Source organism: Pseudoalteromonas sp. SG43-8, from assembly GCF_014164245.1.
In the GTDB taxonomy this organism is placed as follows: domain Bacteria; phylum Pseudomonadota; class Gammaproteobacteria; order Enterobacterales; family Alteromonadaceae; genus Pseudoalteromonas; species Pseudoalteromonas distincta.
Genome location: NZ_JACJEX010000007.1, coordinates 57,672 through 115,342 on the forward strand (window position 1 = coordinate 57,672; position 57,671 = coordinate 115,342).

Annotated in this window: 49 protein-coding genes, 1 other RNA gene and 1 pseudogene (2 of these 51 cut by a window edge); 15 read left to right on the forward strand and 36 right to left on the reverse strand. The window is 40.2% G+C overall.

From position 1 onward, the window contains the following. Together H5122_RS13725 and H5122_RS13730 are read right to left on the reverse strand one after the other, a co-directional pair. Nucleotides 1-511, reverse strand: partial view of a tryptophan halogenase family protein gene (locus H5122_RS13725; RefSeq protein WP_182674401.1) — the beginning only. Its footprint begins 1,046 nt before the window's first position; 511 of the gene's 1,557 nt are visible here — the first part of the coding sequence; it begins with the start codon at nucleotides 509-511; its stop codon lies off the left edge, out of view. 71 nt (nucleotides 512-582) lie between these two features. Then, nucleotides 583-3,876 (reverse strand): TonB-dependent receptor, encoded by a 3,294-nt coding sequence (locus tag H5122_RS13730; RefSeq protein ID WP_182682314.1) that lies wholly within the window; start codon nucleotides 3,874-3,876, stop codon nucleotides 583-585. A 344-nt stretch (nucleotides 3,877-4,220) separates the two neighbouring features. Here H5122_RS13730 and H5122_RS13735 point away from each other — a divergent pair, with 344 nt between their 5' ends. From H5122_RS13735 to H5122_RS13760, 6 genes are all read left to right on the forward strand, one after another. Then, complete coding sequence (locus H5122_RS13735; RefSeq protein WP_002958279.1) at nucleotides 4,221-4,793, forward strand: RNA polymerase sigma factor; 573 nt, start codon at nucleotides 4,221-4,223, stop codon at nucleotides 4,791-4,793. Next, on the forward strand, nucleotides 4,786-5,889 hold the full coding sequence (locus H5122_RS13740) for a FecR family protein (protein WP_182682315.1): 1,104 nt from the start codon (nucleotides 4,786-4,788) through the stop codon (nucleotides 5,887-5,889). The genes H5122_RS13735 and H5122_RS13740 overlap by 8 nt, the downstream gene beginning before the upstream one ends. Nucleotides 5,890-5,925: 36 nt before the next feature. Continuing rightward, nucleotides 5,926-7,356 carry a sugar porter family MFS transporter gene (locus tag H5122_RS13745; RefSeq protein WP_182682316.1) on the forward strand — a complete coding sequence of 477 codons (1,431 nt, stop codon included), beginning with the start codon at nucleotides 5,926-5,928 and terminating at the stop codon, nucleotides 7,354-7,356. Between the two features lie 132 nt (nucleotides 7,357-7,488). Further along, on the forward strand, nucleotides 7,489-7,902 hold the full coding sequence (locus H5122_RS13750; RefSeq protein ID WP_021032090.1) for a YeeE/YedE family protein: 414 nt from the start codon (nucleotides 7,489-7,491) through the stop codon (nucleotides 7,900-7,902). A 3-nt stretch (nucleotides 7,903-7,905) separates the two neighbouring features. Next, entirely contained in the window at nucleotides 7,906-8,307 is a 402-nt protein-coding gene (locus H5122_RS13755) for a DUF6691 family protein (protein WP_182674396.1), read from the forward strand. A 97-nt stretch (nucleotides 8,308-8,404) separates the two neighbouring features. Then, nucleotides 8,405-9,499: a mechanosensitive ion channel family protein gene (locus H5122_RS13760; protein ID WP_149602343.1), complete on the forward strand. Its 1,095-nt coding sequence runs from the start codon at nucleotides 8,405-8,407 to the stop codon at nucleotides 9,497-9,499. A gap of 34 nt (nucleotides 9,500-9,533) precedes the next feature. On the opposite strand, the gene H5122_RS13765 is transcribed toward H5122_RS13760, so the two are convergent. After that, a complete protein-coding gene (locus H5122_RS13765) occupies nucleotides 9,534-11,669 on the reverse strand; it encodes a TonB-dependent siderophore receptor (protein ID WP_182682317.1) in 2,136 nt (711 codons plus the stop codon). A 223-nt stretch (nucleotides 11,670-11,892) separates the two neighbouring features. Between H5122_RS13765 and zigA the strand changes: the two genes are divergently transcribed. Together zigA and H5122_RS13775 are read left to right on the forward strand one after the other, a co-directional pair. Beyond that, nucleotides 11,893-13,092, forward strand: a complete 1,200-nt coding sequence (zigA, locus tag H5122_RS13770) for a zinc metallochaperone GTPase ZigA (protein WP_182682318.1) — start codon at nucleotides 11,893-11,895, stop codon at nucleotides 13,090-13,092. Then, complete coding sequence (locus H5122_RS13775) at nucleotides 13,092-13,781, forward strand: DUF1826 domain-containing protein (protein WP_154903567.1); 690 nt, start codon at nucleotides 13,092-13,094, stop codon at nucleotides 13,779-13,781. The genes zigA and H5122_RS13775 overlap by 1 nt, the downstream gene beginning before the upstream one ends. A 26-nt stretch (nucleotides 13,782-13,807) precedes the next feature. Here the strand turns inward: H5122_RS13775 and H5122_RS13780 are convergent, their stop codons facing one another. The 12 genes and pseudogenes from H5122_RS13780 to H5122_RS13835 all read right to left on the reverse strand — a co-directional run bounded on the left by H5122_RS13780 (nucleotide 13,808) and on the right by H5122_RS13835 (nucleotide 25,539). Beyond that, the gene (locus tag H5122_RS13780) at nucleotides 13,808-16,567 is read right to left on the reverse strand and encodes a response regulator (protein WP_182682319.1); all 2,760 of its coding nucleotides are present in this window, start codon (nucleotides 16,565-16,567) and stop codon (nucleotides 13,808-13,810) included. 1,453 nt (nucleotides 16,568-18,020) lie between these two features. Beyond that, nucleotides 18,021-18,881, reverse strand: coding sequence for an RHS repeat-associated core domain-containing protein (locus tag H5122_RS13785; RefSeq protein ID WP_220487781.1), 861 nt, complete (start codon nucleotides 18,879-18,881; stop codon nucleotides 18,021-18,023). A gap of 549 nt (nucleotides 18,882-19,430) precedes the next feature. Beyond that, nucleotides 19,431-19,724, reverse strand: a pseudogene (locus H5122_RS13790) (Mobile element protein); the annotation flags it as partial. Between the two features lie 306 nt (nucleotides 19,725-20,030). Beyond that, nucleotides 20,031-20,381, reverse strand: a complete 351-nt coding sequence (locus H5122_RS13795; RefSeq protein WP_182682320.1) for a ribonuclease E inhibitor RraB — start codon at nucleotides 20,379-20,381, stop codon at nucleotides 20,031-20,033. After that, nucleotides 20,378-21,193: a polymorphic toxin-type HINT domain-containing protein gene (locus H5122_RS13800; protein WP_182682321.1), complete on the reverse strand. Its 816-nt coding sequence runs from the start codon at nucleotides 21,191-21,193 to the stop codon at nucleotides 20,378-20,380. Before H5122_RS13800 ends, H5122_RS13795 begins: the two co-directional genes overlap by 4 nt. Before the next feature lie 176 nt (nucleotides 21,194-21,369). Then, the gene (locus tag H5122_RS13805; RefSeq protein WP_182682322.1) at nucleotides 21,370-22,089 is read right to left on the reverse strand and encodes a hypothetical protein; all 720 of its coding nucleotides are present in this window, start codon (nucleotides 22,087-22,089) and stop codon (nucleotides 21,370-21,372) included. Between the two features lie 5 nt (nucleotides 22,090-22,094). Then, nucleotides 22,095-22,670, reverse strand: a complete 576-nt coding sequence (locus tag H5122_RS13810) for a polymorphic toxin-type HINT domain-containing protein (RefSeq protein ID WP_182682323.1) — start codon at nucleotides 22,668-22,670, stop codon at nucleotides 22,095-22,097. Between the two features lie 54 nt (nucleotides 22,671-22,724). Then, on the reverse strand, nucleotides 22,725-23,048 hold the full coding sequence (locus H5122_RS13815) for a hypothetical protein (RefSeq protein ID WP_182682324.1): 324 nt from the start codon (nucleotides 23,046-23,048) through the stop codon (nucleotides 22,725-22,727). Further along, a complete protein-coding gene (locus tag H5122_RS13820) occupies nucleotides 23,035-23,820 on the reverse strand; it encodes an RHS repeat domain-containing protein (RefSeq protein WP_220487782.1) in 786 nt (261 codons plus the stop codon). Before H5122_RS13820 ends, H5122_RS13815 begins: the two co-directional genes overlap by 14 nt. A gap of 127 nt (nucleotides 23,821-23,947) precedes the next feature. Then, nucleotides 23,948-24,169, reverse strand: a complete 222-nt coding sequence (locus H5122_RS20235; protein WP_310736078.1) for a TnsA endonuclease N-terminal domain-containing protein — start codon at nucleotides 24,167-24,169, stop codon at nucleotides 23,948-23,950. 258 nt (nucleotides 24,170-24,427) lie between these two features. Then, nucleotides 24,428-24,524, reverse strand: an RNA gene (gene ffs, locus H5122_RS13830) — signal recognition particle sRNA small type. A 139-nt stretch (nucleotides 24,525-24,663) separates the two neighbouring features. Then, nucleotides 24,664-25,539: a DUF3014 domain-containing protein gene (locus H5122_RS13835; RefSeq protein ID WP_039484317.1), complete on the reverse strand. Its 876-nt coding sequence runs from the start codon at nucleotides 25,537-25,539 to the stop codon at nucleotides 24,664-24,666. 239 nt (nucleotides 25,540-25,778) lie between these two features. Between H5122_RS13835 and H5122_RS13840 the strand changes: the two genes are divergently transcribed. Beyond that, nucleotides 25,779-26,924: a patatin-like phospholipase family protein gene (locus H5122_RS13840; protein WP_002958292.1), complete on the forward strand. Its 1,146-nt coding sequence runs from the start codon at nucleotides 25,779-25,781 to the stop codon at nucleotides 26,922-26,924. A gap of 15 nt (nucleotides 26,925-26,939) precedes the next feature. On the opposite strand, the gene H5122_RS13845 is transcribed toward H5122_RS13840, so the two are convergent. After that, nucleotides 26,940-28,913: a monovalent cation:proton antiporter-2 (CPA2) family protein gene (locus tag H5122_RS13845; protein ID WP_002958293.1), complete on the reverse strand. Its 1,974-nt coding sequence runs from the start codon at nucleotides 28,911-28,913 to the stop codon at nucleotides 26,940-26,942. A gap of 133 nt (nucleotides 28,914-29,046) precedes the next feature. Here H5122_RS13845 and H5122_RS13850 point away from each other — a divergent pair, with 133 nt between their 5' ends. Next, nucleotides 29,047-29,943: a GGDEF domain-containing protein gene (locus H5122_RS13850; protein ID WP_024596260.1), complete on the forward strand. Its 897-nt coding sequence runs from the start codon at nucleotides 29,047-29,049 to the stop codon at nucleotides 29,941-29,943. Nucleotides 29,944-29,973: 30 nt separating this feature from the next. Here H5122_RS13850 and H5122_RS13855 read toward each other — a convergent pair whose 3' ends face one another. From H5122_RS13855 to lpxB, 6 genes are all read right to left on the reverse strand, one after another. Next, entirely contained in the window at nucleotides 29,974-30,327 is a 354-nt protein-coding gene (locus H5122_RS13855; protein WP_154903572.1) for a hypothetical protein, read from the reverse strand. Then, nucleotides 30,328-31,632, reverse strand: coding sequence for a tRNA lysidine(34) synthetase TilS (gene tilS, locus H5122_RS13860; RefSeq protein WP_182682325.1), 1,305 nt, complete (start codon nucleotides 31,630-31,632; stop codon nucleotides 30,328-30,330). It abuts the gene before it with no gap. 83 nt (nucleotides 31,633-31,715) lie between these two features. Continuing rightward, on the reverse strand, nucleotides 31,716-32,672 hold the full coding sequence (gene accA / locus H5122_RS13865; protein ID WP_002958297.1) for an acetyl-CoA carboxylase carboxyl transferase subunit alpha: 957 nt from the start codon (nucleotides 32,670-32,672) through the stop codon (nucleotides 31,716-31,718). 16 nt (nucleotides 32,673-32,688) lie between these two features. Beyond that, nucleotides 32,689-36,180 carry a DNA polymerase III subunit alpha gene (dnaE, locus tag H5122_RS13870; protein ID WP_182682326.1) on the reverse strand — a complete coding sequence of 1,164 codons (3,492 nt, stop codon included), beginning with the start codon at nucleotides 36,178-36,180 and terminating at the stop codon, nucleotides 32,689-32,691. Between the two features lie 2 nt (nucleotides 36,181-36,182). Then, nucleotides 36,183-36,785 carry a ribonuclease HII gene (gene rnhB / locus H5122_RS13875; RefSeq protein ID WP_165742995.1) on the reverse strand — a complete coding sequence of 201 codons (603 nt, stop codon included), beginning with the start codon at nucleotides 36,783-36,785 and terminating at the stop codon, nucleotides 36,183-36,185. Then, nucleotides 36,775-37,932, reverse strand: a complete 1,158-nt coding sequence (gene lpxB, locus H5122_RS13880; protein WP_182682327.1) for a lipid-A-disaccharide synthase — start codon at nucleotides 37,930-37,932, stop codon at nucleotides 36,775-36,777. Before lpxB ends, rnhB begins: the two co-directional genes overlap by 11 nt. Nucleotides 37,933-38,233: 301 nt before the next feature. On the opposite strand from lpxB, the gene H5122_RS13885 reads away from it, so the two are divergent. The 5 genes from H5122_RS13885 to cydC are packed head-to-tail and all read left to right on the forward strand — an operon-like array spanning nucleotide 38,234 to nucleotide 44,651. Next, nucleotides 38,234-39,817, forward strand: a complete 1,584-nt coding sequence (locus H5122_RS13885) for a cytochrome ubiquinol oxidase subunit I (RefSeq protein WP_002958301.1) — start codon at nucleotides 38,234-38,236, stop codon at nucleotides 39,815-39,817. Next, nucleotides 39,814-40,953, forward strand: coding sequence for a cytochrome d ubiquinol oxidase subunit II (gene cydB / locus H5122_RS13890; protein WP_220487783.1), 1,140 nt, complete (start codon nucleotides 39,814-39,816; stop codon nucleotides 40,951-40,953). The genes H5122_RS13885 and cydB overlap by 4 nt, the downstream gene beginning before the upstream one ends. A gap of 12 nt (nucleotides 40,954-40,965) precedes the next feature. Beyond that, nucleotides 40,966-41,130 carry a cytochrome bd-I oxidase subunit CydX gene (cydX, locus tag H5122_RS13895; protein ID WP_002958303.1) on the forward strand — a complete coding sequence of 55 codons (165 nt, stop codon included), beginning with the start codon at nucleotides 40,966-40,968 and terminating at the stop codon, nucleotides 41,128-41,130. Further along, nucleotides 41,120-42,913: a thiol reductant ABC exporter subunit CydD gene (gene cydD, locus H5122_RS13900; protein WP_182682351.1), complete on the forward strand. Its 1,794-nt coding sequence runs from the start codon at nucleotides 41,120-41,122 to the stop codon at nucleotides 42,911-42,913. The genes cydX and cydD overlap by 11 nt, the downstream gene beginning before the upstream one ends. Next, on the forward strand, nucleotides 42,906-44,651 hold the full coding sequence (gene cydC / locus H5122_RS13905; protein WP_182682328.1) for a thiol reductant ABC exporter subunit CydC: 1,746 nt from the start codon (nucleotides 42,906-42,908) through the stop codon (nucleotides 44,649-44,651). Before cydD ends, cydC begins: the two co-directional genes overlap by 8 nt. Here cydC and H5122_RS13910 read toward each other — a convergent pair. The 14 genes from H5122_RS13910 to rpsB form a co-directional block, all read right to left on the reverse strand. Then, nucleotides 44,634-45,026, reverse strand: a complete 393-nt coding sequence (locus H5122_RS13910) for a septal ring lytic transglycosylase RlpA family protein (protein ID WP_182682329.1) — start codon at nucleotides 45,024-45,026, stop codon at nucleotides 44,634-44,636. The two genes, cydC and H5122_RS13910, sit on opposite strands and share 18 nt — an antisense overlap. A gap of 147 nt (nucleotides 45,027-45,173) precedes the next feature. Beyond that, a complete protein-coding gene (lpxA, locus tag H5122_RS13915; RefSeq protein ID WP_039484358.1) occupies nucleotides 45,174-45,944 on the reverse strand; it encodes an acyl-ACP--UDP-N-acetylglucosamine O-acyltransferase in 771 nt (256 codons plus the stop codon). A 2-nt stretch (nucleotides 45,945-45,946) separates the two neighbouring features. After that, nucleotides 45,947-46,399 carry a 3-hydroxyacyl-ACP dehydratase FabZ gene (gene fabZ, locus H5122_RS13920; RefSeq protein WP_182682330.1) on the reverse strand — a complete coding sequence of 151 codons (453 nt, stop codon included), beginning with the start codon at nucleotides 46,397-46,399 and terminating at the stop codon, nucleotides 45,947-45,949. A gap of 26 nt (nucleotides 46,400-46,425) precedes the next feature. Beyond that, nucleotides 46,426-47,448 carry a UDP-3-O-(3-hydroxymyristoyl)glucosamine N-acyltransferase gene (lpxD, locus tag H5122_RS13925; RefSeq protein ID WP_024596249.1) on the reverse strand — a complete coding sequence of 341 codons (1,023 nt, stop codon included), beginning with the start codon at nucleotides 47,446-47,448 and terminating at the stop codon, nucleotides 46,426-46,428. 7 nt (nucleotides 47,449-47,455) lie between these two features. Continuing rightward, entirely contained in the window at nucleotides 47,456-47,974 is a 519-nt protein-coding gene (locus tag H5122_RS13930) for an OmpH family outer membrane protein (RefSeq protein ID WP_002958312.1), read from the reverse strand. Nucleotides 47,975-47,985: 11 nt separating this feature from the next. Beyond that, nucleotides 47,986-50,457: an outer membrane protein assembly factor BamA gene (gene bamA / locus H5122_RS13935; RefSeq protein WP_024596248.1), complete on the reverse strand. Its 2,472-nt coding sequence runs from the start codon at nucleotides 50,455-50,457 to the stop codon at nucleotides 47,986-47,988. Between the two features lie 100 nt (nucleotides 50,458-50,557). Continuing rightward, nucleotides 50,558-51,910 (reverse strand): sigma E protease regulator RseP, encoded by a 1,353-nt coding sequence (gene rseP / locus H5122_RS13940; RefSeq protein ID WP_182682331.1) that lies wholly within the window; start codon nucleotides 51,908-51,910, stop codon nucleotides 50,558-50,560. 1 nt (nucleotide 51,911) lies between these two features. After that, nucleotides 51,912-53,117, reverse strand: a complete 1,206-nt coding sequence (ispC, locus tag H5122_RS13945; RefSeq protein ID WP_182682332.1) for a 1-deoxy-D-xylulose-5-phosphate reductoisomerase — start codon at nucleotides 53,115-53,117, stop codon at nucleotides 51,912-51,914. Continuing rightward, the gene (locus tag H5122_RS13950) at nucleotides 53,114-53,980 is read right to left on the reverse strand and encodes a phosphatidate cytidylyltransferase (protein ID WP_024606268.1); all 867 of its coding nucleotides are present in this window, start codon (nucleotides 53,978-53,980) and stop codon (nucleotides 53,114-53,116) included. Before H5122_RS13950 ends, ispC begins: the two co-directional genes overlap by 4 nt. 19 nt (nucleotides 53,981-53,999) lie before the next feature. Further along, complete coding sequence (locus H5122_RS13955) at nucleotides 54,000-54,779, reverse strand: isoprenyl transferase (RefSeq protein WP_024596497.1); 780 nt, start codon at nucleotides 54,777-54,779, stop codon at nucleotides 54,000-54,002. Nucleotides 54,780-55,023: 244 nt separating this feature from the next. After that, nucleotides 55,024-55,545, reverse strand: a complete 522-nt coding sequence (gene frr / locus H5122_RS13960) for a ribosome recycling factor (protein WP_206013162.1) — start codon at nucleotides 55,543-55,545, stop codon at nucleotides 55,024-55,026. A gap of 49 nt (nucleotides 55,546-55,594) precedes the next feature. Then, nucleotides 55,595-56,344, reverse strand: a complete 750-nt coding sequence (pyrH, locus tag H5122_RS13965; protein ID WP_024596498.1) for a UMP kinase — start codon at nucleotides 56,342-56,344, stop codon at nucleotides 55,595-55,597. A 158-nt stretch (nucleotides 56,345-56,502) separates the two neighbouring features. Beyond that, complete coding sequence (gene tsf, locus H5122_RS13970; protein ID WP_002958320.1) at nucleotides 56,503-57,354, reverse strand: translation elongation factor Ts; 852 nt, start codon at nucleotides 57,352-57,354, stop codon at nucleotides 56,503-56,505. A gap of 104 nt (nucleotides 57,355-57,458) precedes the next feature. Then, nucleotides 57,459-57,671: the end of a 30S ribosomal protein S2 gene (gene rpsB, locus H5122_RS13975; protein ID WP_002958321.1), read on the reverse strand. 516 nt of this gene lie beyond the right edge of the window; only the last 213 of its 729 coding nucleotides appear in the window; its start codon lies beyond the right edge, outside the window; its stop codon occupies nucleotides 57,459-57,461.

The following is a 57,671-nucleotide window of genomic DNA, read 5'->3' on the forward strand; positions in this document are numbered from 1 at the left end:
ATTTTGCAGAGTCTAAATGGTAGGCATAATTGGCTATAGCAGCATATTCTGGTGTACGAATTGTTTTAGGGGCAAGCCCTTGCTCACAAATAGCTTCTTGGTAACACACTGCGTTTGAAAAAGACGTTGACTCTGCTGTGTTATTTAACCAATGCCCTGCCATATCGGTTTTTGAAAAGCCCTGCGGCAGAACTAATGGGTGATAGTAAAAATCATCATCGCTGCCATCCACCCATTTGGCGAATTTTGCTCCTTGCTTAAAGCTTGCTTCACACTCGCGTATAAAATCGGTTTCGCTAATTCCAAGTGCTATTAATGTACTACGCATGGTAGGCCAAGTGCCTTCACCAACACCTATAATTGGTACATTTGGAGATTCAACTAGCACAACATTAAGACCATCGGGGGTATTACTTTTATGGTCCGCCGCTAATCGACCAGCTGTTAGCCAGCCTGCTATACCACCACCAACGACAACCACTGTTTTTATTTCTTTATTTTGCTGGTTCATGCTTGTTACCTATAAAGGCGTATTTAAAAAGTGGCTATTACTAAATGTAAAAGCCACTTTTATTATTTAAGTTAGAAACTTCCACGAACACCTAACGCAAAACGTCGCCCGCTATCTTCAACCATTAGTAATTGATTAGAGAAGCGACCACGTTTGTGTACGTATTCTTCGGTTAAGTTTATACCCTCAAAGAACACCGATACATTTTCGGTAATATCATAGCTGCCACTGGCATCGAATTGTGCATAGTCTTCAACTATCGTCACACCATCACCATTTAACTGTGTTAGTGACTGTACAAAGCTATCGCGCCAGTTATAGGCTAAACGCGCCTGAAATGGGCCATTCTCATAAAAGCCAACCACATTATAAGAGTCGCTTAAGCCTGTTAATGCAAATACTTGAGTTATATCTGCAGGGTCTAGTTCTGCATCACTATCAACAAATGTTGCATTAACCATAAAACCAAAGCCACTATCAAAACTATGCTGTAAGGCTATTTCCCAGCCATCAACAATCGCCGATTCGCTATTATTTGGTAATGTGTTTGTAAATACAGCCGTCGAGTCAGCAGCGTCAGGGTTATCTACATCGTTACCTGTTGAGGGGTCAGTCAACAATCCGCCGTCAGACAATTCAAAGGTTAAATCTTCAGTGGTATTGATAATGAAGTTAGCAACATTCTTTCTAAAGTAACCAGCGGATAAATAACTGGCATCAGCGTAATACCACTCTAATGATAAATCTAAGTTATCAGAGGTAAATGGCTCAAGCGCAGGGTTACCAGAGCTTGATGTTAAATTGCCCCCTTGGCGCGTTGTTTCAATTACTGTTACAGGCGACATACTATCGAGTGTTGGTCGCGTAATTGTTTGTGATACAGCAGCACGTGCTATTAGCTCATCGCTTATTTCAAGCTTTACGCTAAAGTTAGGTAAAATCGCTTCGTAATCTGAACTTGCTGAAATATTTTCTACGGCGCCGAAATTAGCAAGCATTTCTGTTTTATCTAAGATAGTTAACGCGCTAACCGGCTCATCTGTGCCCTTTACTTTTACATCGGTGCTTTCATATCTAAAGCCCGCTGTTGCGTATAAAGGCATGCCTGCAAGTTCAGCTTCAAAATCAAATTCTGTATAAAACGAGAAAGTATCTTCAGTTATCTCAAACGACTTATTACGTTTAACTGCATCAAAACTAATAGGCTGACCATTCGCCGCAGCTATTTGCTCAAGGTACGCAAAGTTTGCCTCTCCATCATGTGCAAGCCATGACGTTGGCATACGACCGCTGCCGCTCACATCACCTAAAAAGTCATCTCCTGCGTCAAATACAAATTGCGCTAAGCCATCCATACTTGGGTCATCTGGGTAACCACAAAAGGTACAGTGAATACCTACGCCTTCGTTGTCCCAACGATCAAGGCTTTTAGTTTCAGTTGAATACATAGCACCAAATTTAACCGAAACTAGGCCTGAGCTGCCATCGTTATGCCAAATGCTATCCCAACGAAACTGATCCACAGTATCTTCTACAGCCCAACCACGGCGAAGCATTACGTGTGCACGGCTGTTGGCTGTATCTAAATGATTTGATACGCCATCAGGTGCAACTGCAAGGTTATAAGCAACACCGTCCAGCTCTTGCTGGCCGCTATAAATGTTAGGGTTAGCAGAGGCAAACTCACTCGCGTAAGGTAGTATGCCGCCATCTACTTCAAATCGAACTCGGTTAGCATAGCCAATCAACGATAGCTGATCGCCACCGCCATTATTAGCCTCACGCTTGGCTTTTGAGTGGCTCAAATCAAACTTCATATTTAAGTTATCGTTTACATGCCAATCAAAGTTTAAACCTAATGCGCTAGAGTTGGTTAAACGATCAAACTTTTTAGCGTGCATATCGGTGGCAAGGCCTACCTCTTGATATAAATCAACCACAGTGCCATTTTCATCAACGGTTGGGCCTGCAGCATCACCAAAGCCTTCTAAGTTTGGCGCTGTAAACCAGTGCCCGTAAGACGTTGTGTCTGCTTCTACATCAAAATCTGAATAAAGCGCATCAGCAGTGATAACTAAATCATCTGAAGGTGCATACTGTATAACTAAATTTGCATTAGTGCGTGTACGTGTCTCTGTAGTAACTTTATGATCGTAATTACGTGGCGAAAAAATATTACCGGTGTATGCTTGCCCGATTTGAGTTTGAGGATTTGGGACGCCTACATTTTCTAACCAGCCATCTACCTGCGCTTGGTTTAAGCGTGTTTCGCGCTCTTGGCGAGAAACAGCAAATAACACACCCAGTGTGTCATCATTAAATGTATTGCTGATTAACCCAGATATCTCAGGTGTGGTTTCTTCGCTATTTTCATCGTAAATACCCTTAACACTGCCCGCAACTTTAAAGCCATTAATAGCAAATGGGCGCGCTGTATTTACATTGACTGTTGAACCAATACCACCTGACTGCTTTGTGGCTGTTGAGGTTTTAAATACGTCTAAGCTTTTAACCAGCTCTGATGCAATGGTATCAAAACTAAACGCACGGCTTTGATTTTCAGAGGCCATTTGGCGTCCATTTACAAGCACTGTATTAAACTGAGGGCCAAAACCACGTACTGTAATGAGCTGCCCTTCACCGCCTGAACGGTCTATTGAAACCCCTGTAATACGCTGTAAAGACTCAGCTAAATTTGTGTCAGGAAATTTACCAATATCTTCAGCTGAAATGGAGTCAACCACGCCACCCGCTTCTCTTTTGGCATCCATAGCTCGACCAAGCGAGCCTCTAATTCCGCGTACTTCAATTATTTCTGGTTCTTGTGCTGCTGTCTCTGCTACTGCAGGGAGCGTTGCCATTGTGCTTAGTACAGCAAGTACAGCACTCGACACGCCATTTTTTTTATAGTTAGCCATGTTGTCAGTTCTCTCGAAGCTTGGATCTATTAAAATAGATATTTGCCCATCTTCGCTAACATGCGGTTGCAACCCTGTGCCATCGAGTAAAATCTGTAATGCGTTTATTATTGAATACTCGCCAGCAATAGTATTTGTTTGTAACTGCTGAATTTTATCCAGCGGAAAAAGCAAAGTAATATCGGCTTGCTCGGCAAAATTTATTAGCGATAAATCGGCCCTTTGTCTAGGAATATTAAACACTGCTTTATCGTTTACAGGGCTCGCTTTTACCTCGGTGGTGAATAAGCTAAAAACCAGCACATAAATTGGTAAACAAAGCGGCAAATGCACATATTCCTTGTGTATAGTTTTTGGCCATACACTGAACAAAGACGAGTGACTTTTTATTTTCCTCCATAAATATTTTTTATTTTTTTCAAATAATTTATTTTTTTGACTAGCCATACTTATTATTACTAAACCTTTATTATTTTTTGGTGTGCAAAAAAATGTTGTGGGGTTTCAACTAAAAAAGTTAAATATATTTTTATATTAATCAATTGGTTATATGAACACGTATAATTATAGAGCTAGCCTATACGTGTTAATAATTTGAAAAACTGTAGTACACTTGGTATTCAAATTACAAGCTTTTAACAACAAGGATTGATAGTGCCTGCAATTTTACAAATAGAAAAACAATTTATTTTAAAATTGAGTAGCGGATTTTTTATTACCAATCGTCTTAAGCTGTAATGGCAAAACAATAACAACAATTGCCAAAACCACACACACGAGACACACACTCAATGACAAAAGACACACTATTTTATAAGGCTTATCTGGCCTCGCGCAAAGGTCTCTCAAATGTAGTGGCACGCATAGTGCCTCCACATGAAATTGAAGACATTGTGCAAGAAACTTACGTGCGAATTTGTCAAATAAAAAACACTGAAAACATTTGCTCACCAAAATCTTTTATTTATAAAACGGCGCGTAACCTAGCGCTCGATTATCAAAAGCAAGCCAATATACGACTAGTCGATAGTATCGACAACATGGAAGCATTAGAGCAACTCTTAACGGAACATCAGAAAGACGAAATGTACGAAAATGCGCTTACCGATTGCGAATTTTCAAATTTTTGTGAAGCTGTCAGGCTTTTGCCTGTTCAATGCCGTAAAGTGTTTGTATTAAAAAAAGTGTATGGTTATTCGCAGCGAGAAATTGCTGCTCAATTAAACCTTAGTGAAAGTACCGTGGAAAAACATATAGCAACCGGCGTAAAACGTTGTACGCAGTTTATGCGACAATCTGAAAAAAGTGTGTATGGCAAACCTAACTCTTCTTCACAAAAAAGTGCAGGGGGTAGTCATGAGTAATGTCCACCATATAAACGAACGAAATAATAAGGCAGTCGAAGACGTACGCCTTGATTGTGCTAGTGAATGGCTTGCTAAGCTCGATAGAGGTTTAACTAAACCCGAAAAAGACGCATTGCAGCTATGGTTAGCTCAGTCATATAAAAACGTCGAAGTATTACTTGAAGTTGCACACCTATGGGACAAGATGGGTGAACTCAGCCGCTTATCTGATCTATTCCCGCAATCACAATCTAGAAAAAAACGCCTCCCTGTGTGGTTAGGTGCAACGGCCGCTTCTGTTTTATTGGCTGTTGCACTTAGCTTTTTTCAAGAAGCATTTAATTTTTCATTTTTTTATCCCGTTAATCAGTCAACTGTTGTCGCTAAGCAACTTAACTTTCAAACGGGTGTAGGTGAAAGCAAAGACATAATTTTGCCAGATAAAAGTGAAATTACATTAAACACTAATAGTTTTGTACAAATAAGATATACCCGAGACTCTCGAGTAATTAACTTACTGCGGGGCGAGATACATATAAATGTGGCGCATGATAAGACACGGCCTTTAAGTGTTATTGCTGGTGATAAAGTTATTCAGGCAGTAGGCACTGCGTTTAATGTTGAAGTGGGTAAAAAACAAATAGAGTTAATAGTCACTGATGGCAAAGTGCTTGTTGCCGAACAAACTAGTTCGCAACCATCAAACCTCCAAAAAAATGGAACAAATAAGCTTGGTAAATTTTTATCAAATAACTCTACAGCAGTTTCTAAAGGTGAAAAGCTCGATTTAAGTTTCAAAGGTAAAATAGCTAAGCACGTTGAAAAAGTAGACCCTATAGACGTAGCGGCTAGTCTTTCTTGGCGTAAAGGAAGCCTTATTTTTAGAGGCGAATCTCTTGCCGATGCCATGGCCGAGATTAGTCGATATACGAATATAGACTTTGAGCTTTCTGATGATGAGCGTTTAACAAGGGTACAAGTCGCCGGTATGTTTAAAACAGGCGATGTTAAGGGCTTATTAGAAGTATTAAATAATAATTTTAATATTAGTTATGAAAGAATTAGCCCAGATAAAATTCGTTTAAATTACGCAGATCCAAGCGCTTCAATATAGTACAGTACACAATAATAAAAATCAGGACACACAATCATGACATCATCTTTATCGCCGAGGAATAATAGCTCGGCGCACACATCAAACACGTGCTCACTTTTTTACGTAATTTTTATCTCTGCCGTGGCTGCTATTGGTGGCTTTTTATTTGGTTTTGACTCAGGCGTTATTAACGGCACAGTGTCGGCACTCGGTAATGCATTTAATTCAAGCAGTGTAGCTACGGGGTTTAATGTTGCCTCGGTATTATTAGGATGCGCCTTGGGTGCACTTGCTGCGGGGCCGCTGGCTGATAAGTTTGGTCGCCGTGCAATTATGATCATCACTGCGATTATTTTTGCCATTAGTGCATTTGGTTCGGGCATTAGCGAAAGCTCTGCGGAGTTTATTTTTTACCGTTTATTTGGTGGTTTAGGTATTGGTGCTGCATCAGTATTAGCGCCAGCTTATATTGCAGAAGTTGCGCCACCAGCACTACGTGGTCGTTTAGCTACATTACAACAACTCGCTATTGTATTGGGTTTATTTGCTGCTTTTTTAAGTAACTACTTAATTGCTGATGCAGCAGGCAGCGCGCAAAATATTTTAATGCTTGATATAGCCGCTTGGCGCTGGATGTTTTGGGCTGAGCTTGTGCCTGCTGTGTTGTTTTTAATCGGTGTTTTGTTTATTCCAGAGTCGCCTCGTTATTTAGTGGCGCAAGGTAAAGTGGATGATGCAAAATCGGTATTTAGTAAAATATCGAACGACAATGTTGATGCGCAAATAAGCGATGTTAAACGCTCATTGCATAGCGATACAAAGCCAAGTATTCGCGACTTATTTATTGATAACAGTAAAAAAGTACACCCAATTGTTTGGGTGGGTGTTGCGCTTAGTGTATTTCAGCAATTTGTGGGTATTAACGTGGTGTTTTATTACGGCTCTGAGCTTTGGCAAGCCGCTGGGTTTGATGAGTCGCAATCGTTATTTATAAATGTACTCGCAGGTACTACTAATATTGTATCGACCTTTATTGCCATTGCCCTAGTTGACAAAATTGGCCGTAAACCACTGCTATTAGTAGGCAGTATTGGTATGTTTATTAGCTTAAGCGCGCTTACTTATATATTTGGCAGTGCAGGCCTTGATGAAGCAGGCAAACTTGCACTTAGCGATAACATGGGTACGTTTGCGCTTATTATGGCTAACTTATTTGTGGTGTTTTTTGGCTTAAGTTGGGGCCCTGTTGTATGGGTATTATTAGGCGAAATGTTTAATAACCGTATTCGCGGGGCAGCACTTGCTGTTGCAGCTAGTGCGCAGTGGATTGCTAACTTTGCCATTACCATGACCTTCCCTATTATGCTTGCCAACATTGGCCTTGCCGGTGCTTATGGCTTTTATGCATTATCGGCACTTATAAGCATATTTTTTGTTGTTAAATACATAAAAGAAACACGTGGTAAAACGCTCGAATCTATGTAATTTTTAAAAGCGATGATATTAATCGCCAGCAAAAAAAGTAACGGGTGCTAACTACTTAGCGCCTAATCAACAATTATCAATCGAAATGAAACAAACCGGTTTAGGCGCTTCTATTGTTTGGGAAATTTAAAAATGATAACAGAATTCACCCCAGTATCGGCTGCAATAGGCGGGGCATTAATAGGTATAGCGTGTACGTTATTACTGGTTTTATACGGAAAAATTGCGGGTATATCAGGCATTGTTAAATCTGTATTCGCTAAAGCAAATTCAGACTCTCGTTGGCAGTTATACTTTATTTTAGGGTTGTTGTTGGCAGGAGTAGCTGTAAGGGTATTTGCGCCATCTTTATTAGAAGGCGAATTGCAATTACCACCTTGGCTTATTGTTGTTGCAGGGCTTTTAGTTGGCGCTGGTACAACGTTAGCTAATGGGTGCACAAGTGGCCATGGTGTGTGCGGCATGTCGCGCTTTTCTACTCGCTCTTGGGTTGCAACATGCACATTTATGCTTGTCGCCTTCATTACAGCAAACCTTGTAGGATAAATAATGAAAGCAATTATGATGGTTGTTATAGGCTTTATATTTGGCTTAGGACTTATTATTAGCGGGATGACAAACCCCGCTAAAGTGATTAACTTTCTTACCTATGGAAACCAATGGGACGCAAGTTTAATTATAGTGATGGCTGTTGCCATGCTAATAATGATGCTTACATGGTTATGGGTTGCAACAAAAGAAAAGCCACTTCTTTCAGGAACGTTTAATTTAAGTGATTTAAAAAAAATTGATGCACGCTTAATTATCGGCTCGGTACTTTTTGGTTTAGGCTGGGGTTTAAGTGGTATATGCCCAGGCCCGGGCTTGGTTCAATTAGTATCTCTTAAAATGGAGTTTTTATTGTTTTTTGCAGCCGTGCTAGGCGGTATGTGGTTAGCCAAAAAAGTATAATATTTGCTGCCGACTAAACTCGGCAGCTACTTTTACCCAAACAAAGGTACATAACTTGCTGCAATATATATAAAACTATATTGAGCAGGTTTAAGTTATGCTAAATAAAGCGCTGGAATTTTCTAACAACACACCTTGGTTAGGCGCAGCGTCCTCCCTTTTACTTATAGCTATACTACTGTTTTTAATTCGTTTTTTTGTAATGTACTGGCTAAAAAAATGGACTTCAAAAACCAAATTTATATTCGATACTTTACTAATAGAGTCAATATCTAAGCCGCTAACACTGTGCACAATTATTGTGCTACTCACCATTTTAGAGCACGACACTTTCATTATTAGTACTTCTATTTCTCAACAGATCCCTTTTAATAGCATTAATATTGTATTAGCGCTGCTTGCACTTATTATGTTTTTAGACCGCTTTATTATTGGCACTATTAATTACTATGGTAAACAATCTGCCGTGGTTTTTAATTCAAAAAGCATAATTAAAGGCGTGATACGCGTTACATTATCGTCAGTGGGATTACTGGTATTAATGGGCACGTTAGGTATTTCTATTACGCCCATTATTGCCTCGTTAGGTATTACATCACTGGCTGTTGCTCTTGCTTTGCAACCTACCCTCGAAAACTTTTTTTCTGGCGTGCAGCTAGTAATAGATAAACCTATAAGGGTGGGTGATTTTATTGAGCTTGAATCTAAGGAGCAAGGCTTTGTTGATCATATAGGCTGGCGATCTACATGGGTTAAAATGCTACCTAACAATATGATTATTATACCTAATAGCCAATTATCTAAATCGCGTATTATTAATTACTTTTACCCTGAAAAAGAGCTAAGCGTGCCTGTTGATATAAGTGTGCATTACGATTCAGATTTAGAATTTGTTGAACAAGTAACACTTGAAGTGGCTCGTGAAATACTTATTTCACACGAATGGGGTGTTGATGATTACAATACCTTTGTGGTTTTTCATACCTTTGATAGATCAAGCATTAACTTTACGGTAATGCTTAGAGCTAAAGAATACTTTAATCGCTTTTGGGTAAAATCTGCTTTTATAAAAGCCCTGCATAAACGCTATAAAAAAGAAGGTATTGTAATCCCCTTCCCTATTACGGCTATTAACACTACTCAAGAAACCGCTAAATTTAATAGTGATAAAAAGGTGCAAGGCGACACTTAAAAAAAAGCGCGAGTAACTCTCGCGCTAATAAGTATTAAAACTTGTAAGTTATTTGCCCAATAATTTCACGAGGGCTGCCAGGAAAGTGGCCGTTTCGCTCACTAAATCCACTTACCGCGTATTCTTTATCAAACAGATTATTAATATTTACACTCAGCAATACGTCGTCAAAGCGACTCGTCCAGCTCATATCAAATACAGTAAATGGTTTTACTTTTTGGCCACTGGTACTCAGTTGCTCACTTACGTAATTTGCACCAAAGGCAATTGATGAGTCAATTGAATCAATAGCGTAGCGAGTCCATAAACCTGCCTGGTGGCGTGGTGCATTAGCAAAGCGCGAACCATCTCCAAAAGTATTTGAAAGCGTATCACCCGTTACGCCGTCTACCACTTGCGTATCGTTGTAAGCGTAGTTAGCCGTTACGGTCCAGTGCGCTGATAAATCACCGACTAAAGTTGTTTCAAATCCTCGGCTTTCTACTTCACCTATATTTAAAAGTGCAGCAATGCCATCCCCCGCTCCCGTATCGTCAGGGTTGCTCATTACCACGTTTTCTTTATTAATTTGGTAAATTGCAAAGGTGCTCATTATTTTGCCATCGAGCCATTGGTTTTTCATACCCAGCTCGGTTTGCTTACCGGTTTCTGGTTCTAAATTACCTTCGCCTTCTACATCTTCTTGGTCGGCTGATGATGTAGGGTTAAAGCTCTCTGAGTAATTAATATATACCGATGTGTTTTCTACTGGCTGATAAGTAACAGCAACGCGCGGCGTTATATCGTTATCTGAGTAACTAAAACCTGTTTCTTTATTAAACTCTTTAAAATGGTCATAGCGCAAACCTGCAATTATTGTCCACTGCTCGCCTATGCTAATTACGTCTTGCGCGTATACACCAAATCGGTCGGTATCTACGCCATCGCGGTTCATGTCGGTAAGGTTATAAGTACCTGGATCGGTTTCACCGTAGTTTAAATTAAAAATATTTAAATTAGCGACGCCATCGGCCTCATATCGGGCGCGAAAGTAGTCATATTCGGTATCAACGGTGTGGTAATCACCACCAAATAAAAACTGATGGGTTAATTGTCCTTGTCCAAAGTTATAAACAAAGTCGGTGGTTACACTTGCCTCTTTATTGGCACGAAATTGCTTACGGTATTCACGCTTAATCGTTTCATCGTCAATATTGGCAACGCCATCACCGTTTACATCTACCCAGCTTTGCGACTCATGGTAGGCTTGGTCTCGCTCGTTATCCATGTAACGAAACGTAGTACTTAACGAAAAATCATCATTAAAATAATGGCTAAGTTCTGCTTGAAGCACCAAAGCTTCCATATTTTGATAATCAAACGACTCATTCGCGTTATAACTTGGATCAACTAAAAAGTTACCGTTGTCATCTACCGGTACGCCACGTAAGCGGTTTCCGCCTAGGTCTTGTTTAATGTAGTCAACACTTGTGGTTAAGGTTGTTGAATCTGTTAAATCAAATAACAATCCGCCTGTCAGCTCGGTGTTTTTTGAGTCTGCATTGTTACGAAAGCTGTCTTGCTCTTCATAGTAACCACCCAATCTATAAGCCATTGTATCGCTTAAACCGCCGGTCATATCAAGTGATGCACCACGGGTGTTGTAGTTACCCAAAGTAAGCTTTAGTTCGCGTTTTTGTGTGTAGCTTGGCTTTTTGGTTACGTAATTAATCATCCCACCAGGTTCGCCACCGCCATACAAAGCAGAGGCAGGCCCTTTTAATACTTCAACACGTTCAACATTAAATAACTGCGGTACACCAAAGCCCGAATATGGGTCGCCACGCACACCATCATAAAATACATTGGCGTCATCTCTAAAACCACGAAAAGTTACACCTGAGTAGCTGTATTCACTCACACCCGCAATTGAGCGGTATAAATCGGTAATGTCGCGCGCGGCTTGGTCAATAATAAGTTGCTCGGTTAATACCTGCGCAGATTGCGGTAATTTAATAAGATCTAAATCCGTTTTAGTACCAATTTTACTTTCGGTTTCTAGGTAAAATTGCTGGGCACGGCCAGTTACTTCTATTTTTTCAATATCGTTATTTTGCTCGGCAAATGCCACATTAGAAAAAGCAGAAAAAGACGCAGCAATACTGAGCGCCAAATATTTTTGGTTAAACATATTGATCCAAAGAAGAGGTTTACAAAACACTGCGAATGATAACGACTATCATTAACATGTGCAATGTAAATAATTTCATATTCATCCTTATTTTTCGAATGAAGAGTTTTTGAGTAACACACTAAATTTGCAGCTCAGCATTAAAAAAATTAATTAGCATTACTGGAATACAAAATTGATATAATATAACATACCTTTAATTGTAATTTAGTAAGATTATTAAATGATAAATAAACTGCCCGTCACAGTGTTATCAGGTTTTTTGGGGGCTGGTAAAACCACTGTACTTAGCCATATTCTTAATAACAGGCAAGGTAAAAAAGTGGCTGTTATAGTTAACGATATGAGCGATATAAATATCGATGCAGCCACTATTAAAAACGATGTATCGCTCAATCACAGTAACGAAAAGCTCGTTGAAATGAGCAACGGTTGTATTTGCTGCACCCTACGAGAAGACTTACTTGTTGAAGTGGGCAAACTTGCCAAAGATGGGCGTTTTGATTACCTCGTTATTGAATCAACCGGTATTTCTGAGCCATTACCTGTAGCCGAAACCTTCACATTTGCCGATGAAAATGGCGTATCACTGGGTGATATTGCCACCCTTGATACTATGGTAACGGTGGTTGATGCCGTTAACTTTTTAAACGACTACGAACAAGCAAATGATTTACAAGATACTGGCGAATCGTTAGGAGAAGACGACGAGCGAAGCGTAGCCGACCTACTTGTTGACCAAGTTGAATTTGCCGATGTAATCTTAATTAGTAAAACTGATTTAATTACAAACGATGAATTAAATAAACTCACTGCCATTTTAAATACGCTTAATACTCAAGCTAACATTATTCCTATTTCAAACGGCCATATTAATATTAACGAAGTGCTAAACACGGGTTTATTTAATTTTGAACGTGCCCAACAAGCACCGGGGTGGCTTAAAGAAATGCGTGGTGAACATATTCCCGAGACTGAAGAGTATGGAATTAGCAGCTTTAATTACACTGCGCGCCGCCCATTTGACCCAGAAAAGTTTTATAACTTTCTTCATAGCACCGAACAATTTGGCAAACTTATTCGCTCAAAAGGTTATTTTTGGTTAGCAACACGCCCTTTATTTTGCGCGCAGTGGAGCCAAGCAGGCGGTATAGCTCATTACGGATTTGCTGGTATGTTTTTTAAAGCCATCCCCCAAAAAGACTGGCCTACAGAGCCTGAACTGCTTGCTGACATAAATAATAAATGGGTAGAACCCTTTGGTGATATGCGCCAAGAGCTTGTGTTTATTGGTCAATCATTAAATAAACAAGCGATGATTAAAGCGCTTGATGACTGCCTACTACCAGAAGATGCGGTACTTAAGGGTAAGGACTTTTGGAGAACCTATAACGACCCGTTTCCTATTTGGGAGGAAGAGTAATGAATGCCCTAGCCCCAATAACTGCGCAAATAAAGCCTGCGGAACCGCTGTACCGAAAAGCAGCTAAAGAGTGTGACGCCGATGTATTGCCACAAATTTATAACCAAGACACTAACATTGTTATTTGGCAAAGAGACCTTGAGCAAACATTAACAAATGCAGTTAATACTCTCATTAGCGCAAATGCTTTAAAGCCACTAGAGCTTGCGGTATCGCCCGATGATGCGTTTGATCAATTAATAAAAACGCTTAAGCCAGAAGATAATAACCGCGATGAAGTTAAAGCGCTGTGTGAAGATATCGCACTGTTGGTTGAAATGTTTTGCTGCCTGTTTGATTTAAAACGCGCCGGTTTAAGGCTAAAAATATTAGATAAACCCATGTGCCCGCGTTTTCATGTAGACAAAATTCCGTGCCGGCTAGTTACTACCTATCAAGGTGTTGCTACGCAGTGGTTAAATCACAGCGATGTAAACCGCTCAAAGCTAGGTACTGGTAATTTAGGTAGACCCGATGAAGAGTCTGGCTTATTTAAAAGCCTAAATAATATTAATCAACTCAAGCAAGGTGATGTTGCCCTGCTTAAAGGCGAGTACTGGGATGAAAACGAAGGTGCAGGGCTTGTACATCGCTCACCAGCGGTGGCTGCAAACGAGCAACGCTTATTACTTACGCTCGATTTTATCTAAAATTTGTTGTGGTGATAAACGCTAAGCTAGTACGCGTTTATCACCCTAGCGATTACTTCGTACAAACCTTGTGTATTTACAGGTTTAGATACAAAATCGTCCATGCCCACACTTAAACAGCGCTGTTTATCGTCTTCGTAGGCATTAGCGGTAATTGCAATAATGGGCACATGTGCCTTAGTGTTTGCTTCGTTAGCACGTATTGTTTGTGTACATTCGTAACCATCCATATTTGGCATTTGGCAATCCATTAAAATTAAGTCAAAGGTGTTCCCCTTAAGCACTTTTAACGCTTCAATTCCATCGTTAGCCATTGTAAGTTGTATATGAGTTGGCTCTAACATTTTTGCAATTACTTGGCGGTTTATGGGGTTGTCTTCTACCAATAGTAATTTTTTGCTACCAAGATCAGGTACTGATTGCGACTTTACTGCGGCTGTGGGCTCTATAAACTCAGCTTTAGGCGCATTAATGTAAAACTTGAGCATGCTGCCTTTACCGGGTTCACTATTTAAAGATATTTCACCCTGCATTTTTTTAATTAACCCTTGGCTAATGGCCAAACCTAGCCCGGTACCGCCATATTTACGCGCAACACCTACATCAGCTTGAGTAAACTCACTAAACAATAACGATTGCTGATCTTTTTCTATGCCTATGCCGCTATCAGACACACTCACAAATAATTGCTGGCCACTGTAATCAAACGATAAACGCACAAACCCGCGCTCAGTAAACTTATACGCGTTAGATAATAAATTAATAATAACTTGGCTTAAGCGTAAATCATCTACGTTAATACAATCTGGCAAGGTGTTACTACACTGAACTATAAACTGCACATCGTCAGAGCTTACAATGGGTGAAAACAACGATTTAATATTTTCGATAAACGGCGCTAAGTTTGTTGGGCGCGGGCTAATTTGCATTGCATTAGCCTCAATTTTAGAAAAATCTAAAATATCGTTTAAGATTTTTAATAAGTTTTGAGCACTTTTTTGTTGCGTATCTAAAAGATCTCTTTGCTCGTCGGTTAACGAACTATCGCGCAGCAATACTTCACCCATGCCCAAAATACCGTTCATTGGGGTGCGTAGTTCATGACTCATATTTGCTAAAAACTGCGATTTAGCCACATTAGCTAAATTAGCACGCTCTACTGCTTGCTTCAGCTTGTTAGTTTGCTCAGCAACTTGTTTTTCTAGCTGCTGGTTAAACTCACTGAGTTGTTTGTTTAGGTCTTGGTTTTTTATATTTGACGCTTGCAGGTTTTCTATTGAATGCTGCAGCGCAGTAGCTAGCATTTCAAACTGCTGTTGTAGTTGCAATACTTCTTGCCAACTTGAATCTGTATTAAAAGTATGTTTTTTTGATTTATTAAAGCTTTGCATTAAATTAGTTAAACCACTAATTGGCTGCACTAATAAGTTTGCAAGTTGGCGTACAAACAGCACCACCATAATAATTAGCATAGCGCCTAGCAAGATACTTGGCAGCCATGCTTTGGCTACAGCCATACTCAAATGTTTACGATTATAAAAAGTGATTACTTGCCATTTGCTCTGCGGATTAACATACCTAGAACTATGGTAAACCTCATTATTATTGGAGCGAAATAAATTTTTATCGCCCATATTACGCGCATTAAAACCATCTTCGTTAAAGTCGGTTAATATTTTAAACTGCTCAAGCGAGCTAAAAACCACTTTTTGTTTATCATCCAGTACAACTAACTCGCCAGTATTTTCAAATAAATTAGGAATAAACTGCTCTAATCGTCCAAGCTTTAACGACCCCTCTACTACGCCGAAAAACTCACCATCACGATAAATAGGTGCCGACAGCGCAACAATGGCTTCATTGCCAAGCCCTCGCCCTTGAAACACACCACCGCTATAACCGAGAGGATATTGCTTAGCCTGATTAAAGTACTCGCGATCAGCGACATTACGCTGCGCCTTAGTTAACCCCGCTATAAGGTTATTAGGCGACGTTATTTCGACGTAGCCGCTAGGGTTTGCATACAAGCTTGTAGCAAACCCTGGAAATAGATTCATTAGCCTTTTTAACTGCTGCTCACTATCTGTGCCCGCGCTTATGGCGTCGCTACTCATTACAATGGCATTTTTATGAAACGTTAAATAATCACTTAATTGAGTGCTTATATATTTGGCTTTTTCTTCAAGTTGGGCGTCTACCTCATACTCTAACCGAGAGTGGTGATCGTTCACTAAAATTACACTGGTAAGCAGTATAACCAATATAATAATAACGCTTACAACATAGCTAAGAATGCGAGCAAGAGGCCTGCCCTGATAGGCACGGCTGGCGTGGGGTACAAATACACTAAATAAATCAACTAAAGCTAAGCTAATTAACGCATTTATGAGGTACTTTGATATTGCAACAACTAGCGTTAACCATGGCAGACCAATAAGGAACTGCCCTATTCCCCAAATTATAGGTAAACCAACTAACAGCCAAAAAACAGTACCAAGAGGGAGTATGGGTTTAGAGCGGCGTAAACAAAAAGTGTAAAGCCAAAAAAGCTCGAGTAAATAAACAATACTCGGCCAGCAATGCCCCCACCTATAAAGTAAAAAGCCAGATACAATCGCAAGGCTTAAGCACGCATAACGCAGCCCAATAAACACTAAGCTACATAATACAAATACTTGCCCAAATAAAAACTCAGAACTGTCGAAAAAATATAACGGCGAGAGGTTAACTAAACCCCCTAGCAACCCTAATAAAACAGCGAGTGTCCACTTACTTCTTTGAGGCATTACTTCAACCCTAGAGTACTTTGTTAACACGCAGTGTTAAATTAATATAATTGCTACATTATTGCGTACAAGTTAAAAGTTGTCTAGCGAGAAAAGGAGCTGGAAACTATTAGGTATTATGGATTAATTTAGTGAAAAAATATAAATATTAAGGAGTTAGCGATATACACCCAATGTTGCTTGAAGTATAAGTTGGCATAGAGTTGAATCATAAAATGGCATAAAGTGACTGGTGTTCTTAAATTAAAAGCTCCTGATACCAAAGCCAGTTTTTTAATGCTAAAAAATTCCGATTAATTTAGTAGAAATAGATATTTCTCATTAAGACTTAAACACCGTTAAGTTTCAATTTTTGATGGTGAAGAAAATGATTGGATAAATTTTATGGGATATCTATGTCGATGACATGACGTACCGATTCGCAACGAACGATTATATTAGCACATCAAGAATAGTGGAAATATCACCTCAGAACCAGCTAATCAAAACAGTCAGTGGTAGCCTTTATCAAGTTATTGGAAAAGGCAAAAAGCCGAAGTGCAAATGTGAGTGAGCCATTTAACAATTTGGTTAATACTAAATTATGTCATCTTATGCTTCTGGTTTATGCAATTTTTTAGTACAAATATGTCAACTTATACTTCAAACAACACCCAATGTTGTTTGAAGTGTAAGTTGACATAGCTACATTTGATTTCATTGAGCTACAACGACACAAATGAAGTGTAAGTTGGCATAAAATTGAAGCGTAAAATGATATAAAGTGACTATTTGGTAGAGTTTATTGAGCCTGTAACAGATTCTGTATAACTGCCATTTAGTTAATATATCTTCGAGGAGTTTCAAACCCGGAAATAAAACAGCCCATCGCCTGATGCCAGATTTGAATAAACATTAACCATTTTTACTGTCATCTTAGATTAGCCAGAAAAACAAAGCCCCAAGCTGATCTCAGCGAGAGGGGCTTTGAATTTAAAAACTAGTTTAGACTTCGTTAGTGTCTAAACTTATGTATTTTTGGGTAGCGTTCGGTGGCGGCGCTGGACAAATTTGCGCACCCTTCTGGCGCACACCGAATACTTCTGCAGGCAAATGCTGATCGAGCTGTTGGTGAAACTGATCGCTTCAGGCAAAGAAAAGCCCGGCACAAGACCGGGCTAATGAAGGTTAAGGCTTGTTGTTGGAAATTTCAATTTTCAAGATCCCTTACCTCAAAGGCTAATCCAGCTATTTATCTATCGTTGCTTAAATTTATCTGAAACAACACGAAAAATAATAGCCAAAAAGTAACTTAACAAGCCGAATGAGATTAATAACAACTCTATTCCTGTTTTAGCAAGAGAAAGCTTAACTAGAAGCCTATATACCACTTCCATTATCATTGACACCATTAAGATTGCGAATCCATTAGGGGATAATAATACAATCTTGAAAAAAGCTTCTTTAACTCTATTTAACATGACTTGTTTCCTGCACACTCAACAGCCCCGCCAGAATTACTAATAACGTTACCCATAGCTTCACCTATTCCAACTGACTCTGATTTAACTGTAGCTCCCAAGGCGCTACCAGTTGTAGAATTGATGTGGGAAGAGATTTGTTTTTGAGCGAATGATGATGTACCTTTTGCTGCTCCAACCACAGCATCAACAGCATCCCCACTAACGCTGCCTGCAACAGCACCAATTGCACCGAGAGCAGCTCCCTTCAAAATTCCCGAGTCTAATTCTTTACCATCAATAGCATTATTCGCTACCGTCGAAGAAGTACCTATTAATGCACCACCATACGCATTAGCCCCAGCCTTTAGCGCAATGCTAGAAGTTAAAGAGGCAATACCTCTACCAAGACCAGCAGCAGCACCAGCTAAACCTGCAACTCCAATTTTCGCGACACTATTAAAATCTGCCTTTAACTCACCTGTAATAGCTTGTCTTGCAACCTCTAAACTGACTCCTGCAATAAAACCGACTAACCCCCACTCACCCGTCGGATCCGTCGCATTAATTGGATCATTCCCCACATAGGCATACCAGTTCATGCCGTCTTTGTAGCCGATGGGGTCGGTCTGCATAAAGCGGCCGAGCTTCGGATTGTAAACCCGTGCTTTGTAGTGATAAAGCTTAGTACCTGGGATTAAGATTTGCCCAGTGTAACGGAAACGCGATGAGCTGGTATTAATCGGCTCACCGAATGGGCCATATTTATGTGTTGCTATTATTGAACCTGAGCCATTCGTTTCACTAATAATTGAGCCGCGCTCATCTGCGTGTAAATAACGCTTGTTACCTGTGCCACTACCTTCGTACCACACTAGCGGGTCATCTTCGCCTATACCATGAACATAGCGACGTAATAGACTACCGCTGCTGTTGTATTCCGCAACCAGTTCGTTTGCATCATATAAGAAGGTCGTTTTAGTGCCATTGAGTGTTGAGTAATTTAATCGTCCCGTCGCATCATAGCCAAGCGCTAAGCTGGTACCTGACTTAGACGCAGACGTTAAACGGTTATGTGCATTGTAGTTATAGCGCCAACCATCATAACTTTTTAAGTTGCCGGTTAAAGCTTACCAAGGGCAACAGTCAATACCCCATTAGTTTCATTGGCACTGAACGATGACTGAGGGGAAAGCCAAAGGCCTAACTAATCCTCAATGATGCTTACTACCTAAATTATATGGCGTTATTTATTCAAGACACAGTGAATATTCACACCAATCGGCGTCATTACTGGATGTATAGTCATATTTAAAGTGAGTTTAAAAAATAACAACACTTGGTTTTTTTGAATAAAAAGATCAAGAAAACATAGCTGTCTGCTTGACCGGAACTTTCTAATGGGTGACCCTGCCGACTTTTCACAGCTTGTGCCAGCGAATAACAATCGCTTTATCATTTAGCCGTTCCGCTTTTTTATCATCTACATACAGCACTAAATGAGTGTGGTTACTCATGACTGCATAAGCGCACACGTCAATACAAAATACCTTGGCTAACTCTAACAGTTTATCTTCAACCCAGCCCCTGCGGTGCTCGTAGGATTGACCAGTAAAATGGTCTTCTCCACATAAAAATGCACGGCGCACGCAACGTGAAATACAGTGGTAGTACTTTGTATCTGCCAAACTTACTTGACGTTTTCTTGCGATAGCCATAAGACATCCTGCTTGTTTTTTACACTAAATAAAGCGTAGTACTTTGAGCGTAAAAGTGAAAAAAATTTGAGTGGATGTCTAGTTTAAATTTATAGCTAGAGAAAGTGCGGTAGTAAGTTGCAAAATAAAAGGCTCCTGAATAAATTCAGAAACCTTTATAAACTAACCAGAAGATCGGTCAATGGATCGTTAAGTATTTCTTAACTGATCGGCATTAAGCTTACGCTGGCTTTGAGTTGAGAGCAAATAATGCTAGTTTGGTTGAATCCTAGCCCCTGCTAGCGAGGCTTTGGATTCAACTTTTAACTATTGAGGGCTGTCTATTAATGCACCCCACCCATCACATTTAGTTCCAAACTCAGAAAGAATCCGGTTAAGCTCTAACTGCTCATTGATGACATTTTCATAGTTTAAAATTACATTTCTTTTGAAATATACAGAGATCCTTTCAAGGGAGCTAACTGCTTCTTCATTCTCAAATATATCCGTTTCATAGTTATCAGAAATAAACTTTTCATCACATATACTCTTTGCAGTATTTAAGTTCTTGGCATAGCAATAAAGTTCGATATCAATTTTACTTCCTTTTTTTATCCCATATTGAGCAAGCTCCTTTAGGGTTCTTCCATCATCATCATTTGGAAATTCTTCCATCATAGCTCCCCATTTTGCTTTCTGTACTTCTTACCCGGAGATTCAATAGCATTGTGATTCTTGTCACTTTTTACCCCGCCATACTGATCGATCAACCCAGATTCTTGCTTAAATGAATCCCTATCAGATGCAGCAGATTGAGTTTGAGTACTAACGTGAGCATCATCTGTTTGTTTCTCAACCCTCTTCGCTGAAATAGCTGCTCGTTCAGCATCACCTTTACCAACGTACACTTTTCCCGACTCGTGCTTATTCACATAAGTTCCTGTAGGACAATTGTGAACCAACACGTTTTTCTTCGTAACATAATAAGTATGAAAATCAGCAACAGTAAAGTTATAGGTTAAATCAAGGCCTTGTTCATCGGTGACGCTAACTACTTTCATAGAACTGTGACCGTCAGTTTCAATGAGATCGCCAACTTCTAACTCAATAGTCTGCTTCCATCCTTTTCCAACTACATAGAAGGGGTGGTTATCAGTAGCCTCAATTTTTTGCTCACCCCCCACCTCTCCAACCAACTTGATTTCGAAGATACCGCGATCTGGTTCAACGAAGATTTTGGTAACTGGCTTCCATTCTTGTTCACCCGTGTCTGTGTTCTTTGCCCAGAGCTTTTCGCCTAGTTTAACACCTTCTATATTTTTATAGCCGTCTTCTGTTAGGACTTGAGTTCCAGCGACAAAACAACATGAACGACTGACGCTCTTAGCCGCTGAATCACCTTTTGAGTTTGCCTTAATAATTTTAGCTAGACGCTTTGCTTTTTGTAATGTTTTAATCGGGTTTACAATTCCTAAAGCAGCATCAGTCACCGCGCTACCTAAACTTAATGATCCTGTTTCGGCATAGTTTAATGCAGTTTCTCCATCATCATGTTAATTCCTTTTATATACAAACCGGCTATTACATTGCGTATAGATAGATGCATTAAAAAAGCCTCGGCTAGTGAGGCTTTGGATTCAAATGATTTAATTGGTTACTATTTAAATTAGTTCCATTTGTTCCACATCATATCCTCGTTGCGCCAAAGCCCTTTTCCTTCTTCAAGCTTCATTACCAGATCTAATGTGGAGTCATACAATACAAGTGTACTCAGCGGAACGACTCTTGTATCCTCTTTTTTCACATCCGGACCTGCCCCTGAAAATAGCTCCCATTGATCAACTTCCCACCTCATTGCCTCAGTTACAGCGGCTCCCTTTAGGGCCTCTAAATTTGTCACTGCTGAACAATTTTTAGGTAACCCACTTGAGTAACTACGATCAAACCAAGACCACACTCTATTATTTGTGTCGTTCATAGGTAAATCACAATTCGGAACATCGATTGTCATTAATTGCTTTGGTGGTATTATCTGCATCAAACAAATTTTATCTGCTTTATAATAGTCGATGGCACCTAATGGCAAATTGTTAGACCAAGATTCTCCTGCTCTTTTCAGTTCAAAGCTTCCACTTATGTTTTCCACATTAAATGAGGATGCGCTAGGATTCTTCATCAAGTATTTCGCTGCACAATCTACTATATTTTTGGCTAATTGAGCCGAAAAATAAGCTCCCCCGGCAAAAAGTAGCTCCACACCAAGTTTTTCATGCAGCCCTATGGTATATAAAAAGCGCGGTGAACTTCCCCCACTTGTGGTATACACAAAATAGCCGTGACTATTGATAGCATTACCTATCGTATTTAATGCATCATTTTCATTCATTTAATCTACTTCTCTTTCGCATGTACTTCTTTATGACGGTCTTTGCAAAGTGCAGCACCATTTTCTTTAGTTGTTGGGCCACCATCTGCGTGACGCTGTTTATGGTGACCATCGATTTCACTTAAAGGTTTAGTCTCTCCACAACCAGCATATTTGCCACCTTGATCTTGCAACATTTCATTAGTTTTCCCCCTAGAGTATGTTCTTTTAGGATCTCTGTCACTGGGAGCACCAGAGCCTCTTCCTGTTGGAGTCTTGGGAACCTTCGAAAAGTCACAGACATTGTGTACCCACATATTCGTCTTACCAACGAAATATGTGTGATCAATGTCTACAGTAAAATTATAAGCATATTGTGGTTCTTCGTTAGCATGTATAGGCGCAATAGTAATATCGTTTTCAAACTTTGGTCCAGAAACAATAGTGCCTACTTCAATATCACCAGCCGCTAACAACCCAAGGTTATCTACATAAAATGGATGTTCTGCTGTTGTGGTAATAGACTCTTTTACGCCATTCTCATCTACAACTGTAAATGTAATAGTTTCTTCATGCCTGTCCTCAAAAGTACCAGCAGCCAAACTTACTGGCAGAACACTTCAGGCAAAAAAATGCAAAAACTGACCCCGATTGTTCTACTGCTTCATTTCTTTTCTAAAATAGAAATACAGAAAAATACTCCCTATAGCATTAAATAAAATTAAGACTAAAACTGTTATAAAAAAGCTTTTTTTCCTAATAACGCTAGCTACTAAGGGCATAATCAAAAGAGCTATAAATGCCCCAATTTGCGTTACGTATACAGCCAAGTGTAGTATTCTGTAGCACTCATCAAACACTGACGCCGTAACTAGAAACGTTAAAACTGCTAAAACTGCTAAAACTGCTAAAACAAATAAAATTATAGAATTGCGCCATAGTGAGCCGACATTTTTCACCGAAAAGTTAGTGTTTTTCATTTAGTTTATCCAAGTTAACTTCTGCCGGCACTTTAAAAAACCCTAAAGTAACTTCAACTTTTAATTTATTTTCATTGTTCAAGGATACATTCCCTGATTTTATTTGCCCTGTTAACTTAGGTCCTTCTTTAGTGACAGAAGTCACTTTAGGCACACCTGTACGACTATCGGATTTTTCTTCTACCTTAAATAGCTGCGCTTTAGCACTAGCAACATTTGAATCTATATTGGCTAACACTTCAATTGTTGTAACATTTTCAGGACCGTGGTCCCCATTTTGAACAGTCATAGAAGCTTCGCCACCAAACTTTGCTGTAGCATTGGGTGTTTTTATGCCAATCTTCGCTCCGATAGCAGGTCCCGCACTTACAGTTGTTGCTTGTCTTAAAGCTCTGTTTTGTTCAGGGGTAATCATCAATGATTTCGGATTATAAGAGTTTTTTCCCGTTAGATCCGTAGCATTGACTGGATCATTTCCCACATACGCGTACCAGTTCATGCCGTCTTCGTAGCCTATGGGGTCAGTCTGCATAAAACGCCCTAATTCATGGTGGTAAACCCGTGCTTTGTAGTGATAAAGCTTAGTACCTGGGATTAAGATTTGCCCTGTGTAACGGAAACGCGATGAGCTGGTATTAATCGGCTCTCCAAATGGGCCATACTTATGTGTTGCTATTATTGAACCTGAACCATTCGTTTCACTAATAATTGAGCCGCGCTCATCTGCGTGTAAATAGCGCTTGTTACCTGTGCCACTACTTTCGTACCACACCAGTGGGTCGTCTTCACCTATACCATGAACATAACGACGTAATAGACTACCGCTGCTGTTGTACTCAGCAACCAGTTTGTTTGCATCGTATAAGAAGGTCGTTTAACTCTATTTAAAGTAGTGTAATTTAAACGCCCCATTGCATTAGGTGAATGAAATTAGGGTTATTATCCGACTTGTCAACAAATCGAGCACGAAAGTCTTCGTCAGCAATTTTGCTTTGCGGTTTTACTTCTATAAATTTTTGCGTGCCGTCTGTGTGGGTAATTAAAAAGTCAGGTGTGTAACGGCAAGTACGGTTATCAAACTCATATTCGTAACCTAGTGGTTGTGCTTCAAATGCGGCTATTGATGGTGAAAATTAAAAATAGAAACATGCATCAAACTCTAAAGAGGATTCGACTAAATAAGTGATTTATCTTTTGACTAGCAAATTTATGGAGGTTTTTACACGGGTGTGTTTTATTTTGTAAATGTGAGTGAGCCATTTAACAATTTGGTTATTACTAAGCTATGTCAGTTTATACTTCTAATTTATGCCATATTTTAGTACAAATATGTCAACTTATACTTCAAACAACACCCAAATGAGGAATTTGGGTGGCAGTCTTACCAGCCACATCTCGGCACACACGTCACAAACTGTGGCTGCTCCCTTCCGGGCCTGACCAGGTTCGCCTGCTAGTGTTGCGAGAGGACCAATAAGACTACCATTGAGGGCCTTGGTTGGCGCGGGAAGGATTATCTCTACTTTTGCTCTGTTATTCAAGGGATAATCTAAAAAGAAAGTGCGATTGCATATTTCATATACAATCGCGACGTATTTAGCTGTTTTAGTGCGTATTAATTGTTCTCTAACTGCGCTTTTATATTACGAAGTGCTGCTTTTACTTTTTTCATGTTTTCTGGACCCATACGTAAAAGCTGTTTTTGCGCAGCAGGTAATTGCTCCCACTCCGAAAACGCATACTGATACGTCACTGAGTCGCGAAGTAACGGCAAGTCACCTTCAGGCTCTGGCGTATCAAGTAATAAATCGATCGCATCGGTTAGCGTTTGATTAAACTCATCATCGCCATAACCAATTTCACTGTATGCATTATTAATAAGTGGCTTGTACTCTTCGTACATACGAACGGCTTGCGCTGCACTCATACTGGTAAATATTTTCACATACGGGGTATAACGCTCGTAGCTGTTAGGGTTAATCGTGAGGATATCGCCTTCATTAACGCTAAATTTTTCTTCTGGCTGTACAACAGGCGTGTGCTTTTTAGCTACCTTACCTTTAGCTAGGTTATCTACAAATACAACACCACGGCGAATTACATCGTCGGTCACCATTAGGCTCATTACTGAGTCGCTTAGGTACTCATCCATTTTAGCAACCACAACTGCATCACTTTCGTTAAGTGTTGGTAGTGGCTCTACTTCAGGCTCCGGCTCACTCGGGCTTTGTGCTGGTACTTCAAGCTCGGCTGGTTTTTCTGGCATTACAGATGGCGCGTCTACCACTGGGTCATTCTCGGGTTTAAGCTCCATCATAGGTTGCTCTTTAACTGCGGGCTCTACCTCAGTGCGTGTTTCTTGCTCGTCACTTGGTGTGAGCAATACGAAGGCGGCCGCACATGCTACGACTATTAAAATAATAACGGCGAAAAGAATATTGTTATTAGGTGGACGTTTTTGAACATCTGATGCTTCTGGTTTATCTGACATACGAACTCCATAAAAATTAAAATGCGATATCACTTAGAGTACGCTAAGTGGATTAAATTCATTCTTACACAAATACTATGACATTTTATAATACGGCAATTATAGCAAAGTAAGTTACCTACTAAATTGGGTGATTAAATAATGTAATAAGCATTAGGGCAGTTATCCTTTGATTCTTCTAGCTTAAAGACTTACAGTTAATAAATAAAGTAAAGACGTAGAACAGTTTAACCACCAATATGAAAATCAAGCAAGTTGATCCACAAAAACCTAAAACTGCCTTATTACTTACAGGTGGTGGCGCACGAGCTGCTTATCAAGTCGGTGTGCTAAAAGCGCTAGCTCATAGTATGCCTCGTACTGCTCCATTGCCATTTAGAGTAATAAATGGCACCTCCGCTGGCGCTATTAACTCTGCTGCATTGGCATGTTACGCTTCTTGTGCGCATTTGGCTGTACGAAAGCTCGAATCAGTTTGGAAAAACTTTTCAACCTCTATGGTCTATAAAAGTGACTTTTTAAGTGTATTTGGCCATATTGCGCGTAATATTTTAACGAGCTTTCAGTCAGAGCATATTAACCACCCACCAGCGAGCTTACTAAATAACCGCCCTCTGCGTAGTTTATTAAACGAGATTTTAGATTTACACCGCATTGAGCGCAATTTACACCGTAATTATTTAGATGCGCTGTCTATTACAGCCTCAAGTTATACAACGGGTGACTCGGTTGCATTTTTTCAATCTAATACGCAAACATCGTGGCAACGTGCTAAACGCGAAGGCCGCGCAACTCGTATTAATGTTGAGCACTTAATGGCATCAAGTGCCATTCCTATGGTGTTTCCAAGTGTAAATATTTATAACCATTACTTTGGTGATGGCTCTATACATCAACTTTCTCCGCTGAGTCCGTCGATTCATTTAGGCGCTGAAAAAATATTTATTATTGGGGTAGACCAACCTAAAGAATTACACCCGCCGGGTTATTCGCCACATTATCCTGGACTCTCTGCTGTTGCGGGGCATTTACTCGACAGTGTATTTACCGACACTATGCAATCGGATTTAGAGCGTTTGGCTCGTGTTAACCGCACATTAGGGCTATTACCCGCTCGTGACAAACATCAAGAACTTAAACAAATAGATACCTTTGTAATTAACCCATCGCAAAACTTTAACGCAATTGCAGCGCAGTATTACGACGATATGCCATGGGCTATTAAAGTATTGCTACGTACCATAGGTGTTAAAAAACATTCGCAATCGAGCTTAACCAGTTATCTATTGTTTGAAAAACGCTACACCCAGCATTTAATGCAAATTGGCTATGAAGACGGTATGAAAAAATTACCGGAGATACGCAAGTTTTTAGAACTAGATTAAGCCCAAACAGAAACGTTATTCTATTCCGTCGAGCAGGTAGTGCTCTACCCGCTCAACACGCCTTGGTTTACCTTGTAACACTAAAACGTCATTAGCCAATAAGATTGTTTGTGCCGATGGAGTGTCTATTTCGGCCCCTTCTCTGCGCAGTGCTTTTACCAGTACCCGACGCTTTTCTAAATTTAGATTTTCGATTGTTTTATTAACTGCATAAGCTTTATCAGGCAGAGCAACTACATGTAAGTACTCTAACCGGTCACTTGATGTATCTTCGTTATCTTTAAAATAGCCTGCATAAAAGCTTTGCATTAACGGATAACGATTACGACGCTCTTTACTTACTCTTCGCACAATACGCGTCATCGGTACGCCCGACATAGACAACACATGCGACACGAGCATTAAGCTTGCCTCTAACGACTCAGGTACTACTTCGGTTACACCTAGCTCTTTTAAATAATCTAGCTGGCTATCGTCACGGGTACGAATGAGTATTTTAACATTGGGTGCTATTTGCTTTATGGCATCAATAACAACTTGTGCATGATCAAACTCTGTAAAAGTAATAATAACCAAGCGAGCTCGCTCTACTCCTGCGCACTTTAAAATATCTTTTTGTTTAACATAGCCAAATATGACAGGCTCACCCGCCGCTTTGCCTTCTTGTACTAAAATTGGGTTACTTTCAATCGCAACATAGTCAATTGCTTCGGGCTTTAAAAAACGCGCTATAGTTTGCCCAACTCGTGAAAAACCACAAATAACAACATGGTCGCTATAAAGCGTACTACTTTGTGGCTCACTCTCGAGCGCCAAACTTGGGCGATCGAGTATGCCTAAACGCTTTAAAATAAATGGCGTTTTATCAATCAAAAATGGGGTAAATGCCATTGAAAGCACACCAAGGGCAATTAAAAATGAAGCTTGCTCTGAATTTAATAATTGATGCTGGCCAGCAAGTGCAATAAGTACAAAGCCAAACTCCCCCATTTGCCACAGCATAATGCCACAGGCGAGTGAATCTTGGTTTCGCTCATGCATTAGCCGCGCGCTAAAGGCTACCACTGCAATTTTTAATACCAGTAAACCCAGCAAGGCGCCAATAATTATTACGATATGCCCCAGTACAAATAAAATATCTAGTTGCATACCTACAGTAACAAAAAACAGCCCCATTAAAATATCGCGAAATGGGCGTATATCGGCCTCTAACTGATGCCTGTAATGACTCTCACCTAACATCATTCCGGCTAAAAAAGCACCTAGCGCCATAGACAAGCCAAACATATACGTTAAAAAGCCTGCAAACAACGCGACTAATATGGTGGTAAGTACAAATAACTCATCGGTTCGTACTTGCGCTATTTCTTTAAACACAATGGGCAATACCCATTTACCAATTGCCCAAAGAAGCACACATACAAATGCGCCTTTACTTAGGGCAAACGCTAAAGCCCAGCCAATACTTTGAGAGTCACTTGATGCAAATAAAGGAAGTATTATTAATAGAGGAACGACAGCAATATCTTGAAAAAGTAGAACACCAACGGCCAATTGCCCACGGCGCTGATTAAGCTCACCCGTTTCTTTTAATAGCTTAACTACTACAGCGGTTGAAGAAAGCGCCATAATTGTGCCGATGGTAAAACTGGTGAGTAATGAAAAGTTTAAGCAATATAGAATAATAATGAAGAGTAAACTGGTTATACCTACTTGTAATGAGCCCAAACCAAATACTAGGTTTCGCATTGCCATTAGCCGAGAAATAGAAAATTCTAGCCCTAAACTAAATAACAAAAACACAATACCCAGTTCAGCTACAAACTCTATTTCGTGAGATTGTGCAAGCCAGCCAATACCATGACTACCGGCTAAAACCCCCGTTGCTAGGTACGCTAAAATAGGCGGCAAGCCAATGCGCTTAAAAAACCACACAAAAAGAACTGCCGCGACCAATAAGCCAAAAATTTGAGCATTAATACTTTGCAAATGCAGCCTCGCGTTTAAATTAAACTAGTAGCTTGTAAGTAAATATAACAACCATATGTTTTTCATGCAATTTTAAAATATGGCACAAAAATAGCTTAGTTATTGCAAAGTAACACCCTCGGGGGAGAATTTAATGGAAAACGTCCATATTTTGACGCAGCGTGTGTCTGGTCGCGGTGATTTTTTGCCGTTTTCGGCTGAACACTCACCTACAAATGAAATAACTGAAACGCATGAACTCGTCGCAGAGCTACAAACAAGCTTAGTGATCGAGGATGTTCTGGCTATTTACGCTAAATTTGCAAAACAATTGCTCAATTTTTCTGGATTGCAGTTTCAATCAACTTTAGGTACTGCTCAAACATCACAAAGTGATACAAATAGTACACCCTATATTTTTGATTTAGCGATTAATAAAGACCACTTAGGGCAGCTAATTTATTTTAGTAAATTCCCGCTTGGTCACGCAATTGAGAAAAAATTACATACATTACATACTGCGCTGGTTTATCCACTTCGTAATGCGATGATGTATAGCCGCGTACTAAAGCTTGCCACAAAGGATGCGTTAACCGGTTTAAATAATCGTAGTCAATTTAATGACTTTTTACTTCAAAAGCTTGAAAACTGTCGCCGTTATCAACGTCCATTTAGTTTAATGTTGCTTGATTTAGATAACTTTAAACAAGTTAATGACAACTTCGGCCATAAAATTGGTGACGATACACTTAAAGAATTTTCAAAAGTACTGTGTAGTAGTATACGCGGCACTGATTCGGTATTTAGATTTGGTGGTGATGAGTTTGCTTTGCTTATTGAAGACCCTGAGTTTACAACTAATAAAGTGATTGCTGAGCGGATAATGTGCTTAGTAAGAAAATCGCCATTAATGTCTAAATACAAAGTAACAACCAGTATTGGTTTTACTTTAGCTAACAGCCAAGATTGCGAAACTGAGATATTTGCTCGAGCAGATAAAGGTTTATACAAAGCAAAAGCATCAGGTAGAAACTGCGCAAAAGCATACTAGCCTTTACTTAACTGCATTAAATAAAAAAGCCTAGCTTCCCCCGCTAGGCTTTGCACTTACCAATTTATAAATAAACAACGCAGCACAGAATCCAAAAAAGAATCCGCTAATTAAATTAAGTAATGCAGTAATAGTAGCAAGCGGTGTAAATAATACTAAAAGCAGTGGCAGGCTCACGCCTGAAATAAAAAACAATCCACCTTTACCTAACCAATAAGCTAATAAAAGTACTGCAGATGCAATCCCACCAGCGACTGCATAACCTAACGTGACTATATTTAACTCAAGTAAAACATTAGCGATAACAGCAATAAGCGCTGTTATTAGCATACCCATTGGCGCTTTTGTTACTAACGATAAGCCAACATGCGGCTGTCTACTCATTTATTTACACTCCCAAAAAATACCATTTTCATCAACATGCTTAGCGCTTATAAAACAACCAACCACTTGAACTAATTCATCATTATAAAAAATAAGTGGCACACTGGCGCGTAGCCACGGCGCTATTTTTGCATCTTTAAACCAATGCTTAACTGTATTACTTCCAGGCTTTTTAAGTGGTTTAATACGTGCGCTATTGCAATTAAAGCGCACTATTACTTGCTCATTTGAGTGTGGAGGTCTTACTCCAAAACCAATGCTTTTAATTAATAAGCGCCCGTCTGCAAGTTTTAGCTGTGAATGATTTAGCTCAATATCTGTTAATACTTCATTTGGTGTTACAAAATACAAATAACCTTGATGACGACGTATTTGCCCATCGAGCAAATCAATACGCATTTGTGCGTCGTTTTTTGCGCACATTGCTTGATTAATAATTTGCTCAAGCTGCTTTTGCGATGGCATGACTTGTGTAAATAATGCAAGCCACGCACGTACTATATTTGCAATACGCGCTGAGCTGTATTCACTTATTTGGCTAATGCACAGTGCTTGGTGCTCGTTAATACACTTATTTAAATCAAGCTGAGTGTACTCATCAAGTAGTGTTTGCTGCTGTTGTAGTAGCTCAATACTTCGTGCTGTACATTGTTCAAACCCAGTAAAGCGCTCGACTAACACAGGTACTATTTTTGAGCGTAAAAAGTTACGGTCAAAACTTTCATCTGTATTTGAGTCATCAGTTATGTGGTTAATACTAAAGCGCGCCGCAAACGCTTCTATATCGCTTCGCTTTACGTTTAACAATGGCCTAAAACATACACGGCCACTTTGCAGCAAACGCGCTTGGTGCATGGCGCCAAGCCCTTTTAAACCCGAGCCACGCTTTAAGCGCAGTAAAAACGTTTCTACTTGGTCGTTTAAATGTTGGCCCAATAAAACAATGCTGCCTTGTGGGCTTAGCTCATCAAGTGCTTTATAACGTGCATCGCGAGCTTGGGCTTCAAGGCTCGTACGCGACTGCTGCTCAATTACAACTTTTGCGGCTTTAAAAGGCACATCAAGCTCAATACATACGTTTTTGCAAAAGCGTTGCCAGTCATCGCCATACTGGCTCAAGCCATGGTGAACATAAATAGCCGATACATCAATTGCAGGGTTATCGGCTCTTAAAGTACACATTAAATGCAGCAACACCACAGAATCAACACCACCAGAAAGCGCCACAGTAAAAACAGTATTACCTTGCTCAATATAGCTATTTAGTGATTTTTTTAATTGCTGATAAATTGCTGTTGTATGCATATGGCCGCACTTTTATATAAAAACTCTGAACATTTTAAAGCAAAAAAGCCGCATAAGCGGCTTTTTTTTAACAATTAATGTATTTAGCAATAACCAAACGACATTAAACGTTTGTAACGTTGATCAAGCATTTCTTCAAGCGTAAGCGCTTGTAAGTCTGCTAGGTCACGCTTAAGGCGTACTTTTAAGTTACGTGCCATTGCATCGTAATTACGGTGTGCACCACCTAGAGGCTCATCAACTAAATTGTTGATTAAGTCTAGCTCTTTAACGCGCTCTGCAGTTACACCCATTGCTTCTGCTGCAAGCGGTGCTTTGTCAGCGCTTTTCCAAAGAATAGACGCACAACCTTCAGGCGAAATTACAGAATAAGTGCTGTACTGCAACATGTTAACTCTGTCGCCAACACCAATCGCTAATGCACCACCTGAACCGCCTTCACCAATAACCGTACATATTGTCGGCACTTTAAGTGACGCCATTACTTTTAAGTTACGTGCGATTGCTTCAGATTGACCACGTTCTTCAGCGCCAACACCTGGGTATGCACCTGGTGTGTCAATAAAGGTCATGATTGGCATTTTAAAACGCTCAGCCATTTCCATTAAGCGTAATGCTTTACGGTAACCTTCTGGCTTTGGCATACCAAAGTTACGTTTAATTTTTTCAGCAGTATCACGACCTTTTTGTTGGCCAATAACCATTACCGGTTCGCCATCTAAACGCGCAATGCCACCTAAAATAGCTGGATCGTTAGCAAAAGTACGATCGCCAGCAAACTCGTCAAATTCCGTGAAAATGCGCTCGATATAATCTCGAGTGTAAGGACGCAACGGATGACGTGCTAACTGTGATACTTGCCAAGCGCCTAAATTAGAAAAAATCTCCTGTTTTTGTTTGGCACTTTTTTCTTTTAATTTGCTGACTTCCTCTTCTAACTCAAGGTCTAATTCGCCAGCGCGGCTGATACTTTGTAATTCTTCAATTTTTGCTTCTAATTCTGCAATTGGAAGCTCAAAATCAAGATAATTGAGGCTCATGCTCTAAACTACCTAATTAGTTAAATTCTAGTTCTACATCTTGCGCAGCCATTAGTGATAACTTATGGATTAAGTCGTCACTTGGCGTAACACACCATTCGATTCCAAGAGTTAATTGCGCCAACGCATCTGGACGTTGGTAATAAACCTTGATCGGACACGTTCCCATTTTATAGGGTTCGAGTACTTTTTGTAATTTATCGAAGAAACCTGCCTCGATTTGCACCATGTTCAGCGTCATTTTAATCGCTTTAATACGCTTTTCACGCGCTTGAGCAATGGTGTTTATTTCTCTGGCGGTCATTGTAATACCACCGGAGAAGTTATCAAAGCTGACCTGTCCAGATATTACCAAGATATTGTTAACTTGGAGCATATCTTGGTACTTTTCAAACTCGTCTGAATACAAGCGTACATCAATCCGTGCACTCTTGTCATCTAAAGTTACTAAGGCCCAACGATTTCCTTTTTTATTAATTAATACCCTAGAGGCAATCACTAAACCTGCAGCGGTTGCAAACACATCACGGTTAGTTGGCTGCAAATCAACTATTTTTCCGCTGGTGTAATGCTTAAGTTCGCGGCGGTACTGATTTATCGGATGCCCAGTTAAATAAAGGCCTAGCGTTTCTTTTTCGCCTTCTAACCACTCGTTGTCGGTGAGTCCTGTGGCTTTAATAAAGGCTTGTTCAACCTCATCAGGCTCGGTGGCCAATAAACCAAACAAATCACTTTGCCCTAATTGCTCAGCTTTGTTGTGTTGATCGGCCGCACGCATAGCATCTTTTAAACTGGCTAGTAATGTAGCACGCCCAGATTGGGTTTTCTCTGGTCCTAATTGATCCAAAGCACCTGCGTAAATTAATTTTTCAGTAACACGTTTATTTAAGCGTTTTAAATCAACACGGGCACAAAAATCAAATAAATCTTTAAATGGGCCGCCTTTTGCACGCGCTTCTAAAATAGCGTCTACCGGCGCTTCACCTACGCCTTTAATAGCGCCAATACCGTAAACAATTTCACCTTCAAGGTTTACTGTAAACTTAAACTCACCTGCATTTACGTCTGGTGGTAATAAGGTGAGCTTCATGTTTTCACATTCATCCACCAAAATAACTATTTTGTCGGTGTTATCCATATCGGCCGACATTACCGCAGCCATAAACTCTGCAGGGTGATGCGTTTTCATCCACAATGTTTGATACGATACGAGTGCGTAAGCTGCTGAGTGAGATTTGTTAAAACCGTAACCTGCGAACTTTTCTACCAAGTCGAAGATTTTTATCGCAAGCTCGCCGTCAATGCCGTTATTTCTTGCGCCATCTTCAAATGTTGAACGCTGCTTTGCCATTTCTTCGGGTTTTTTCTTACCCATTGCACGACGCAGCATGTCGGCGCCACCTAGCGTGTAACCTGCTAGTACTTGCGCAATTTGCATTACTTGTTCTTGATACAAAATAATGCCGTAAGTTGGATCAAGTATTGGTTTTAAGCTTTCGTGTTGATACTGCGCATCTGGGTATGAGATTTCTTCTCGGCCCAGTTTTCGGTCGATAAAGTTATCTACCATGCCTGATTGCAGTGGACCTGGGCGGAACAAGGCCACAAGTGCAATCATATCTTCAAAGCAGTCGGGCTTAAGGCGGCGTACTAAGTCTTTCATACCACGCGACTCTAGCTGAAATACAGCGGTCGTTTCGGCGCGAAGTAGCAACTCAATACTTTTTTTATCATCCAGTGGAATGGTGTTTATATCAACGGGGTCTTTACCTTGGCGCTTCATGCGCACATTGGTCATATCGACCGCCCACTGCAATATAGTCAGTGTACGTAAACCCAAGAAATCGAACTTAACTAAGCCGGCTGTTTCTACATCGTTTTTATCAAACTGTGTTACTGGAAACTTACCTTCGTCATCGCAATAAAGCGCAGCGAAGTCGGTAATAGTGGTTGGCGATATTACTACGCCGCCCGCATGTTTACCGGCGTTACGTGTACACCCTTCAAGAATGCGACACATGTCGATTAAGTCTTTTACCTCATTATCGCCATCGTAGGCTTCTTGCAAGCGTGGTTCTACATCAAACGCTTTGGCAAGTGTCATACCGGGGTCACCCGGAATCAATTTTGAAATTCGATCAACAAACCCGTAAGGATGCCCAAGCACTCGCCCTACATCGCGTATTACCGCTTTTGCAGCCATGGTACCAAAGGTAATAATTTGCGAAACCGCATCTCGACCATACAAAGCCGACACGTGATCAATTACTTCGTCTCGTCTATCCATACAAAAATCGACGTCGAAATCGGGCATTGATACACGTTCAGGGTTTAAGAATCGCTCAAAGAGTAAGTCAAACTCAAGTGGATCAAGGTCGGTAATTTTAAGCGCGTACGCAACTAACGAACCCGCACCTGAACCACGACCAGGTCCAACTGGAATATTATTATCTTTACTCCACTGAATAAACTCCATTACGATTAAGAAGTAACCTGGGAATCCCATTTGGTTGATTACACCGAGTTCAATTGCAAGACGCTCATCGTATTCAACACGTTTTACTTTTCTATCTTCTTCATCGGGGAATAAAAACTGTAGTCGCTCTTCTAGGCCGTCTTGTGACACTTTAACTAAAAAGTCTTCAATTTTAAGCGAGCCGGTTGGGTAATCAGGTAAAAAGTAAGTACCTAATTGCACAGTTACATTACAACGCTTAGCGATTTCTACGGTATTTTGTAGGGCTTCTGGAATATCGCTAAACAACTCAGCCATTTGCTCAGGTGTTTTTAGATATTGTTCTTCAGAGAACCGTTTAGGGCGGCGCTTATCATCGAGCGTGTAACCGTCAAAAATAGCAACACGAATTTCGTGCGCTTCAAAGTTTTCTGGCTTTAAAAACACCACTTCGTTGGTCGCTACAACCGGTAGTTGCTCTTTAGCAGCAAGCTCTACCGCCATGTGCAAGTAATCTTCTTCAAGCGGTCGATTGGTGCGAACAAGCTCTAGGTAGTAGTTATCGCTAAAATGCTGCTTATAAAAACTAACAACCGATTCAATTACAGTCGGATTATTTTTTAATAATGCTTTACCTAAGTCACCGTCTTTAGCGCCTGAGAGAATAATTAAGCCTGCTTTTAGCTCAACTAACCACTCGCGGTCAATCACAGGGCGATGAAATACATGCCCACGCTGATACGCTTTAGATATCAGCAAGGTAATATTTTTATAGCCGTCGTTGTCTTTGGCTAATATAGTTAAGCGGCTTGGCTCATCAGGAAACTCTGGGCTACGAACCCAAAAGTCAGCACCCACTATAGGTTTAATACCCGCATTATGCGTGGCGCCATAAAAACGCACTAAACCACAAAAGTTCATCTGATCAGTAATTGCAATGGCTGGCATTTGCAGCTCTTGCGCTTTTGCGACTATTGGCTTTGTTTTAGCAAGGCCATCAACCATCGAAAAGTCTGAATGAACTCTTAAATGCACAAAATCAGGAGCAGCCATGCTTAGCCCTCACCATTGGCTTGCGCCAAAACGCGCTGCACAGGTTTAAAGCTTTTACGATGCTCGTCAATCGCGCCGTATTGTTCAAGCGCTGCAAAGTGCGCTTTAGTAGGATACCCTTTGTGCCCCGCAAAACCATATTCTGGGTGACGTTTATCAAGTTCAAGCATTTCATCATCGCGTGCTACTTTAGCTAAAATAGACGCCGCTGAAATTTCGGCCACTAAGCTATCACCTTTAACAACAGCTTGTGCTGGCATAGTGAGTTTTGGTAATCGATTACCATCTATAAATACAAATTCAGGTTGTGTGCTTAATGCCTCTACTGCGCGACTCATGGCAAGCATCGTTGCGTGCAGAATATTTAACTCATCAATTTCTGTTGGACTGCAGCGTCCATAAGCGTAGCACAATGCTTTTTCTTTTATTTCAATTGCAAGTGCTTGGCGTTTTTTATCCGTTAATTTTTTAGAATCCGCTAAGCCTGCAATAGGTTTAGTGGGATCTAAAATGACAGCGGCAGTGACTACATCACCAACAAGTGGGCCGCGCCCTACTTCATCTACACCAGCAATTAAGGATACATTGGGTCTATCAATTTGCATTTATTAACTCCGCCACAGCATTGGCTGCTTGTTCACTGGCATTTAATCTAATTTTTTCGTGAATAGCTAAAAAGCGTGCTTTTAGCTCTTTGTTATCTGTGTTGAGCATAGGGGTAAGTGCGCTTGTTAAGTTAGTCACATTACACTCGGTTTGTAAAAACTCAGGCACTAGCTCTTCGTCAGCTAATAAATTAGGCAGCGAAAAGTACTTAATATTAAACGTAAATAAAGTTTTAAAAATCCAATAGCTCAAAGGCTTTATTTTATAGCCCACAACCATTGGCTTTTTATAAAGCATGCCTTCAAGTGTTGCTGTGCCCGACGCTAATAAAATAGCATCAGCAGCTTGCATCGCTAATTTTGATTGCCCATCAAGCAGGTTAATATTAAGGTTTGGTGCGGTAGCGTTTAATATATCACTAAACTGCGCTTTGCGTTTTTCGTTAACCAACGGCACCACAATTTTAAGATTAGGATTTTTAGCTTGCAGCTCTGCGGCTGTTTTAATGTAAGTCTCGCTTAGTAAACCAACTTCTGAGCCTCGACTACCGGGTAGTAGCGCCAGTACTTTGTCATCAAGGCTTAAGCCAAGTTCTTCACGTGCTTTAGTATCGTCGTGCTCAAGTGCAATGTCGTCTGCCAAGGTATGCCCCACAAATGTACATGGCACTTGGTGCTTATCGTAAAATTCTTTTTCAAATGGTAATAATGCTAACACTAAGTTAGTGGCTGCACTTATTGTATGAATGCGCTTTTCGCGCCACGCCCAAACAGACGGACTTACATACTGCACGGTTTTAATACCCGCATCTTTAAGTGGCTTTTCTACACGTAAGTTAAAATCGGGTGCATCTATACCTATAAATACATCAGGTGGGTTATATACAAAATGCTGCACGAGTTGTTTACGTATTTTAAGCAAACGTGGTAAACGCCCTAGCACCTCAACAAGCCCCATTACCGAAAGCTCATCCATGTCGTAAAGTGTTTTACAGCCCTGCGCTTGCATTTTAGGTCCTGCTATTCCTTCAAAAATAGCGTCCGGAAAGTGTTTTTTTAGGGCTTTAATTAAGCCTTCACCTAAAATATCGCCCGACAGTTCACCTGCCACAATACCAATACGTAGTTGTTTTTTATCTTTATTCATTTGATTTTATTTCACAAGTAAACCAGGCGTTCATGCTTGTTAGTTTACCGTGTTTTACTGTTTGGTTAAACGCTTTAAATAACTGGTTTTTTATTACCTAAGTTAAGGCTTTATGTTGTTTGTTTTTAATACTGATGTAGCATAGGAAATATATATTACGCTTTACTAATATGTATGTTGACAAAGATTGCACAAACGTAAATACTATTACAAACTTTCAGTAATTACTGAAAGTTCATTAAATCTTAACTTTGCCAATAAAATGTTGCCCTGTTAATCCGTCACTCTCAAGGAGCCAATAATGATAGATGAAACCTTTGTGGATCTATCGCGATTACAGTTTGCTGTTACCGCTCTCTTTCATTTCTTATTCGTACCTTTAACGATAGGTATGACCTGGATTTTAGTTATTATGGAATCGGTTTATGTTATGACCGGTCGCGAAATTTATCGTGATATGACTAAGTTTTGGGGAAAATTGTTTGGTATTAACTTTGCAATTGGTGTGGCAACAGGCCTTACCATGGAATTTGAGTTTGGTACTAACTGGTCTTATTACTCCCATTACGTAGGTGATGTTTTTGGGGCTCCCCTGGCTATTGAAGGTTTAATGGCATTCTTTTTAGAATCGACCTTTGTGGGTATGTTCTTTTTAGGCTGGGACAGGCTTTCTAAACGCCAACATTTAGGCGCGACCTTTTTAATGGCCATTGGTACTAACATGTCGGCGCTGTGGATTTTAATTGCCAACGGTTGGATGCAAAACCCAGTAGGCGCTGAATTTAACTATCAAACCATGCGCATGGAAATGACTAGTTTTGCAGAGCTTGTGTTTAATCCTGTTGCCCAAGTTAAGTTTATTCATACTGTATCGGCAGGTTATGTGGCTGCCTCTATGTTTGTGCTTGGTATTAGTAGCTGGTACATATTGAAGGGTCGTGATTTAGCATTTGCTAAACGCTCTTTTTCAGTCGCATCAGGCTTTGGGTTAGCGTCAATTTTATGTGTAATTTTACTCGGTGACGAATCAGGCTACGAAGTAGGCGAAGTCCAAAAAGTAAAACTTGCCACAATTGAAGCCGAATGGCACACAGAAGAAGCTCCGGCTGCGTTTACCGCATTTGGTTTTCCTGATTCAGAAGAGCAAGTAACACATGCGGCGGTTAAAATACCTTACGCACTTGGGTTAATTGCTACACGCTCACTTGATGAGCAAGTAACGGGTATTAACGACCTAGAAAAACAACATGAAGTACGTATTCGCAACGGTATGATTGCTTATGAATACCTTACAAAACTCAGAAACGGTGAAGATACGCCAGATAATATTGCCAAATTTAATACTCTAAAAGATGATTTAGGTTATGGCTTGCTACTTAAGCGCTACACACCTGATGTTGTAGATGCTACTGAAGAACAAATTCAAAAAGCAGTTAAAGACTCTTTTCCTAAAGTAGGCCCTATGTTTTGGTCATTTAGGATTATGGTTGCCTGTGGTGTGGCCATGCTTGGTGTATTTATATTGGCTTTTTACTACAACGCACACCGCGTTATTGAGCAAAAACGCTGGTTGTTATGGGCTGCCGTATTGAGTATTCCACTACCTTGGATAGCGATTGAATTTGGCTGGATTGTTGCCGAGTATGGTCGCCAACCTTGGGCTATATCTGAAATACTGCCGACCTTTTTAGCCACGTCGTCACTAACAGTAAACGATATTTTAATTAGCTTAACTGGATTTATTGTCTTCTATACTGGTTTAGCCATTGTGGAAGGCTGGCTGATGATCCGCTTTGTTAAGCAAGGGCCAAGCTCGCTACATACTGGTAAGTATCATTTTGAATTACCAAACAAAGCTGATAAAACTGAAGGAGAGCAATCATGATTTTTGATTATGAAACATTAAAAATGCTTTGGTGGTTGATCATTGGTGTGCTGCTTATTGGTTTTGCTATTACCGATGGTATGGATATGGGCGTTGCTATGTTGCTCCGCCTCGTTGGTAAAACAGATTCAGAGCGCCGCACAGTAATAAACACAATTGGCCCGCATTGGGATGGTAACCAAGTATGGTTTATAACGGCAGGCGGCGCGTTATTTGCGGCGTGGCCTATGGTTTATGCTGCTGCATTTTCGGGCTTTTACTTTGCCATGATGCTAGTACTCTTTGCTTTGTTTTTTAGACCACTTGGATTTGATTACCGCAGTAAAGTAGACTCAAAACGCTGGCGCAATAACTGGGATTGGGGCTTGCTTGCAGGCAGCGCAATTCCAGCATTAGTATTTGGTGTTGCGTTTGGTAATTTATTTTTAGGCGTACCGTTTAATATTGATAACCTTATGCGTGTTAGCTACCAAGGATCATTTTTTGGCTTGCTTAACCCATTTGGATTACTTGCAGGTTTAGTAAGTATTACCATGTTAGTTGCGCATGCGGGTATGTGGTTACAACTTCGAACAGCAAGTGTGGTCGCAGAGCGTTCGGGTCAATATGGCCGCTATTCTCTTATTGTGTTTATCGTGTTATTTGCTGCAGCTGGTTTTTGGGTGGCTAACTTAACGGGTTACCAAGTTGTATCTATGGCTGATACACAAAGTCATGCAGACCCTCTAGCTAAAGTAGTCACTACAGCGCAAGGTGCTTGGTTAAGTAATTACAGCACCCGTCCGTGGACAATGACCTTCCCTATTTTAGCCTTTGCAATGGCATTAAGTGCACTTATGTTTTCAAAATTAAATAAACCTGCACTTGGACTTATTTCAACAAGCTTAATGTTAATTGGCGTAATTATGACGGCCGGTGTTTCTCTATTCCCATTTATTATGCCATCAAGTAATAACCCTAATATTAGCTTAACAATTTGGGATGCGGTATCGAGCCATAAAACGCTCAATATAATGTTTGTTGCAGTGTGTATTTTTGTACCACTAATTTTGTCCTACACCACTTGGTGTTACGTAAAAATGTGGCGCAGAGTAACGGTAGAAGAAATTGAAAACAACACTCATGGTAGCTACTAAGGAGACTAAACAATGTGGTATTTCGCTTGGATTTTAGGTGTACTTTTGGCCTGTACCTTAGGTGTAATAAATGTAATGTGGTACGAATTTCATCAAAATAAAAACAGCATTGCTGATGATGAACAAGCCATGCACGATTTATTAAATGATGCTAACAACACAAAAGATGACGACTAACCCCCGACCAGATCGCGCGCAGCAGCAATCACTGCGCGCTTTTTTAAAGCGTCAAAGTAAACCCGCTGCAGTGTGGTTAAAGTTAAGCATTGCACTGGGTACTTTTAACGCATTACTGATGATTGCAGGTGCTTATTTACTGGCTCAAGCTATTCATAATGTAATGTTTGAAGGTGATAACTTAGCCCAAGTCACTCATTTATTATGGCCCTTAGCAGGTATTATTTTATTGCGCGCGGTGTTTTTAGCGTTAAGTGAGCGCTTAAGTGCATTTGCTGCGCTTAAAATAAAATCGGCTATGCGCCAAACACTTCTCCATAAGCTCAGCTTACTTGGGCCTAGTTATATAGAACAACACGGCCAAGGCGCTACATTAAACACCCTGCATAATGGCGTTGAAGCACTTCACGACTATTATGCTAAATACTTGCCAGGTGTTGCTTACAGCGCACTTATTCCGCTGGCAATATTGGTTGTTATTTTTCCGACAGATTATAAAGCAGGGCTAATATTTTTATTAACCGCCCCGCTCATTCCTTTTTTTATGATTTTAGTAGGCTCTAAAGCCGAAGCTTTAAACCAAAAACGCTGGAAGCAACTTGCTGTACTGGGCAATTACTTTTTTGACCGCGTGCAAGGTTTAACTCAACTAAAACTATTTAATGCAACACGTACCGAGCTTAAACAAATAGCTAAAATTTCAGATGATTTTAGACACGCGACACTCGATGTTTTAAAAATCGCGTTTTTATCATCATTTGCACTTGAGTTTTTAGCTACCATTAGCGTGGCACTCGTTGCCGTAATTATTGGTTTTAGACTATTTTTTGGCACTCTTGATTTTGCTACTGGCTTTGTGGTGCTACTTTTAGCGCCTGAATTTTATTTACCACTGCGCCAGCTAGGTAGCCATTACCATGCACGCTTACAAGGCATTAGTGCGGCGGCCGATATGGTTGCGATTTTAAATGCACCACTGCCAAGTGACGTAAATGCGCCAGTAACTACAAGCGCACCTGAAAACAATTTAACTTTAAATACAATTAATTCAATAAGTATTACCGACCTTAATTTTATATACCCAGGTAGTAACGAAGGGATTAAAAATATAAATTTAACATTGCCAAATAAAGGCTTAATCGCAGTTGTGGGTAGTAGTGGCTCAGGTAAAAGTACGTTGTTTGATTGCTTATTAGGGTTTCACCCTGAGGTGATTAACCACCTATCTATTAATGAGCAGAGTTTAAGTACAGCCGATATAACTTACTTGCAAAATAATATTGCGTGGATACCGCAAAAAGCGACGCTGTTTTACGACACTATTGCTGCCAATATTAAATTAGCCAAACCAACTGCCACACAGCAAGAGCTTGAACATGCGGCAAATCAAGCTGGTGTACTTGAGTTTATAAATACCCTACCCGACGGTTTTAATACACTAATAGGTGAGCAAGGCGAAGGTCTTTCTGGCGGGCAAAAGCAACGCATCGCACTGGCTCGCGCATTTATAAAACAAGCACCAATCTTAGTGCTTGATGAGCCTACAGCGCACCTTGATAGCCAAACAGAGCAACTTATTCAAAATGCTATTAATGAATATGCTAAAAACAACTTAGTATTAGTCATTGCTCATCGATTAAATACCGTTAAACATGCCAACAATATAATTGTTATGCACGATGGAAAAATTGCAGAGCAAGGACACTTTGAAACACTTGCAGCGCAAAATGGTGCATTTGCTAACTTACTAAAAACGGCTAAACAAGGGGTTGCGCATGCATAATTTTATTCGCTTATTAAAGCTTTGTGCTCCTCATTATAAAGCTATGCTATTGGGTACATTTTTAGCAACGATTACCGTATTAGCTAATGTGGGCTTGTTGGCTATTTCTGGCTGGTTTTTAGCATCAATGGCGGCTGCTGGTATTGCGGGCGTACAAATGAATTATTTTACCCCGGCAGGCACGATTCGGTTTTTAGCTATTGTGCGAACAGCATCGCGCTATGGCGAACGCCTAATTACCCATAACGCCACGTTTTTACTACTAAGTGAAATACGTACCAATGTATTTGCAACGTTAAGCAAGCTTAACAATGTTGATTTAGCAATGAGCCGCAGCGCTGATTTAGTTAACCGATTACAAAACGATGTAGACGCACTCGACAAATTTTATTTAAACGTTTTACTTCCTATGCTGGTCGCTCTTTTAAGTGTACCAATCATCATGCTGTTTATGTCGGCCTATAATGGCAACGTCGCCCTTATTTGCTTTACTGGCATTATACTTATTGGTGTGGTTATACCTGCCCTACTCAGCATAAAGCTCACTAAAAACAGCCATAAAGAAACACAACTTAGTGCACAACTTCGCTCTGAACTTTCAGATACACTTACAGGCCTTAGAGAGCTTAGTATTTATCAAGCCCGTTCGCAGCAGCTTAATAAGTGCGACGAATTAAGCGAGCAGTACAATCAGCAATTATTTATTCGCCACAAAGCACTGGCAAACTCAGATGGATTAAGCTTGTTGGTTGTTCAATTAGCCATGCTTGCTAGCATAGTTACCATTGTCCCACTGGTTTACGCAAGCAGTATGGTAAATGTAGAACTTGCTATGTTAAGTTTGTTTGTACTGGCAAGCTTTGAAAGCGTATTGCTACTACCCAACGCGTTTATAGAGCTTCCAAGTGTTTTAAAAGCAGTAGAGCGATTGTTTACACTTGAAGATAAAGCAGCTAGCTCACAAGTTAAAGATACACATGTAGACATTGATGAAAACTTTAGCGCGCAAAATCACACGTTAATACTTAACAATATTAGCTATCAATATGGTGAACAAACAGCGCTAACTAATATCAGTTTTGAACTAATGCCTCAGCAAAAGGTAGCGATTGTAGGTAGAAGCGGCAGCGGTAAAACGACGCTTGTAAATTTACTTACTGGTTTATGGCCTTTGCAACAAGGCAGCATAACGCTAAAAAATCAAAATAGCGTTGTTGACTTACGTTCGTTAAATAATGATATACGCGCAAATGTTATAAATATACTCGCCCAGCAGCACCATATTTTTGATGGCACATTAAGTGAAAACTTACGTTATGCCGCGCCAAATGCAACCAAAGAGCAAATGATTGAAGCGCTCGCATTAGCTCAATTGAGCCCATGGTTTAATGAGCTAAAAGAAGGTTTAAAAACACGATTAGGCACTGGCGGGCGTAACGTGTCGCAAGGCCAGTCTAGACGTATAGCCATTGCCCAAGCATTACTTAAAAACCCTGCTATTTTAGTTCTTGATGAACCAACAGAAGGTCTTGATAATCAATCTAAGCAAGGGGTAATGCAAGCAATAATGCACGTTATGAATAACGCCAGCGTGCTGACAATTACGCACGATCCCGCTCTACTTGCTCAAATGGATAATGTTGTATGGTTAGAAGGCGGTAAAGTAGTTGCGCAAGGCACTCACAAAGAGCTCAGTGGCACTCATCCCGACTATGTTGCGCTAACTACCCGATTTTAAAACCGTTACTGATACATCAATAACGCCGACTTTAGGGTCGGCTATCTTTTTAAACATACTCTTTGATAAGTCAATAATACGACCTCGCACATACGGACCTCTATCGTTAATTCTTACCGTGACTGATTTGTTATTAGCTAGATTGGTAACAACCACCTTAGTGCCAAAATCGAATTCTAAATGGGCTGCCGTGGCGGCTTGTTGGCTAAAGCGCTCTCCGTTGGCAGTTGTTCTGCCGTGATATTTATCAGCATAAAAAGAAGCTTTACCAACTTGAGTAACCTCTCCAGTAGATGATTTAACAATAGGTTGGCTACTACAAGCGGCTAAAACTGAAGTAATAAAAAGAGTGACAACTAACTTAGGTAAACGCATAGGATGACTTTTATTATACAAATTAGGCGCATACTAACTTGAGTAGCCTGAGTATTAACTGAATTAGCTTAAAAGCAGGACAATAAAAAACCACCTTCGATTTATCATCTAGGGTGGTTTTTTAATGCTTAAAGCAAAACGCGCGAATTATCTTACGATGCCGCGCTCTGAGCTTTTAACAAAGTCGACCATCAACTTTACAGCAGGATACTTTGCAGCATCTTCACTAAGCGATTCAATCGCTTCGTCTGCACCTAAGCTTTTACGGTAAAACGCTTTGTATGCACGGCGTACAGCCATAATTTCATCACTTTCGAAACCACGACGTTTCATGCCTTCTTTATTAATAGCGGCAGGACCTGCTGGCATACCAATGGTAGTAACAAAAGGTGGTACATCTTTGTTAACACCTGAATACATACCAATAAAGGCATGTGCACCAATTTTACAAAACTGATGAACTCCCGAATTACCACCTAAGATAACCCAGTCGCCTACATGTACATGGCCGGCCACACTTGCATTGTTAGCAAAAATTACGTTATCGCCAATTACTGCGTCATGTGCAACGTGTGTATAAGCCATAAATAAGTTATTACTACCAATTTTAGTAACGCCTTGGTCTTGAATTGTACCACGGTGAATAGTGGCACATTCACGGATAACATTGTTATCACCCATGATTAATGTGGTTGGCTCGTTGTTGTATTTTTTGTCTTGGCAGGCTTCGCCTACAGACGCAAACTGAAAAATATGATTGCCAGAGCCAATAGTTGATGGCCCTTTAACAACAACATGAGACTCAATAATACAGTTATCACCGATAACAACATCATTGCCAATATAACTATACGGACCAACTGAGACATTGTTGCCTAGTTTAGCGCCAGGTTCGATTATTGCTGTAGAATGGATCACTATTAAAACTCTCTTCTCGCACACATAATTTCGGCACTACACACTACTTTGCCGTCGACTCTAGCTTCTGCTGCAAACTTCCAAATGTTGCGACGTTCTTTTAAAAACTCAACGTGAAGATGCATTGTATCACCTGGGATCACTGGCTGTTTAAAACGTGCGTTATCAACAGCAGCAAATAAATATAGTTCGTTTTCACTACGATTTCCTACTGTTTTAAAACCTAATAAACCCGTAGCTTGCGCCATTGATTCTAATATTAGCACACCAGGAAAAATTGGCTGATTTGGGAAATGGCCAGTAAATATAGGTTCGTTTATAGAAACATTTTTAATAGCATGTAAAGATTTGCCAGGTGTAAAATCAATAACACGATCAATTAATAGCATCGGGTAACGGTGCGGTAATAAACTTAAAATTTCTTGAATATCAAGGCTATTTAATTCGTTTGCCAAAATAGCATCCTTTTTAGTGTTCAACGTTATGACTTAGCCAATGCTTCCAGCGCTTTAAGACGAGATTTCATGTCTGAAAGGTTACGCAAGTGAGCTATTGATTTACGCCATTCTTTGTTTGTTGTATGGGGCATACCAGATGAGTAAATACCTGGTTCGGTGATTGATTTTGTCACCATACTCATGCCGGTAATTATAACACCATCACATACAGACATGTGACCATTAATTGCAACCATGCCACCAATTTGACAGTTTTTGCCAATGGTAACGCTTCCTGCAAGTACGGTGCAGCCCGCGATTGCGGTGCCTGAATTAACTTCAACGTTATGCGCTATTTGACACTGATTATCGATAATAACATTGCTATGGATGATGGTATTATCCAGTGCGCCACGATCAATTGTCGTGCTTGCACCAATTTCAACTTTGTTACCTATGATCACAGAGCCAAGCTGAGGTATTTTTACCCATTGCCCGCGTTCGTTCGCATAGCCAAACCCATCACTACCTACAACACTATTTGCTTGAAACAAACAATCTGAACCAATTTCAACATCGTGATAAATAGTCACACTAGACCAAAGCTTAGTGCCAGAGCCTATTTTAACACGTTCTCCGATAAAACTGTTCGGACCAATTTGCGCATTGTCACCTATCACCGCATCAGCTTCAATGACTGCATTAGCACCTATGGCGGCGCTGTCACTAACAATCGCTGTTGAATGAACAGTGGCACTTGGATGTATACCCGTCGATGCTGAGCGTGGTGTTGTATCCATAAATTGCGCTAATTTTGCGTAACTTACATACGGATTAGCAACAATAACTTTGCTACCACTAAAGTACTGAGCATCGGCTTGGCTTACTATTACAGCGCTAGCTTGAGTAGTTTCAAGTTGCGAGCGATATTTTGAGTTCGCTAAAAATGCAATATGCCCAGAATGGGCATTTGCAAGTGTCGCTATTTTTTTTATTTCTAAAGCGCCATCACCCTGAAGTTCGGCGCCTAGAAGTTCCGCAATTTGCGAAAGCGTATAATTTTGCATAGAGTGATTATTTCTTACTAACTGCAGCTACAACTTTAGACGAAAGATCAGTTACTTCTTTAGGATTAAAGTAAATTGTTGTGTCTTTTACTTTAACTTCGTCGAAGTCGCCGTCTTTAGCAATTTCTTCAATTGTTTTGATGATCACACCTTGAACTTTAGCAAGTTCTTGGTTTTGGCGCGCTTTGATTTCTTGCTCTAAAGGACGGCCTTGTTCAGCAAGATTTTTTTGCATGCCTTGAATTTTATCACGTAGTGCATCTTTTTGAGCTTGGCTCATAGTTGTACTTTCGCGTTTAAATTTTTCAGCTTCAAAACGAATATCGCCTTGTAACTTTTCAAGCTCTTGACGACGTTCAGCAAACTCAGTTTGTAAAGACTGTTCAATTTTAGCCATTTGAGGAATTTGCTTGTAGATTTCCTGCATATCAACAATACCTACTTTGTGTGCAAATGCATTCACAGAAGTACCCATCATTAAAGTTGCTAAAACTGCTACAGCTGTTGATTTAAATAATTTTTTCACAAAAAACTCCTTTAGAAAGTGTTACTAATGTTAAAGCTGATGGTTTTCGTATCGTCATCTTCTTCTTTTTGCAATGGATACGCAAAACTGATCAGCATTGGACCCATTGGAGAGATCCATTGTAATGAAAGACCGGTTGAAACCCTAAAGCGCATTGGGTCTGAATAGTCATCTAATTTAGCACGTTCATCAACGCCTAAGTTTTGATAGCGGTCTACGTTAAACTCAGTATCCCATACGTTTGCAGCATCAACAAAGAAGCTAGTACGTACAGAGCTGGTATTTTCTTCATCTAAGAATGGCGTAGGAACAATTAGCTCCATACCTGCCACTGCTTTAGCATTACCACCAATACGGCCTTGTGGCACTAGAATATCAAATTCTGATGCGCCACCAATGCTACCGGTTGTAGTACCGTCTGCACCTGGCGTACCCGGAATAGACTGCGGTATACGCGATACAGCACGTGGTAATATTGTATTACGGTCAAAGCCACGAAGTTCCATTTCCGTTATACGGAAGTACTCTTGGAATGGAAGTGTTTGCTCATACCCGTTTGTAGAACCATAACCATTACCATAACCAAGTGCTGCACGCGTTGAGAATACCCAACGATGGTCATTTGATATAGGCCAGTAAAAACGCGAATCGTAATTCAGTTTAAAGTACTGAAGATCTGAGTTAGGCGTTGTTGCTGTTAAGTTTAGAGTTTGACGCGAACCCGCTGTTGGGAATAAACCACGGTTAACGGTGATACGCGACCAGCCAACACTCAGCTCATACTTAGTAAAGTCAAAGCCTGCATCTGGATTGTCTGGATCTAAGAATGTTTCACGAAGTACACGCGTTTGCTCGTACTCTGCAATATCCGAAAGCTCTTCTTTAATCCAACGGGCGCCAAAGTTAACACGATTTACAGCATCAATTGGAAAACCAATATTTGTGCCTAAACCATAACTTTTTGATTTGTACTCAACAAGACTGAATTTACTTGCATCGTAGTTTCTGTAAAAGATGCTACTGCCTTGCGATACACCATCTGGCGTAAAGTATGGGTCTGTGTACGATAAGCTTAAGCTTTCAGAACCTGTAGACGTATTAAGATTTAAACCAATTTGGTTACCTGTGCCTAAAAAGTTAGATTCTGTTACACCAATATTAAATTGCAGACCTAAGTAAGAACCATAAGCAAGGCCAGCATTAAAGCTACCCGCTGATTGCTCTTTTACAGTAAAGTCTACATCTACTTGGTCATCCACACCTGGTACAGGCACTACGTTGAAATCAACAGTTTCCATGTAAGGTAAACGTTGAATTTGTAGTTTTGAACGCTCAAGGTTTTGATTAGATAACCAGGCGCCTTCAAGTTGTGTCATTTCACGGCGAAGTACTTCATCAGCTGTATTTTGGTTACCACCAACAATAATACGACGAACATATACACGTTTACCTGGATTAACCGATAGTGTTAGTTGTACTTCTTGCTTTTCGTCGTCAATTTCTGGAATTGTACGCACTTCAGCATTAGCGTAACCAAAACGTGCTAAGTAGCTTTTAATAAATTCTTCTGACGAAGTAACGACTGAGCCATTGTAAAGCTCACCCGCTCTAAGTGGGATAACACTTTTAATTAAGTCTTCACGGCCAAGCAAGTCACCAATAAAGTCAAAGCCTTTAACGGTATATTTTACGCCTTCAGTTAAGTTAGCTGTAACGTAAACTGACTCACGTTCAGGGCTCACTGATACTTGCGTTGAATCGATATTAAAACGTAGGTAACCACGGTCTAAATAATAACTACGAATTTTTTCTAAATCGCCTTCAATGGTTTGCTTTTGGTAGCGATCGCTACCCATAAACTGCCACCAAGGTAAATCTTGCTGCGATTCAGCAAGTTTAAGAAGCTCTTCATTAGAAAAAAGTTCATTACCCACTAAGTTAATTTGTCGGATAGAAGCTGCATCACCTTCATCAAACTCTAATTTAAGTTTAACGCGGTTACGAGGCAACTTAGTAATACTGATATCTACTTTAGCGTTGTATTTACCAATACTGTGGAAAAACTCAACTAAGCCCTTTTCGATACTATCGATAACGGTTTTATCAAGTGGCTCACCTTGGCGAATATCTTGCTGATCAAGAGACTCATTAAGCTGCTCGTCTTTAATGTCTTTATTGCCTTCAAACTCAATGAAGCTGATGGTAGGACGTTCCGTTACTTTAAAAATAACGTTGTTGCCATCACGAAGGGCTTTTATGTTATCAAAGTGCCCAGAACGATAAAGTGACTTTATTGTTTTTGAAATCGTATAGTCATCAACATTATCGCCTACGTTAATAGGAATATGTGTTAGCGCTGCACCAAGTGCTACACGCTGTAAACCTTCAACTTTCAGGTCTTCAACAATAAAGGAGTTTTGGCCTAGGGCTGCAAAACTTGCACCCAATAAACTTGTTACTGCCAAATGTTTTTTTATAGCCATTTTATTATCTTTATCCTTTACAACTGTATTACCGCATAACACCCTACTAAAGTGGTGCTTTACAATCGTGTTCTAATTAGTAATTTGCCACGCTGTAAAACTACAAACGCGATACATCATTGAACAAAGCGAAACATGTTAGAAAAATGAGCAACAAGGCGCCCACTTTAAAACCAAACTCTTGTGTCTTTTCAGAGACCGGCTTTTTACGAAAAAGTTCAATTATGTAATACATTAAGTGTCCACCATCAAGCACTGGTAAGGGTAATAAATTAAATACACCCAAGTTAACGCTTATTAAGGCTAAAAAGCTTAAAAAGGCCACTAACCCATAGCTTACGCTAGTTCCAGCGCCTACTGCAATGCCCACAGGGCCACTTAAATTCTTAACCGAAACCTGGCCTGTAATTAAATTACCAATCATATCAAAACTGAGTGTAATTAAGCGCCACGTTTCTTTTGTGCCTCGCACGATACTATCGAGTGGGCCGTAATGTCTAGTCTCTACATAACCATCAGGCCATTGCTGTACAACAGGAGCAACGCCTAAAAAGCCTTGCTCAATACCGTTATTATCAATGCGCTCTTTAGGGGTTACTGTAATGGCTTTTATAGTATCTTGTCTTTTTACACTAAATTGTAAAGATTTGTTAGCTGATTGCGTAATAAGATTAACTAATTGCTGCCAATTGCTTATTGTTTCACCGTTTACAGCCAAAATTTTGTCATTAACTTGTAAATTAGCGTGTTCTGCAGCTGAGTCTTTAGTTACGGCGGCAATTGTTAAAGTGGCTTGAGGTCTAAACGGTACAATACCTAACGAGCTTAGTGGTGGCACGTCTTGCTGATCTAGTTTCCACCCCTCTAAATTAAGCGTTTTAACACGTGGTTGAAGGTTTTTATCGCGCACTATCACTTCAACGCTTTCTTCACCTAAATTAGACATAAGTGCAAACGTGGCATCTTGCCATGTCGTTATATCATCATCACCAATTTTTATAATATGTTGAGAAGGCATAATGCCCGCTTGCTCTGCCCGGCTACCCTCGGTAATGCTACCTACCACAGGCTTTACCGACTGCACACCCACCATATACATTACAGCAAGAGCAAAAATGGCAAACAAAAAGTTGGCCATTGGACCCGCTGCAACTATGGCAATACGTGCTTGTACAGATTTAGCGTTAAACGACAAGTGACGTTGGTTTGCCGGCACGTCATCAACACGCTCATCAAGCATTTTTACATAACCGCCTAATGGAATAGCCGCAATCACATATTCGGTATTATATTTATCGTGCCATTTTAACAATGGCTTACCAAAGCCAATTGAAAAACGCAGCACTTTAACGCCCATTTTTCGTGCAACCCAAAAATGGCCATATTCATGTATGGCCACTAAAATACCAAGCGCTAAAATAAATGAGCCAAGATTCCAAAAAAAATCAAACATATTAATGCGCCACTTTTGTTATAAATTCTGAAGCGCTAATACGCGCTAATTTATCGCACTCTAAAATTTCATCTAAGCTTTGTACATTGGTATACGTTGCAGCTTCAAGCGTTTGTGCATTTATTTTGTATATATCAGTAAAACCAATTTTACCGTTTAAGAATGCACTTACTGCTATTTCATTTGCAGCATTAACCGTTGTGGTCGCGCCCTGCCCTGCACTACACGCATCAATCGCTAATTGTAAATTTGGATAGCGAGAAAAGTCAGGCTTGGTGAATGAGAAATCACATATATCAGAGAAGTTTAACGGTTTAACGCCTGCATTAATTCGCTCAGGGTATGCAAGTGCATGGGCAATTGGGGTGCGCATATCAGGGTTACCCATTTGCGCTAAAATAGAACCGTCGTGGTACTGCACCATTGAATGAATAATACTTTGTGGATGAATCACTACGTCTATATCACTGGTGTCGCAATTGAATAACCACTTAGCTTCAATAAACTCTAAGCCTTTATTCATCATAGTGGCCGAGTCTACTGATATTTTTTGACCCATAGACCAGTTAGGATGCGCCACGGCTTCACTTACAGTTACATCTTTTAGTGTGTTTATATCGCGCGTTAAAAACGGGCCACCAGAACCGGTTAGCAAAATTTTACTTACGCCATGTTGCTGTAAATTTTGATCGCCTTTGGCATTTTGTAACGAAGAAGGTAGACATTGAAAAATAGCATTATGTTCGCTATCAATTGGCAGCAAAGTGGCTTTATGTTGTTTAACTTTATCAATAAACAACTGACCTGACATAACTAACGATTCTTTATTAGCTAGCAGTACTTTTTTACCTGCTTCTACTGCACTTAATGTTGGCAGTAAACCAGCTGCTCCTACAATTGCCGACATCACGACATCAACATCTGGGTGAGCACATAAGTCGCACATTGCTTGCTCGCCGTGCATAACAAGCGTTTGACATGGTGTATTAGCTAAATAAGCAGATAACTGCTCAGCGGCTTGCTGGGTAGCCATAATCGCATAAAGTGGTTCGTGTTCAATACACAGCTCAGCCATTTTTTTTGCGTTTTGCCCTGCAGCTAAAACAAAAACATCAAATAACTCTTTATTACGCGATACAACATCGAGTGTACTTAAACCAATTGAACCTGTTGCGCCTAAAATAACCAGCAATTGCTTTTGGCTCATAAACTAAGAGTCCACGCATAGCACATTACAAACATTGGAGCTGCAGCCGTTAAGCTGTCAATGCGGTCTAAAATACCGCCGTGCCCAGGTAAACAACGGCCGCTATCTTTTAAACCAGCTTCACGTTTAAACATGCTTTCAAGTAAATCACCTACTGCAGAGAACAATGCAATAAATGCAGTCATTATCGCGTAGATAGGCCAAACACCTAAATCAACATCGGTAAAGTGACAAAATGCTAAAACAAAAATGATAGAAGCAACTACACCGCCTGCTAACCCTTCAATTGTTTTATTAGGGCTCACTTTTGGCATAAGTTTATGCTTACCAAAGCTCTTACCTGAAAAATAAGCACCAACGTCTGCACTCCACACAATACCCAATACGACTAAAATAAGTACAGAGCCAAAATGTGTTGATTCAGCATATTGCGCACTGCGCAGCGTATTCAGTGCAAGCCATAACGGCACAAGTGTTAATAAACCTGCAATGCCGCGCATTACTAGACCTTCATTCCACGCTTTAGCCATTTCTGGATAGCGCCAAATTAAATAACTAGCAACAATCCACCAAGCAAACGAAAGCGTAAATACGTAATTTGCATCACCTACTAGCTTGCCATTTTCCCATAGTGATTCAATAGGCCAATGTAAATTAAGCAGGCCAAGTAAGGCTGCAATCAATACAACAAAAGCACCACGTTTGAGCTTATCGCATAAACCCATAAACGCAGACCATTCCCATGCGCCTAATAATACTATTGCACCGGCAAAGTAACTAAATAACGTAAGCGGTGTATAAAAAACCAAAGCTAATGCCGATGGTGCAAGCACTAGAGAGGTTAAAATTCGTTGTTTTAACAAAATGTGACCCTTATTCTATTTAGGTTTGAGCGAGTAATTGTTTTATTTGTTCGCCCGTACAACCAAAACGTCGCTCTCTGGCAACGTAACACGCTATAGCCTCAGCAAATGCTGCTTCATTAAAATCAGGCCAAAGTGTCTCGGTAAAGTAAAGTTCTGCATAAGCAACTTGCCATAGTAAAAAATTACTAATACGAACATCGCCACCAGTGCGAATAAGTAAATCAGGTTCAGCCTGATCTGCCATGCTCATATGCTGTGCTAAGCGCTCTTCTGTAATATCTTCTGCGTTGAGTGTGCCTTGCGCAACTTGCAAAGCAAGTTGTTTAGCCGCGTTAGCCATATCCCAACGACCACCGTAATTAGCTGCAACATTTAAGCGCAATCCGGTGTTATTTTCAGTCAGCTTATGCGCAGCGTCTACCTTGCTACGTAATCCTTCAGAAAATCGTGATAAGTCTCCAATAATGGTCAGTTTTACATTGTTTTTATGAAGCTTTTTAACTTCCTTTGTTAAAACAAATAAGAAAAGCTCCATTAAAGTGTTTACTTCGTCTTCAGGGCGGCGCCAGTTTTCACTACTAAAAGCAAATAAGGTTAACGATTGTATCCCTAATTTAGTACAAAACTGAACAGATTGACGAACTGCGTCTACGCCTTTTTTATGCCCATACACACGAGGTCTATTTCTAGCTTGTGCCCAACGTCCGTTCCCATCCATGATGATAGCAACATGTTTGGGTAAACATTGCTGTGAAATTGTGTCAGCATCTAGAACCATAAATATTGAGTATTCCATAAAAAAACGCCGCCTAGTATACCCTAGACGGCGTTTCAAAACTAATAATTTTAATAGGTCCTGTCGACCTTTCACGATTGTAATTTATTCAATCTAGGCAGAACCCTTTGGGCAGCGCGTTTTTAGGTTTTATGCATTGCTATCGCCTAATAATGGGGAATAACCTCACTACATAGGCTATGCTTTGCCTTAAAACCAAACATACTACTGCAAATTTAACCTTAAAAGATAAACAGGGACTTACTTAGATTTCCATTAACTCTGCTTCTTTAGCAGCTAATAGAGTATCCATTTCTTTGATAAATTTATCTGTAAGTTTTTGAATCGCATCATCTGATTGACGCGCTTCATCTTCAGATATTTCTTTATCTTTTAATAAACCTTTTACATCACCATTAGCATCACGACGAATGTTACGAATAGCAACACGACCGCCTTCAACTTCGCCACGTACAATTTTGATAAGGTCTTTACGACGCTCTTCTGTAAGTGGAGGAAGTGGTACACGAATAACAGTACCTGCCGACATAGGGTTTAAACCTAAGTCAGACGCCATAATTGCTTTTTCAACAGCTTGCGCTAAAGACTTATCAAATACACCAATAGCAAGTGTACGAGAATCTTCAATTGTTACGTTAGCAACTTGGTTTAAAGGCGTTGGTGCACCGTAGTACGACACCATAATACCATCTAGGATTGCAGGATGTGCACGGCCAGTACGAATTTTAGATAATTGGCTACCTAGTGCAGTTACACTTTTTTGCATGCGCGCTTGCGCGTCTTTTTGAATATCGTTAATCACGGTTTAATCCTAATTATTTGATTATTTCATCTGAGGCTTGTGAAGAAATAAGTGTTCCTTCTTCTTCACCCATAATTACGCGTTTTAGCGCGCCTGATTTATTCATATTAAATACGCTCAATGGCATATTGTGATCGCGGGCTAGAGTAAATGCCGCTAAATCCATAACTTTTAATTCTTTTTCAATGATTTCATTGTAGCTTAAGTGGCTGTAAAGCGTCGCTTCTGGGTTTTTAACAGGATCATCACTGTACACACCATCCACTTTAGTCGCCTTAATTACTGTATCCGCTTCAATTTCGATACCGCGTAAACACGCTGCAGAATCGGTAGTAAAAAATGGGTTACCAGTGCCCGCTGCAAAAATAACAACGCGGCCAGTTTTTAATAAACTAATTGCTTCAGCCCAGTTATAAGCGTCACATACACCATTTAGCGGAATAGCCGACATTAAACGACAGTTTACAAATGCACGGTGTAGCGCATCACGCATTGCAAGGCCATTCATAACCGTTGCAAGCATACCCATGTGGTCGCCTACTACGCGGTTCATACCTGCTTCTGCAAGTGAACCACCGCGTAAAAAGTTACCTCCACCAATAACTAAACCCACTTCTACGTCAAGCTCTACTAGCTCTTTAATTTCTTGTGCCATACGGTCTAAAACTTTTGGGTCGATGCCGAAGCCTTCGTCTCCCATTAAAGCTTCACCACTTAATTTGAGAAGAACACGTCTAAAAATAGGTTTGCGATTGATAGTCATAGTATAGGGGCCAACTTTTATTGAATTATGGATAAAAAATAACCGCGCTTATGTTAAACATAAAAGCGCGGTTATTTTAAAGAATTTCTAGCTGTGAAGCAAAACCAAATAGTACTTTAATTGCATCTAATTTCCTTTTGCATCACAAATAGTTAATCTTACTGACCTTTAGCAGCTGCAATTTGAGCAGCAACTTCAGCAGCAAAATCTTCTTCTTTCTTCTCGATACCTTCACCAACTTCTACACGTACAAAGCCAGTAACTGTTGCGTTTTTCTCTTTAAGAATATCGCCAACAGATTTTTTAGGTTCCATGATGAAAGCTTGACCAGTAAGAGAAACCTCACCAGTGAATTTTTTCATGCGACCAACAACCATCTTCTCAGCGATTTCAGCAGGCTTTCCTTCATTCATCGCGATTTCGATTTGTACTTGCTTTTCTTTTTCTACAACGTCAGCTGGTACGTCTGAAGGAGTTAAGTACTCTGGACGTGAAGCAGCAACGTGCATTGCAACGTGCTTAAGTGTTTCTTCATCAGCAACACCTGCAACAACAACACCGATACGGTCGCCATGACGGTACTCAACTAGGTTTTCACCAGCAATGTACTGTAGACGACGTACGTTGATGTTTTCGCCAATTTTAGTTACTAGCTCAACACGGTCTTCTTCAAACTTAGCTTGTAAGTCTTCGATAGTAAGAGTGTCAGCAATTGCAGCTTCAGCAACTTTATCAGCAAATGCTAAAAAGCTTACGTCTTTTGCAACGAAGTCTGTTTGACAGTTAACTTCTACTAGTACTGCAACACCAGCGTTTTGCTTGATGATGATAGTACCTTCAGCAGCAATGTTACCTGCTTTTTTAGCAGCTTTAGCAGCGCCACTTTTACGCATGTTTTCAATCGCTAACTCGATGTCGCCATCAGTCTCAGTTAACGCTTTTTTACAATCCATCATGCCAGCGCCTGTGCGCTCGCGTAATTCTTTAACTAGGGCAGTAGTTACAGCCATTAGTAAATCCTCAAATCTGAAATCTGGTTTAGATAAGCGGGTTACCCGCTCTACAAGAATAACAAGTCTTCACCTTAAAAAGATGAAGACTTGATGATAGCTAATTACTCAGCTTCAACGAAATCGTCTTTCTCAGCTTGAGCAACGATGTTATTCTCGCGACCTTCAGTGATAGCAGCTGCAACAGCGCTAGTGTAAAGGCTTACAGCACGGATAGCATCATCGTTACCAGGAACGATGTAATCAACGCCGTCTGGGTTAGAGTTAGTATCAACGATTGCAACAACAGGGATACCTAGGTTGTTTGCTTCACGGAT

Excerpts from the sequence above, each read along its gene's own strand:
- rseP (WP_182682331.1), bottom strand. The coding sequence starts at position 51,910 with ATGTTTGATTTTTTTTGGAATCTTGGCTCATTTATTTTAGCGCTTGGT.
- cydD (WP_182682351.1), top strand. The coding sequence starts at position 41,120 with ATGACGACTAACCCCCGACCAGATCGCGCGCAGCAGCAATCACTGCGC.
- ispC (WP_182682332.1), bottom strand. The coding sequence starts at position 53,117 with ATGAGCCAAAAGCAATTGCTGGTTATTTTAGGCGCAACAGGTTCAATT.
- lpxB (WP_182682327.1), bottom strand. The coding sequence starts at position 37,932 with ATGAATAAAGATAAAAAACAACTACGTATTGGTATTGTGGCAGGTGAA.
- H5122_RS13750 (WP_021032090.1), top strand. The coding sequence starts at position 7,489 with ATGATAACAGAATTCACCCCAGTATCGGCTGCAATAGGCGGGGCATTA.
- H5122_RS13745 (WP_182682316.1), top strand. The coding sequence starts at position 5,926 with ATGACATCATCTTTATCGCCGAGGAATAATAGCTCGGCGCACACATCA.
- H5122_RS13765 (WP_182682317.1), bottom strand. The coding sequence starts at position 11,669 with ATGTTTAACCAAAAATATTTGGCGCTCAGTATTGCTGCGTCTTTTTCT.
- frr (WP_206013162.1), bottom strand. The coding sequence starts at position 55,545 with ATGCAAAAAAGTGTAACTGCACTAGGTAGCCAATTATCTAAAATTCGT.
- H5122_RS13885 (WP_002958301.1), top strand. The coding sequence starts at position 38,234 with ATGATAGATGAAACCTTTGTGGATCTATCGCGATTACAGTTTGCTGTT.
- H5122_RS13755 (WP_182674396.1), top strand. The coding sequence starts at position 7,906 with ATGAAAGCAATTATGATGGTTGTTATAGGCTTTATATTTGGCTTAGGA.
- pyrH (WP_024596498.1), bottom strand. The coding sequence starts at position 56,344 with ATGACTATCAATCGCAAACCTATTTTTAGACGTGTTCTTCTCAAATTA.
- H5122_RS13795 (WP_182682320.1), bottom strand. The coding sequence starts at position 20,381 with ATGATGGAAGAATTTCCAAATGATGATGATGGAAGAACCCTAAAGGAG.
- H5122_RS13760 (WP_149602343.1), top strand. The coding sequence starts at position 8,405 with ATGCTAAATAAAGCGCTGGAATTTTCTAACAACACACCTTGGTTAGGC.
- H5122_RS13840 (WP_002958292.1), top strand. The coding sequence starts at position 25,779 with ATGAAAATCAAGCAAGTTGATCCACAAAAACCTAAAACTGCCTTATTA.
- H5122_RS13815 (WP_182682324.1), bottom strand. The coding sequence starts at position 23,048 with ATGAAAAACACTAACTTTTCGGTGAAAAATGTCGGCTCACTATGGCGC.
- cydC (WP_182682328.1), top strand. The coding sequence starts at position 42,906 with ATGCATAATTTTATTCGCTTATTAAAGCTTTGTGCTCCTCATTATAAA.
- lpxD (WP_024596249.1), bottom strand. The coding sequence starts at position 47,448 with ATGCAAAATTATACGCTTTCGCAAATTGCGGAACTTCTAGGCGCCGAA.
- H5122_RS13735 (WP_002958279.1), top strand. The coding sequence starts at position 4,221 with ATGACAAAAGACACACTATTTTATAAGGCTTATCTGGCCTCGCGCAAA.
- rnhB (WP_165742995.1), bottom strand. The coding sequence starts at position 36,785 with ATGCAAATTGATAGACCCAATGTATCCTTAATTGCTGGTGTAGATGAA.
- zigA (WP_182682318.1), top strand. The coding sequence starts at position 11,893 with ATGATAAATAAACTGCCCGTCACAGTGTTATCAGGTTTTTTGGGGGCT.
- H5122_RS13740 (WP_182682315.1), top strand. The coding sequence starts at position 4,786 with ATGAGTAATGTCCACCATATAAACGAACGAAATAATAAGGCAGTCGAA.
- H5122_RS13835 (WP_039484317.1), bottom strand. The coding sequence starts at position 25,539 with ATGTCAGATAAACCAGAAGCATCAGATGTTCAAAAACGTCCACCTAAT.
- cydX (WP_002958303.1), top strand. The coding sequence starts at position 40,966 with ATGTGGTATTTCGCTTGGATTTTAGGTGTACTTTTGGCCTGTACCTTA.
- tilS (WP_182682325.1), bottom strand. The coding sequence starts at position 31,632 with ATGCATACAACAGCAATTTATCAGCAATTAAAAAAATCACTAAATAGC.
- H5122_RS13910 (WP_182682329.1), bottom strand. The coding sequence starts at position 45,026 with ATGCGTTTACCTAAGTTAGTTGTCACTCTTTTTATTACTTCAGTTTTA.
- dnaE (WP_182682326.1), bottom strand. The coding sequence starts at position 36,180 with ATGGCTGCTCCTGATTTTGTGCATTTAAGAGTTCATTCAGACTTTTCG.
- bamA (WP_024596248.1), bottom strand. The coding sequence starts at position 50,457 with ATGGCTATAAAAAAACATTTGGCAGTAACAAGTTTATTGGGTGCAAGT.
- H5122_RS13780 (WP_182682319.1), bottom strand. The coding sequence starts at position 16,567 with ATGCCTCAAAGAAGTAAGTGGACACTCGCTGTTTTATTAGGGTTGCTA.
- H5122_RS13955 (WP_024596497.1), bottom strand. The coding sequence starts at position 54,779 with ATGGAATACTCAATATTTATGGTTCTAGATGCTGACACAATTTCACAG.
- H5122_RS13855 (WP_154903572.1), bottom strand. The coding sequence starts at position 30,327 with ATGAGTAGACAGCCGCATGTTGGCTTATCGTTAGTAACAAAAGCGCCA.
- accA (WP_002958297.1), bottom strand. The coding sequence starts at position 32,672 with ATGAGCCTCAATTATCTTGATTTTGAGCTTCCAATTGCAGAATTAGAA.
- tsf (WP_002958320.1), bottom strand. The coding sequence starts at position 57,354 with ATGGCTGTAACTACTGCCCTAGTTAAAGAATTACGCGAGCGCACAGGC.
- H5122_RS13730 (WP_182682314.1), bottom strand. The coding sequence starts at position 3,876 with ATGGCTAGTCAAAAAAATAAATTATTTGAAAAAAATAAAAAATATTTA.
- H5122_RS13850 (WP_024596260.1), top strand. The coding sequence starts at position 29,047 with ATGGAAAACGTCCATATTTTGACGCAGCGTGTGTCTGGTCGCGGTGAT.
- H5122_RS13775 (WP_154903567.1), top strand. The coding sequence starts at position 13,092 with ATGAATGCCCTAGCCCCAATAACTGCGCAAATAAAGCCTGCGGAACCG.
- cydB (WP_220487783.1), top strand. The coding sequence starts at position 39,814 with ATGATTTTTGATTATGAAACATTAAAAATGCTTTGGTGGTTGATCATT.
- H5122_RS13805 (WP_182682322.1), bottom strand. The coding sequence starts at position 22,089 with ATGAATGAAAATGATGCATTAAATACGATAGGTAATGCTATCAATAGT.